Here is a 57,671-nt window from a genome sequence, read left to right as displayed (position 1 = left end):
AGCAGCCGCTGTGTATAGGCGCTTTGCGGGTTTGCCAGAATATCGGCAGTCAGTCCCTGTTCCTGGATGCGTCCCTGCTTCAACACGATCAGCCTGTCGGCGCGGTCGGCGGCGACACCGAGATCGTGAGTGACGAGCAGAACGGCAGTGCCGTATTCCCGCCGAAGCTCGTCGATGAGATCCAGAATGTGCTTTTGCACCGTGACATCCAGCGCGCTGGTCGGTTCGTCGGCGATGATCAGCGACGGCTTGAGCGCGATGGCGATGGCAATCAGCACGCGCTGCTTCATGCCGCCGGACAGTTCATGCGGATACTGCTTTGCCCGGAGCGCCGGCTGGTTGAGGCCGACGCGTTCGAGCAATTCGATGGCGCGTGCATCGGCTAAAGCGCCGGAGGCCTTGCCGTGGATGACAAGGATTTCCGCCACCTGTTTGCCGATCGTCTTGACCGGATTGAGCGAATTGCCCGGATCCTGCGGCACAAGGCTGATCACCGATCCGCGTATGCCATCAAGCCTTTTCTGCGGCCAGCCGGCAATTTCCTGCCGGTTCAGCCGGATGCTGCCGCTTTCGAGCCGGCCGTTTTCCGGGAGAAGGCCGATGATGGCTTGCGCTGTCGAGCTTTTGCCTGAACCGGACTCGCCGACCAGGGCCACCACCTCACCGGGAGCAACGCTGAAGTCGACGCCATGAACGGCGGTTCGCGTGCCGCTCTGATCGCGATAGGAAATGGTCAGGCCGGACACGTCCAGCACCCGCGATGGAAGGACGGTGCCTTCGAGCCTGCCGATAGGGGAGATGGTCATTGCTGCGCCCTCCCGATTGCCTGGCTGACACGATTGACCGAGAGAACCACCAGCACGACGACGATGCCGGGTGCCGCCGTCAGCCACCATGCGGTTGCGATGTAGTTGCGGCCCTCGGCAATCAGCAGGCCCCATTCCGGTGTTGGTGGCGGCGCGCCGTAGCCGAGGAAGCCGAGGGTGGAGAGCTGCAGGATGGCGGAGCCGACCTGAAGCGCGGTGAACGCGATCACCGATGTCAGCGAGTTCGGCAGGACATGGCGCCAGAGAACCTTGAAGAACGTGCCGCCGCTGCCGAATGCGGCCTCGACATATTCGCTGCGCCGGACGCTGACGACCTCCGAGCGGACAAGGCGCGCAAAACTCGCAATCGAGGTGAAACCGACGGCGATGGCGGCGTTGACGGTGCCGAAGCCGAGCAGGATGATGATGCTGAGCGATAAAAGCAGCACGGGGATGGAGAGAAGAACATCGACGAGGCGCATGATGACCTCGTCGATCCACCCTCCGACCGAGCCAGCGACCACCCCGAGGGCGGTGCCGACGAACAGCCCGATCGCCACGGCGGCGATTGCCCCGGACAGCGAGTGAACGGCGCCATAGACGAGGCGCGTATAGAGATCGCGGCCGAGGGCATCCGTTCCGAGGAAATGGAGCGCGCTTGGCGCCTTCAGCTGCTGGCCCGGCAAGCCTTGAACAGGGTCATAGGATGTGAACAGGCCGGGCGCGACAGCCCAGAGCAGCGCGATTGCGAGTATGATGTAGGCAAGAACAAGACCCGGCTGGATACGGATAGGGTACGAGCGGGCTTTCGCTGGCGCCCCGATTGTCGCCTCGGCGGCAGGTGCCGGGGAAATCCAGTCGAGCGGATTGGGGCTGTCGATATTGCGGTGCCGTTCGGCGGTATCGAGAATGGTCATGCCACGCCCCCAAGTTTTGCTTTCAGTCGCGGATCAAGCACCGGATAGAGCAGATCGACAGCGAGGTTGATGGTGACGAAGGCAGCGGCTGAGATGACCACAATGGCCTGCAGCACGGCGACATCCTGGAAATTGACCGCCTGTTCAGCGAGGCTGCCGATACCGTTGAGGCCGAATACCGTTTCGGTGATGACGGCTCCCGCCAGTAGCTCACCGAACAGCACGCCTGCGACCGTCAGTACCGGCAGGAAGGCGTTCTTGGCGACATGCCGCCAGAGCACGAAGGTGTGCGAAGCGCCCTTGGCACGGGCAACGGAGACGAATGGCCGCGTCAGCACCTCGTCGATATTGCGCAGGAGGATTTGCGCCATCGGTGCGGAGATCGGCAATGCGATGGTTAGAACAGGCAGGATCAGACCTTCCCACTCACCCGGATTGATCACCGGCACCAGCCGGAGCCGGAAGGAGAAGATCTGGATCAGCATGATGCCGAGCCAGAAGGTCGGGATGGAGACGAAGAGCGAGGGCAGCGATTGGATGAAGGAGCGCAGGCGGCCGAACCCGGAGATATTGGACAGGATCGCGATGATCACGGCAAGCAGGGCTGCAGCGGCAAAGGCAAGTCCAGCAAGCCGGATCGTCGATGGCAGATTGGCCGCCAGCTGGGCGCTGACTGCCACGCCGGCCTGCAGCGAATAGCCGAAATCACCGGTGAGGAAATTGCCGATCGTGTGGACATATTGCAGCGCGACCGATCCATCGGCGTCGTAGGCGGCGCGGATATCGGCGATCTGTTCGGCGCTCAAACCATATTCCGGGTTCTGGAATTTGATCAGCACCGCATCGCCGGGCATTGCCTGCAGCAGCACGAAGGAAATCGTAAATGCTGCCCAAAGGACGAGCAGCGCCTGCCCCACCCGCGAGAATATATATCTTGCCATCGCTTTCTACCTTGTCATTGCAGCTGGCCCGGCAAAGTGCCGGGCCAGTTGGAGCCGTCAGTGTTCGGCAAGCCAGGTGCTGTAGAAGCGCGGACGGCCAACAGCTTCGAACTCGACGCCCTGCAGATAGGGCGCGCCGGCATAGGCCTGCGGTTCTTCGAAGATCGGGATCGCATAGGCCTGGTCGAGCACGTAGCTCTGGACTTCGCCGGCGATCTGCAGCCGTTTTTCGCGGTTCGGTTCCGAGGACAGCGCTTCGAGCAACCCGTTCAGCTTGTTGTCGACGAAGGATTTGACCTTGTCGCTCGGACCGCCCTTCTGGCGCAGCACATCGCGGTTTTTCGGATAGTACTGGCTCTTGATCACGTCCGGATCGGCGCGGCCGACCATGGCAGGAGAGACCGGGGTTTTTGCCGGATCGAGATCATCGACTGTCCTGCTGCCGGCATCGCCAGCCAGAACGTTCAGCGTCACGCCGAGCTTGGCCCATTGTTGCGAGACGGCTGCATAGATCTTGTAACCCTGTCCCTCGACCTGCGCTTCGTCATAGGCCTGAACCTGGCGGATGAAGTCCGCCTGGCCGGACAGAAGCGCGCCGATGCGGACGCTATCCTCGCCGGTGATCACATACTTGATGCCGTCGAGATAGGCGCGGCCATGATGTTCGATCTTTGCCGGTCCCCAGACGTAATCCTCGCGGACCTTCAGCGACAGTTCCTTGCCGAGCGTTTCGCTTTCGACCACGAACGGCCCGGAACCGACGATCTTGGTCGCATCACCGAGCTGCTCGAACGGCAGTGCCAGCGTTGCCAGAGAGACCAGTCCGGAACCGATGACGGAGGTGCCCTGCAGGAAGCCCGGCGACGGTTTCTTGAAATAGAATTTGACGGTCAGCGGATCGATGACTTCGCTGCGGTCATAGTTGTTGATGACTTCGGAAACCGGCTGCTTCAGCTCCTTGTTGCCGAGACCGAACGTATCGAAATTCTTGGCAACGGCATTGGCGTCCAGCGGCGAGCCGTCGGAGAAGGTCACGCCCTTGCGCAGCTTAAAGGTGTATTCCGTGGCGTTGTCGTTGACCGTCCAGGACTCGGCGATCCAGGGCTCGATCTCAAGCGTTTTCGGGTTCTGAAAGGTCAGCTTGTCGGTGATCTGGTTGAGCACACCGCCATTCGGGTAGAAACCGCCGGCTGGCGGATACAGGTTGGTGTGCGGTTGCTGCTCCAGGTAAATCAGCGTGCCGCCTTGCGCGGGTTTGGCAACATCGTCAGCAAAGGCCGCCGACGATGCCAGCGACATCAGCACCGCGCCGATGACGGTTGCCGTCTTGAATTTTCCCGAAATTCCCATTGGATATCCTCAAATTGTAAGCTGAGGAAAAGGGTAAACCAAAGAGGCTTTTGAACAAGATAGTCTATGGAATTAGTGTTCTATTTTATCGGCTCCGCGTGGAAGGAAGGGATCGCCCATTGCCCTTTTTCGGCAATAAGCGGCCGAACTTGGCGGGACGGTGGAACGGATCGGCAGCGAGATGATGTTCGCAAAATTTGTTTTGACCGCGTGCATCAAAATGCGGTCTTAAGCGTTTAGCAGCGCCCATCAGGATACATTCATGCAAACAGATCAATGGCTTTCCCTACTCATCATCGCGTTGATGATGGCTGCATTCGTGTGGGGACGGTATCGCTATGATATAGTTGCGGCAGGTTCGCTGCTGGCCGCTGTTCTTATCGGTATCGTCCCGGCAAAAGATGCGTTTTCCGGCTTTTCCGATGATATCGTCATTATCGTCGGCAGCGCTTTGGTCGTCAGCGCGGCGATATCGCGATCGGGCATCATGGATGTCGCGCTCCGGCACCTTTCTCCCGAAAAGCGATCCCCCCGGACCCAGCTTGTCATTCTAGTGGTCATCGTGGCGGTCCTTTCGGCTTTCATCAAGAATATCGGCGCCCTGGCGATCATGATTCCGGTGGCCATCCACATGGCGAGAAAATCCCGGGTATCGCCCTCGATGTTTCTGATGCCCATGTCGTTTGCGTCCCTGTTGGGGGGCCTGATGACGCAGATCGGCACATCGCCCAACATCATCGTCTCGCGGGTGCGCGAGGACATTACCGGGACGCCGTTCACGATGTTCGATTACACGCCCGTGGGGGCGGCCCTGACCGTGACCGGAATTATCTTTCTTGCCGTTTGCTACAAGTTGCTTCCCGAACGGGTGAAGGAGGCGGCCTCGATGGACGAGGCTGTGAAAATCAAGAACTACACCACCGAGGCGAGCTTGACCGCGCAATCGTCTGCCGTCGGCCGATCGGTCAGCTGGCTGCAAAAGCCGGCACATGGTGATGCAATGGTGACCGCGATCATCAGCAACAATGATCGAAAACGGACCCCCCTGCCGGATACGATCCTCAAGGAAGGTGATGTGCTGATCATCGAGGGGGAGCAGGGCGCCCTCAACAAGATCGTCAGCGAAGGAAAACTGCAGCTGTCCGACCGCACCCCTGAAAAGGACGGGGCAAAGGACGTCAGCGCGGTGGAAGCGATCGTCGGCGAACATTCACGGCTGATCGGAGTGAGTGCCAAGGACCTGTCGCTGTTTGAAAATACGGGCGTCAACCTTCTGGCGGTCAGCCGCCGCGACAAACGGTTTGTCGAACGTCTGGGCGAGATCAAGATCCGCAACGGCGACGTGCTGGTTCTTCAGGGAGACTTGCAGCGCCTGCCGGATATGCTGCGTGAGTGGGGCTGCCTGCCGCTGGTGGAGCGGGATGTGAAGCTGGGCAGTGTTCGTAACGGCCTGGTGCCGGTGCTGATCCTTATCGCGACCATGGGAGCGACGGCTTTCGGCGGCGTACCGGTCGCAACTGCGTTTTTCGCAGCGGCATTCCTGATGGTCATCAGCGGAGCCCTGCCGTTGCGCGGGATTTACAGCTATCTCGATGCACCTATCCTGCTGATGCTGGCGGCATTGATCCCGATCAGTGACTCGCTGAGAACCACCGGAACGACAGACGTCATCGCCGATCTTTTGTCGCAAACGGCAGAAATGCTGCCACCTTACGGCGCCCTGGCGCTCATCCTGGTGGCTGCGATGGCGGTGACGCCCTTCCTCAACAATGCGGCGACCGTGCTTGTGATGGCGCCGATCGCTGCAACATTTGCAGAAAAACTCGGCTTTGCCCCCGATGCTTTTCTCATGGCAGTGGCGATTGGTGCCGGGTGTGATTTCCTCACTCCGATCGGACACCAATGCAATACGTTGGTGATGGGACCTGGCGGCTATCGGTTCGGAGACTATGCACGCCTTGGACTGCCACTCTCCTTGATCGTGCTGATCGTCAGTGTGCCAATGCTGCTGCTGACATGGCCGATATAGCTCAGGGAAACTTGACCTTGTCCAGACGCCTGGAACATAGATGAATGCATGGCTCGGCCAACACACTTCACCAAATTGAATGGAAGCGATGGAATGCGGAAATTACCTGCGCTTTCGGCGATGAAGGTGTTCGAGGTCGCCGGTCAGACCCGCAGCTTTACGCGGGCGGCACAGACGCTGAACCTCACGCAAAGTGCGGTCAGCCGACAGGTCCGCAATCTGGAAAAACAGCTGGGCGAAAACCTGCTGATCCGCCATCACCACGATCTCGAGCTGACGCGGGCCGGCGCCGAACTACTGGCAACGCTTCAGCTCGCTTTTCACAATGTCGAGCAGACGGTGCGCTCGATCATGGAGAAGAACAATCGCAACCGGCTGCGCATCAACGTCCCGCCGACTTTTGCCAAGCGCTGGCTAATGCCCCGGTTGTCGCGTCTACGCGAAGCGCTGCCGGAGATCGAGATCAGCCTCAGCACCGATCTCAAGGACACGCTGGCCGAGCGCAGCCTGCTGGATTGCGCCATCCGCTTCGGTGATGGCGAATGGCCGATGCTGCAATCGCGCATCCTGATGACCGAACGGCACATCGCCGTCTGCGCGCCTGGCCTCTTGGATGCAGCCAAGCGGGATGGCAATATCGATCTTTCATGCTTTACCTTCCTGCATGTGCTGGCCGCAGCCGACCAGCGTTATCTCACCTGGCAGCATTGGCTGGACGCCGCCGGCCTCAGCGACACCGATGTGCGCGGCGGTATGGAATTCGATCTTCTCGACCTGGTGATCGAAGCCGCCTGCAACGGGTTGGGCATTGCCGTGGTCGATCGCTTCATGGTCAGCAGCCAGCTGCAAAGCGGCCAGCTCGTGCCCGTACTGGATGTCGAAGTCGAAGGCCATGAATCCTACTGGCTGGTCACCCGCACGGATCAGCCGGAAGCCGCAAATGTTCGACAGTTTCGAACGTGGCTTCTAAACGAGGTCGCATTGGACTACGGCCTTTGCGGCGGTGCAAAATGAGCAAGACCGAACATTCGTTTTTGGAATGCTTGGCCCGATAATAAGTCGCTTGCGAACCGGGGGCTGCGTCCACTCTACTGCCTGAAACAGACTATGTTTCAGGTGGGCTCATGACGCAGCATCGCAACTTCATCGGTGGCCGTTTTGTCGAAGCGTCCGGCTTGTCCGGGATCGAGGTGCGCAATCCGGCCAACGGCAAGGTCTTCACCACGGTTCCGGCCGCAGACGACGCTGATGTCGCGGCAGCAGTCGAGGCAGCGAAAGGCGCGCAAAAGCTTTGGCGCCAGCTCCCGGCGATTCAGCGGGGCGATGCCTTGCGCAAACTCGCCGATGCGATCGAGCATCATGCACCAAGGATTGGCGAGTCGCTGGCGCTGGAATCCGGCAAGAGCCTTGCAGACGCCACCGCCGAAGCCATCTACGGCGTCGAGCTGTTGCGCTATCACGCGGAATGGGCACGCCGTATCGAAGGCGAGATCATTGAAAGCGATACGCCCGACGAGACCCTGCTGCTCAAGCGCGAGCCCATCGGCGTCGTTGCCTGCCTGATCCCGTTCAATTTCCCGATCTACACGCTGGTGCGCAAGATTGCGCCCGCCCTCATCACCGGCAATGCCGTCGTTGTCCGCCCGAGCAACACCACGCCCACCTCAGCCTTCGCGTTTGCGCAAGCCGTGCTGGAAGCCGGTCTGCCGGCCGGCCTTATCAACATCATGACGATGTCCCACGATGTGGCCCGCACCATGTGCACGCATCCGGCCGTCGGCATGATCACGCTGACCGGCAGCGTTGCCGCAGGCCAGACGGTACTTGATTATTGCAAGAACAATATCGCTAAGCCGTCGCTGGAACTCGGCGGCAAGTCGCCTGTCATCGTCGAACCCGATGCCGATCTCGACGCGGTGGCTCGCATGGTTCTGGGCGCAAAGACAGCCCATTGCGGACAGGTCTGCACCTCGGCCGAGCGGCTTTATGTGCATGCCTCGATCCACGATGCTTTGGTCGAGACGCTGCGCCAGGGCTTTGTTTCCCGCCGCTTTGGTGATCGCTCCGCCCATCCTCACAGTATGGGGCCGCTTGCCAATGCTGCAGCGCGCGACCGTATCCATGGGATGGTCGAACGGGCCATGGCCGAGGGAGCGACAGTCGTTGCTGGTGGCGTCATTCCGGATGGCGACGGCTATTTCTATCCGCCGACCCTGATCACCGGCTGCCGCCAGGAGATGGAGATCGTCCGGGAAGAGGTGTTCGGCCCGGTGCTGGCGGTTTTGTCCTACGAGACGTTCGACGAGGCTTTGGCTCTGGCCAGCGATCACCAGTTCGGGCTCGCCTCGGTGCTGTTTTCGGAAAACTACCGCAAGGTGATGCAGGCGGCGAGCGAGATCGAGGCGGGCGAGCTTTATGTCAACCGTTTCCCGGCCGATCCGTACCAAGGTTATCACGCCGGCTGGAAGAAATCCGGGCTCGGCGGCGACGACGGCAAACACGGCATGCTGGAATTCACGCAGACGCGGCTTGTCATCCTGAAACACTGATCACCTGGCAAGGGAGGAACCACCCATGAAGATCGCATCGCTGAAAACCCACGTGGTCGCCGTTCCACCGCCGCATGTCGGCGGCATGTATTGGATTTTCGTCCAGCTTGAGACGGCCTGCGGCATTTCGGGGGTCGGCGAAATCTATGCGACCTCGTTCCATCCCTCGGCCATGGTTCCGCTGATCGACGATGTCTTCCAGCGCTATCTGCTCGATCATGATCCTCACCAGATCGAGCGCTTCTGGCGGGCGGCCTATTCGAGCGGCTTCACGCAGCGCCCCGACACGACGATGATGGGGATCGTCTCGGGCCTCGAAATCGCCTGCTGGGACATCATCGGCAAGGCTGGCGGCCGGCCGGTTTCCGATCTGCTCGGCGGCACCGTCCACGAAAAGCTGCGCGCCTACACCTATCTCTATCCGAAGAATGCGGCCGGTGATTACGACTACAACGACCCTGATCTGGCCGCGGAAGAAGCCATCCGGATGGTCGAGATGGGCTTTACCGCCGTCAAGTTCGATCCGGCCGGCCCCTATACCAACTATTCCGGCCACCAGCTTTCGATGGGGGTTCTCGACCGCTGCGAACTCTTCTGCGCTAAGATCCGCGAAGCGATTGGCAGCCGCGCCGATATCCTCTTCGGCACGCATGGGCAGATGGTGCCATCCTCGGCGATCCGGCTGGCACGGCGGCTGGAGAAATACGATCCGCTTTGGTTCGAAGAGCCGGTGCCGCCCGGACAGGAGGCCGCCATGGCCGAAGTGGCGCGCGCTACATCCACCCCGATCTCGACCGGCGAGCGGCTGACGACGAAATACGAATTCCAGCGCGTGCTGCAGCTCGGCGCGGCGGCGATCCTGCAGATGAATGTCGCCCGTGTCGGCGGCCTTTTGGAAGCCAAGAAGATCGCCGGGATGGCCGAGGCCTTCTACGCCCAGATCGCGCCGCATCTCTACAATGGTCCGGTGGGTGCTGCCGCCAGTATCCAGCTTTCGGCCGCAACGCCGAACTTCCTGATCCACGAAGCGATCATGGATTTTGGCGGCTTTCACGGCGAGGTGCTGAAGACCAAGCTGCAGTTCGACGATGGTTATCTCATCCCGTCGCGCGAACCGGGCCTCGGCATCGAGCTCAATCTCGATGTCGTTGCGAAGCACTCCCCCTATACCGGCGACCGCCTGCATCTGCAGATGGCCGCAGCGCCCGCCGACATCAAGGAGTTCATGCCCGCCAGGGGCTGAGCGCGAACAGAGACCGTTCATGATCTACGACTTCGTCATCATCGGCGCCGGCTCGGCGGGCTGCATCCTTGCAAGCCGCCTGAGCGAGAGCGGCCGCTACAGCGTTCTCCTCGTCGAGGCGGGGGACAAGGACTCGTCCTTCTGGTTCAAGATCCCGATCGGCTACGCCAAGAGCTATTACAACCCCAAGGTCAACTGGATGTATTCGACCGAGCCGGAGGCTGCGCTTGCCGGGCGCCGAATTTATGTGCCGCGCGGCAAGGTGCAGGGCGGGTCCGGCTCGATCAACGCCATGGTGTTCGTGCGGGGTGCTGCCGACGACTTCGACGACTGGGAAGCCGCTGGGAACCCGGGCTGGGGCGCTGCCGATGTCCTACCCTACTTCAAAAAACTCGAGACCCATGAAAAAGGCGCCTCGCACTGGCACGGCGGCAATGGCCCGATCCATGTGACGCCGATGCGCGGCATGACCCATCCGGTCACCGATGCCTATCTGAAGGGCTGCGAAGAGGTGCAACTGCCAGCGACGACCGACTTCAACGGTGCATCGATCGAGGGTGCGGGCGTCTACGATATCAACACGCGAAATGGCCGGCGCTCGCATTCCAGCGCCGAGTACCTTCGTCCGGCCCTTAGACGGGCCAATGTCTCGATCGAGCGCCGTGCCTACGCACAGCGGCTGCTCTTTGCGCCGGATGGGCGCGCGACCGGGGTCGAGGTTTTGCAGGATGGCGTCCGGCGGACATTTTCGGCTCGGCGTGAAGTCGTCGTCTCGGCCGGCGCGATCGATACGCCGAAACTGCTGCAGCTTTCGGGGATCGGCGATGGCTCGGCGCTCGGCGCGAAGGGCATCGAGAGCCGCCGTCATCTGCCGGCCGTTGGCCAAAATCTGCAGGATCATCTGGCGGCGAGCTTTTACTACCGCGCCAACCGGCCGACGTTGAACGGCGTATTCGGCAGTCTGTTGGGACAGGCGCGGCTGGGGCTGCAATATATTCTGACCCGCAAGGGGCCGTTCGCCATGAGCGTCAATCAGGCGGGCGGGTTCTTCCGCGGTACGCCAGCGCAGACGCGGCCCAACATCCAACTCTATTTCAATCCGCTGTCCTACCGCATTCCCGTCGACGCCAGCGCCTCCATGGTGCCGGAGCCCTATGCGGGTTTCCTCATTGCCTTCAACTCCTGCCGTCCCACCAGCCGCGGCCGGATTGCGCTTGCCTCGGGCGATCCGGCAGCCGCAGCGTTGATCCAGCCCAACTACCTTTCGACCGATCGCGATATTGCGGATGTCATCGAGGGGAGCCGGCTGGTGCGCCGGATCGCATCGGCGCCGTCGCTCGCAGCCATTATCGAGGCCGAGGTTTCCCCGTCGCCGGCCGCTGAAAGCGACGAAAGCCTGCTCGACTATTTCCGTGCCAATGCCAGCTCGATCTACCATCTCTGCGGAAGCTGCATGATGGGACCGGATGCTTCGGCGTCGGTGGTAGACGCCCGGCTGCGGGTGCATGGCGTCGAAGGCCTGCGCATCGTCGATGCCTCGGTTTTTCCCAATGTCACGGCCGGCAACATCAATGCACCGACGATGATGGTCGCCGAAAAGGGCGCAGCGATGATCCTCGAGGACGCAGCATGAAAACGTGACCACCACGGCCGGCGGCGGCGGATGGAGATATTTCCACCGGCGTACCGAGCCCAGCCTGAACGGAGGACGGATATGCGCTACGGCTTTATCGGACTTGGGCATCTTGGCCAGCACCTGGCGGGCAGCCTTGTGGGCGCGGGTTTTTCAGTTACCGTTCACGACCGGGATCGTAGCCGTGCGGAGCCATTGCTTCAACGCGGCGCGCAGTGGGCAGACAGTCCGCAGGCGCTGGCAGCCGAAGTCGATGCCGTTATCACCTGCCTGCCCTCCCCGGCGATCTCCGAGGCCGTGCTGACCGGCCCGGACGGCATTCTTTCGGGCTTGAAAGCCGGCGGAACCTGGATCGAGATGAGCACGCTCGACCAGAACGATATCGAGCGTCTTGCCGCCCTTTCGGCAGCAAAGGGTATCCGCATGCTGGAGGCGCCGGTGACAGGCGGCGTCCACCGGGCAGCCGTAGGCGACATCACCGTCATTGCAGGGGGCGATCTTGACCTGTTCGATGCACATTTACCGGCGCTGAGCGCGATGGGCGGCGAAATCTTTCATGCCGGACCGCTCGGCAAGGCCGCCGTGATCAAGGTCATCACCAATATGCTCGCCTTCATTCACCTTCTGGCGACCGGCGAGGCGCTGATGCTGGCGAAGAAGGGCGGCATCGACCTGACCGATGCCTTCAACATCATCAAGGCGAGTTCCGGCAACAGTTTCGTGCACGAGACGGAAGGCCAGGTGATCCTCAACGGCAGCTACAACATCAACTTCACCATGGACCTCGCCTGCAAGGACTTGGGTTTTGCGCTCGGCTTCGGCAAGCAGTTCGGCGTACCGCTCGATCTCGCCTCGCACACGCTGCAGACCTTCATCCGTGCCCGCTCCACCTATGGCGGCAATGCCTGGTCGTCGCAGGTGGTGAAGCTGCTTGAGGACGCGGTAGGGACCGACCTGCGCGCCCCGGGCTTTCCGGCCGAATTGTGAGGTTCTCATTGAAATTGAAACATATCAAAGCAGTACAGGGTAATTATATGACTGTATAATTTCTCTTGCAAGATGGCTGAAGCCCACTATCCTGCCTTAGTGGATTGCCCGGCAAGACGTGGCGGCAGCGACAACTGTGTGAGGGGACGACGGCCCGAAGATGACAAGCGATCCTCGCTATGACGTGCTTTTTGAGCCGGTGAAAATCGGGCCTCTGACGGCACGAAATCGCTTCTACCAAGTCCCCCACTGTTCCGGCATGGGTTATCGCTATCCCAATGCCGAGGCGCAGATGCGCGGGATCAAGGCGGAAGGCGGCTGGGCGGTGATCTCGACGCAGGAAGCGGAAATCCATCCCACGTCAGACCTCACACCGGCCAATGAGGCCAGGCTGTGGGACGACGACGATATCGGCGCGCTTTCGCTGGTCGCCGGCAAGATCCACGCGCATGGCAGCCTGGCGGCGATCCAGCTGGTTCACAACGGGCTGCACGTTGCCAACCGTTTCAGCCGGATGATCCCGCTTGCCCCGTCGCATGTCGTCGGCGATGGGCTGGACCCGGTTCAGGCGCGGGCCATGGACAAGTCCGATATTGCCGATATGCGCCGCTGGTACCGCAATGCCGCCATCCGCGCCAAGCAGGCCGGCTTCGATATCATCTACATCTATTCCGGCCACGACATGAGCGTGATCCAGCACTTCCTGTCGCGCAGGCACAACCATCGTACCGACGAATATGGCGGGTCCTTCGACAACCGGCTGCGGCTGTTCCGGGAGATTCTGGGCGATGTCCGGGACGTTGTCGGCGACACCTGCGCCCTTGCCGTCCGTCTGGCCGTCGACGAACTGCTTGGCCCCTCGGGCATTACCTGCGAGGGCGAAGGACGCGACATTATCGAGGCGCTGGCCGAGGTGCCGGACCTCTGGGACGTCAACCTGTCGAACTGGTCGAACGACAGCCAGACGTCACGGTTTTCAGAGGAAGGTTTTCAGGAACCCTATATCCGCTTTGTCAAATCAGTGACCACCAAGCCTGTCGTCGGCGTCGGGCGCTACACTTCGCCGGACAGCATGGTGCGGGTGATCAAGCGGGGTATCATGGATTTTATCGGGGCGGCGCGCCCCTCCATTGCCGATCCATTCCTGCCGCTGAAGATCGAGGAAGGCCGTATCGACGATATCCGCGAGTGTATCGGCTGCAACATCTGCACATCCGGCGACAACACATCGGCTCCGATGCGCTGTACGCAGAATCCAACCGTCGGCGAGGAATGGCGCAAGGGCTGGCATCCGGAAAGGATCCCAGCTTCGGAGACTGCCGATGCCGTGCTCGTCGTCGGAGGCGGACCTGCAGGACTTGAAGCGGCACGGGCGCTGGCACAGCGCGGCCTCGACGTTACATTGGCTGAAGCCGGCCGCGAATGGGGCGGCCGGGTCAGCCGCGAAAGCCGGCTGCCCGGGTTGGCCACATGGGCACGCGTGCGGGATTGGCGGGTGGGGCAATTGAAAACCTACCAGAATGCACAGATGTATCTGCAAAGCGCGCTGAGCGCCGACGATATCTTTGCATACGGCATCCCCCATATCGCCATCGCCACCGGCTCGCATTGGCGCTCCGATGGTGTCGGGCGCACCCACTGTCTGCCGTTGGACTATCTGCAGGCGGGTGTAACCCTATCTCCTGATGCCTTGCTGAGCGACGGGGCGAAGGCCGTTTCGGTCGATGGTCCGGTGGTGATTTTCGACGATGACTGTTTCTACATGGGCAGCGTGCTGGCCGAACTGCTGGCGGCGTCTGGGCGGAAAGTCACGTTTGTGACGCCGGAGGCTCAGGTCTCCCCCTGGAGCAATCACACATTGGAACAGGCCCGGGTGCAGCGGCGGCTGATCGATCTGGACGTGACGATCATCCCCGCCCACTGTCTTGCCGGCCGCACGGCCGGGACCCTCGAACTGGCTTGCATCTACAGTGGCAAGACGCGGTCGATCGATTGCGCCGCCCTCATCCCGGTCACGGCCCGCCTTCCCGACGAAAGCCTGTGGCTGGATCTGACTGCCCGCCGAAGCGAATGGGCGGACGCGGGCATACAGTCCGTGACCCGCATCGGCGACTGTCTGGCGCCGGGGCTGATCGCGGCGGCGAATTATTCGGGCCATCAATATGCGCGGGAGTTCGGAACCACACCGTCGAGAGATGCCGTGCCCTTCCTGCGGGAGGACATTGCGATGATCCGGTCAACCCTTATGGCTGGGACCATTTAAGGTGGTCTCGTTTCCGGGCCGCCGCTGGAGGGCACGGACAATGCCTGGATTAATGCAGCTGCTTCGCCGCGAGCGGTAATTCCCGGTGATCAAACGGCAGAAGAGCCCGCCGGAACCTGCTGCGGGCTCCTTTTCACAGAATGTTAAGTGTCAATTGCCGTTGACGTAGACGACGGAAAACGCATCTTCGTAGGCTAGAAGAGGGGTCTGATTGGCTTCAAGAGGAACTACTTCTGCCGTTTCTGAGCAACGGCGGGCATGCCTTCCGGCCGGATCTGCTTTTTGAGCGCAGCGATGCGGAAGATGGCATTGGCGGCACCGTAACCGCGATAGCCGCGGCGTTCGACGATCTCGAAGAAGAAGCCTTCGCCGTAGGTGCCACTGTAGAGCTGGAAGAATTCGCCGTGCTCGTCGCGGTCGTAGAGGATGTTTTCCATTTTCAGCCGCTCGCTCAGCTCCGGGGCGAGGCCGAACCGAGCTTCTACGTCGTCGTAATAGTTGGGCGAAATGTGCAGTGGCTGGAAGCCGTTCCGTTTCAACGCTGCTGCCGTGGCGAAGATATCGTCCGTGCTGAATGCCAGATGCTGGATGCCCGATCCGAAGGTTTCGGCAATGAAATGACCGGCAAGCGTGCGGCGGTTTTCCGCGCCGTTCAGGGTGACGCGCAGGGTGCCTGCGGCATTCTCGATCACCTGGCTGCGCACGACGCCGGCCGGGTCGATGATATCCACCATCGGCGTCTTCTGCGTCTCAAAGATAGCGGTATAGAATAGAAGCCAGGTCGGCATTTCCTCATAGGCGACCGTCTGGGCGATATGATCAATGGTGCACAGATGTGCCGGCTGGCTTTCGTTCTCGTCCGTGACAGGGACAAAATCGATATCCCAGATGCGGCCGAGATCGGCTTTCCCGTCCAGCAGGTAGATCAACCCACCGCCGACTCCGCGAATGGCCGGAATTGCCAGTTCGCCGGTGCCGACCGGCTGGCTGAAGGGTTCTGCCCCCAACGCCACCGCCCGCGCCATGGCCTCGCCGGCGTCGCCGACCACGAGCGCCACAGCATAGGCCGACGGTCCGTGGACTGCGTAGGACGCATTGGCAAAACCTGCCCGCTCGGTGTTGACCAAAAGCCGGATGTCGCCCTGGCTGTAGACCTGCACCTGCTTGCTCTTGTGCTGCGCAGTGTTGCGGAAGCCAAGTGTGCGCAGCAGGGCGATCAGGTCCGTGGCGTCGGTGTCATCGAGGGAGAATTCGACGAAGCCGACGGTCTTCACCGCCGCGCGTTCCGGCATCTCGGCAACTGTGAGGCCCGACGCGTTCGGATTGCGCCGCACGCGGTCACCCAGCGTGATCAGCGAGCGATAGCCATCGGCAGCAATCGCCTTGGCGGAGCCGCCGCGAAACTGGTCGTTGAAGATTTCCAGTGAGAAGTAGCCGTCATAGCCCGTTTCGGCGATCGCGGTGGTAAAGGCGGTGACCGGCAGGTCACCTTCGCCCGGCATGTTGCGGAAATGGCGGCTCCAGTAGAGCAGGTCCATGTCGATCAGCGGCGCGTCGGCCAGCTGGACGATGAAGATTTTTTCCTTGGGGATCGAGCGGATCGAATTGATGTCGATCTTGCGCGCCAAGGTGTGGAAGCTGTCGAGCATCAGGCCGATATTGGGGTGATCGGCCCGCCGGACGATTTCCCACGCATCCCGATGGTCGAAAATATGCTTTCCCCAGGCCAGCGCCTCGTAGCCAACCCTCAGGCCACGTTTGGCGGCGCGCTCGCCGAGTTCATGGAAGTCCGCCGCTGCCCGGTCGATGCCACCCAGCGACACCGGCGACACATTAGAGCAGACCAGCACGAGATCGGTGCCGAGCTGCTGCATGATATCGAACTTGCGTTCGGCGCGGTCGAAGGTACGGGTGCGATAAGGCTCCGGCATGCCCTCGAAATCGCGGAATGGCTGGAACAACGTGATCTCCAGCCCATGGTCGCGAACCATCCGGCCGACATCCGCCGGGCTGCCGTCAAAGGCCAGGAAATCGTTCTCGAAGATTTCGACGCCGTCAAATCCTGCCTTGGCGATTGCCGCCAGCTTTTCCGGAAGCTCGCCGCTGATCGATACGGTGGCGATTGAGGTCTTCATTGCGAATCCTCGCTTGGACGGCTTCCAGACGTCAGATTGTCGAAATGCCGCATCATCCGGTAGGCGTCCGGCTTGCGTCCGGTGAAGAGGCTGAAAGCGCCAACGGCCTGGAAGACGGCCATACCACCACCATCCAATACCCGGCATCCCCGAAGCCTTGCCGTCTTCAGAAGCTCGGTTTCGAGCGGGAAATAGACGATTTCAGCCACCCAATGGCGGGGTGAAAGCAGTTCAGGCGGAAGCGGGACACCGGGATATTTCGCCATCCCGGTCGGGGTCGCATGGATCAGGCCGGATGCTGATCCCATCGCTGCCGCCAAGTGATCGGGTGCCGCAATTGTTGCTTCCGGGAACAGCGCGGACAGAGCCTGCGCCAGTTGGGTCGCCCGCTCCGGTGCGAGATCGAACACCGCGAGGTTTTTCAGGCCAAGCGACAGGATGGCATAGGCGGTGGCGACACCGGCACCACCCGCACCGATCTGGACCGCAGCCTCAAGATCGGCATCAGGCAAGCCGCGCCGAAAACTCTCGGCAAACCCCCACCAGTCGGTGTTATGACCGTATCGCCGGCCGTTCCTGAGAACGACGGTGTTTACGGCATTTAATGCGCGTGCCTCGTCGGAAAGTTCGTCCAGATAGGGGATCACCAGCTGCTTGCAGGGATGGGTAATGTTGAGGCCGCTCAAACCGCGTTGCTCCGCCTGGTTCAAAAGATCCGGCAAGCTTTCTGGCGTCAGGTCGAGCTGGTTGAGGTCGATCAGTTCGTAATCATAGGTAAAACCTTGGGCAGCGCCTTCCTGCATGTGCATCGCCGGTGTCAGCGAAGCCTGGATGCCCGCGCCGATCAATCCGGCTTTCAAGGGTTTCAGACGTGTTTCGACCATTGCAGCAGGTTCCGTGATTGTCGGGAGAAATGAGCCGGCCCACCCAAAGGCGGGCCGGCGAAGGCATTACTGGCCGCGGGCCGCCGCAAGTTCCTTGAAGAGCAACGAGACGGTGTCAGGGCCGATTTCGCCGCTGAACTTGTCAACCAGCGGCTTGACGGCGTCGCGCAGCTTCTGGGTTTCTTCCGGGCCAAGCTCGGAGACTTCCATGCCGGTTGCCTTGATCTCGGCCATCGCCTTGGCATCCACCTCGCGCGAAACCTTGCGCTGATAGTCGCGGGCTTCGATCGCCGCCGACTGGATGACAGCCTTTTCCTCGTCGTTCAGCTTGTCCCAGAAGGCCTTGCTGATCAGCACGATCTGCGGATTGTACTGGTGACGGGTCACCGTCATGTATTTCTGCACTTCGAAGAACTTGGCGTTGAGGATGTTGGCGGCCGGGTTTTCCTGGCCGTCCACAGTGCCGGTTTCCAGCGCCGTGTAGAGTTCGGTATAAGGCAGCGGAACGGCATTGGCGCCGAGGCCGTTGAACAGCTCGATCGGGATCGGAGATTGCAGCGTGCGGATCTTCAGGCCCTTGATGTCTTCGAGCTTGGTGACCGGATGACGGTTGTTGGTGAGATTGCGGAAGCCCAGTTCCCAGTAGGCAAGGCCAACGAGGCCGGTATCCGGGAGTTTATCGGACAGGCTCTGGCCGAACGGGCCGTCCATGACCTTGTCGGCTTCCTCGCCGCTGTTGAACAGGAACGGCAGGTCGACCGCGCCGAACGCCTTGACGTTGCTCGCCAGAATGCCGGCATTCAGCACCAACATCTCGACGACGCCACCCTGCAGCGACGAAACGGTCTGCACATCGCCGCCGAGCACGCCGCCCGGAAACAGTTTGACGTCGATCTTGCCGCCGCTCTTTTCCTTGACGATCTCGGCAAACTTTTCCATGCCGGTGACTTGCGGATGGCCTTTATTGTTTGCACTGGCAAATTTCACCGTGGTTTCACGGATTTCGGCCGAAGCGGTACCCGCCAAAAGCATTGCGGGCAGAGCGAGCCCCAACGCCATTTTCATCATCCTGTTCAACATGTTTTCCTCCCAGATTTTGGCCGGTGTTTCCCGGCCGGTTGAATGGTTTTAACAAATGCCTTCCGCCTCAATGTCCGAACCAGGCAACCGGTGCCATCACCAGTTGTGGGAAGAGAACAAGGAGGAAAAGCACGATCAGTTCGGCGATCAGGAAGGGCATGACGCCCTTCATCAGATCCTCCATCGACAGCTTGGAAACGCCGCAGATGACATTGAGAACCGTGCCGACAGGCGGAGTGATCAGGCCGATGGAATTGTTGATGATGAACAGGACGCCGAAATAAACGGGATCAATGCCCGCCTGCTTGATGACCGGCATCAGCACGGGCGTCATGATCAGGATCGTCGGTGTCATGTCCATGGCGGTGCCGACCAGCACGATCAGCACCATGATGGCGATCAGCAGCAGCGTTTGGTTGTCCATCAGCGGCTCAAGCAGCGCGACGAGATCGCCGGGCACATCCGCAACCGTGATCAGCCAGGCGGAGACGGCAGCACAGGCAACGAGGAACATCACCACGGATGTGATCTTTGCCGCCGCCACGAAGACGTGAAACACCCGGGACGGCGGCAGCTCGCGATAGATCACCATGGCGACGAACAGCGAATAGACGGCGGCAACAACACCGGCTTCCGTCGGTGTGAAGACACCGAACTTCAGGCCGAAGACGATGATTAGCGGCAGCATCAACGCCCAAATGGCATCGACGAAGGCTTTCAGGCGGACTGCACCGCTTTGCCGGGGCGGCAGCGCGAACTGCTCCTTGCGCGCCACCAGAAGCCAGGTGACGCAGAGCGCCAGCGCAATCAGCAGGCCCGGCACGATACCGGCCAGGAAGAGTTTGGTGATCGAAACGCCGCCGATCACGCCATAGAGGATGAAACCGATGGATGGCGGGATGATCGGGCCGATGACCGAGGCGGATGCCAGAAGGCCGCCGGTGCGGGCCGGGTCATGGCCCGATTTCAGCATCATCGGGTAGAGCAGCGCGCCGAGCGCTGCCGCATCCGCCACCGCAGAGCCGGAAAGGCTGGAGAGAACACAGGCGGCAAAGATCGCCACGAAACCCAGTCCGCCACGTACATGGCCGACCAGCGCCATGGCAAGATTGACGATCCGGCGCGACAGGCCGCCGGTGTTCATCACCTCGCCAGCCAGAAGAAAGAACGGCACGGCCATCAGCGGAAAGCTGTCGGCACCATTCATCACATTCTGCGCGACGATCTGAGCATCGAAAATGCCCATATACATCATCAGTGCAACGCCGCTGAGGATCAGGGCAAAGGCAATCGGCACGCCGAGTGCCATGGGACCGAGAAGTGCACCGAGGAAAATCGTCAGGGTCATGGTGTTCTCCTCAGATCTTCGCGCCGGTGACGGCTGGCGGTGCGGGGTGATCGTCGAGAGCCACCTGTTCCTCGCTGTCACGGACGAACTCGGCGGTGGTCACGTCGATGCGGCCGGTCGCGACGCAAAACGCGTCCCAGAGGATGATGAGGAAGGTTGGGATTCCGAAGGCCAGGCCGGCGCCATAGAAGAAGCCCATGGACAGGCCGGTTGCAGGCATCGTCGCCGGTAGGTTGATGATCGTCTGTGTCCAGCTGCCGCTGATCATCAGCGCGGTTGCCAGCAGCATCAAACCCTGCCCCGCCAGAACGGCCAGCTTGGCGCCGACCGGCGGCAGACGCTTGATCAGCGAATCGACGCCGAGATGGCCGTGTTCGCGCATGGCAACGACCGCACCCAGGAATGTCAGCCAGATGAAGAAGACCCGGGATAGTTCTTCGGACGAGGTAATGCCCTGATTGAAGGCATAGCGCAGCACGACATTGCCGAACACCAAAACGACCATGGCGGCGAGCAGCAAGGCGATAATCGCCTTCAGGCCCAGAAAATAAAAATCGATGATGCGTGTCATGCCTGTCCCCCAAATGGATTCCGTCGTGGCGATTGTGCGTCCTGTGCTGCATCCGCAGCGGCCGCACAATGCCGTGACCAGGTATCCGCACTGGCGCCTCCTCCTCAGGGATAACCGGTGCGAGATTAAAATGTACGAACTGGTACGTATGTCAAGAGGCATCTATTGAAAGCACGCTGTAAGCTGACTATGACTTGATGGGCATACGGGGTAACCGGATGCGGATTCGCGTGTGGGAGACATGTGGACGGACGAGCGAGGCGCCGGGAGGGAGCGGCGGAGCATGGCAAGCAAGGCTGAAAACGGCAGGAAAAACGATCCGCAACGCACGCAGGAGAACATCCTTGAGGTGGCGACGGAAGAGTTCTCCACGCATGGCCTTGCCGGCGGGCGCGTCGATGCCATTGCCGAGCGGACCCGCACGTCCAAGCGCATGATCTATTATTATTTCGGCAGCAAGGAGGGCCTCTATCTTGCGGTGCTGGAGCGCTCCTATCGCAAGATCCGCACGCTGGAGGCGGACCTTCAGCTCTCCAATCTGGAACCGGAAGAGGCGTTGCGGGTGCTGATCTCGACCACCTTCGACCATGACGAGGCGCATCCGGATTTCGTGCGTCTGGTCAGCATCGAAAACATCCATCATGCCGCCCATATGCTGCGCTCGGAGGCAATCCGCGACCTCAACGTCTCCGTCATCGAGACGATCGCCGGTATTCTTGAGCGTGGCGTCAACCAGCGTGTCTTCACACGCCAGGCCGATCCGATCGACATTCACATGATGATCAGCGCGTTCTGCTTTTTCCGCGTTTCAAACCGCTACACTTTCGGCTCGATCTTTCGCCGCGATCTCTCCGAGCCCGGCACGATCGAACGCCACCGCACGATGATTGCCGATGCCGTTGTCGGTTACCTGAAAGCGTAAGAGCCCGTCTGGGTCAGTTCCGGCGCAGCATGAAATGCAGCGAGGCCAGGGCAACACAGGCCACCGAAACCAGGAAAATCGCGCCCGACATCGCGTAGATCACCGGTGATGCGCCCGAGTTCATTTTGCCGAACAGAACCACCGGCAAAGTGTTCTGGCGACCGGCCAGATAGAAGGCGCGGGTGAATTCGTTGAGCGACAGCAGGAACGAAAAGATGAAGGCGCTGATCAGGCCAGGGCGAATCAGCGGCAATGTAATATCGACGAACTGGCGCCACCATGTCGCGCCGAGATCGGCCGCAGCGGTCAGATAGGAACGGCGCACGGCGGCGAAACTGGTGAGAATGACGATGAACGCGAAAGGCATCGCCCACAACAGATGTCCGGCGATCACCGTCAGGCTCGAGGCCTTGATGCCGCTGCGCGTGAAGACGGCAGATAGCGCAAGTCCCTGGATGACCCCCGGCACGAACATCGGCAGGATCACCGTCAGGAACCAGGCCGTTCGCCGTGCCCGCAATTCGAAATAGGCAAGGGCTGCCAGCAGCGACATGCCGGTCGCCAGTACCGCCGTTATCGTCGCGATCATCAGCGATTGCTGCAACGCCCCGACAAGCGCCCGGTCATTCGGGAGTGCCGCATACCATGTGAGGCTGAGATCGGAGAGGCGCGGCAGGCCGGGCTGCAAGGCCGGATTGAAGGATGCTGCCAGCAGATAGAGCGGCGGCGCATAGATGACGATCAATCCGGCGATGGTGATTGCCCAGAGCAGGACGCGGTTGGATAGACCTTCCCGGATCATCATGGCGACTGATCCTCAAACAGTGAGGCAAGCCCGAAAATGCGGTTGCCGATCAGCACAAGACCGAAGATCACGATCAGCACGATGGTGGAAATGGCGAAGGCCAGCGGGTAGTTGGCGACGCGCATGACGTCGTTGATCATCACCGAGACGATCGACGCTCCGGCACCACCCAGCATCTGCACCTCGGTGGAGGAGCCCACCACCATGACGAAAACGAACAGGAAGCCGGCAAAGATGCCGGACATGGTCAGCGGCAACAGGATGCTGGTCAGGCTTTTCCAGAAGCCGGCACCCAGATCCTGGGCCGCGGCAAGAAAGGCCGGATCGACGCGGCGCATCGACAGGAGCAGGGGGAAAGTCGCAAACGGCAGATAGGAGGCGACCAGCCCGACGACAACAGCAAAATTGCTGAACAGTAGCCAGTCGAGCGGCGCGTTGGTGATGCCCAAATCCTGCAGCCAGGTATTGAGCACCCCGGTACGCCCAAGCACCAGCCGCCAGGAGAAGGATCGGATCAGATACGATGTAAAAAAGGGAATAGTGATCAAGGCCAACAGGATGATGCCGAGCCTGCGACCGGCGAGGAAATGTACGGCATAGGCCGTCGGATAGGCGATGAGCAGGCAGAGCAGCGCCGTGGCGAAGGCTTTGACCAGCGTCGAGACGATCACCGTCCAGCGCCACGCTTCCAGTATGCCCGCATATCCAACGAGGCTCAGGTCTGGCTTGATCCAATAAGTCGAGGGATCCCAGCTCCAGAAACTCCAGACGACAACGATGGTCAGCGGCGCCAGCCCAAACGCCAGGATCGCCAGCAATGGCGGCGTCATCAAAACCGATGAAATTGGCAGGCGCGGTCCGGTCATGGTTGTCCTTAAAGAGCGGGCGGTAGCGGCAAGGCGTTTGCCGCTACCTGTCATCAACTTCAGGCGTTGCGCAGCTTCTGCCACCATTCTTCGTAGAGCTGGAAATTGTCCGGCCGGGCATTCTGCCAATAAATCTTGCCGGCAAACTTAGCCTTCACGTGTTCGGCCAGCTTCTCGACCTCCTCCGGCTTGTATTCATCCGGGTGGGCCTTGGCGTAGGCGACGTTGTTATCCGTCGGCACGAGATAGCCGCGCGCCTGGCCGAGTTCGCATCCGTAGAAGCCTCCGAGCAGACCATCGACGAATTTATGGGCGGTGTCCGAAACACCGCGATCGCCGGCGCCCTTGAGCAGAACCATGTTATTGCCCCAGCCCTCGTAACCTTCGACGGGGGTGGCATATTCCACCTGGAGCCCGCGCTTGCGGCCTTCGTAGACGATCGGCTCCCAGCCGGTCATGGCATCGACTTCCTGATCGGCGACGAGCTGGACGCCCTGCTCCCAGCCGTTCCAGAAGGTACGGAACTGGCCGTCGGACTTGTGCTTGATCAGGAATTCCATGACCAGGCCAAGTTCGGACTCAGACAGATTGCCGGGATCGGCGATCGGCTGGTTTTCGCTTTCCTTCAGATACATCGCGGTAAAAATGGCGCTGTTGATCCAGGCATCTTCCATCGCCACGCGGCCCTTCAGTTTCGGATCGAAGATCGCGCCATAGCTGTCGATCTTGCCGAGCTTGTCGGGGCGGTAAATGATCGAGTCGGCATTGACCACGGCCGGAATGCCGTACTGCTTGCCCTCATGTTTCAGGTAGGGAATGTCCTTTGCCCATTGCCAAAGGCTTTCATAGTTGGGGATCTTGGCGGTATCCCAGGGAATGATCACGCCCTGGCGTGCCAGCTCCTTTTCGGCACCACCCTGGAAGCCGCCGATATCGAAGAGATCGTTGGCATTGCCGGCGGCCAGCCGGGCGATGACCGGGCCGAGATCATTGCCATTATCGGTGAATTCCGGCGTGACGCCGGTCTGCTTGGCAAATTCCGGCCATTTCTCGCCGATATCCAGCGTTGCGGTTGCCCAAAACGCCACAGTAGCATCATCCTGGGCGGCAAGGCGCGAGGCGAAACCCAAGCCGCCTGCCGACAGCGCAATACCGCCCGCCCCCATCAGCTTTAGGAAGTCACGCCGTTGCACATTGCTGTGTTGCCGGGGCAAAAATGGCCTGCTCTGTTTTGTCATGATCATTCCCCTTTTGGTTTTTGGCATGCATTGAATGTTGGGCTCTGGTTTCATCCTGCCGGCGGTAATCCTGCGTTGGAAATCAGCACCGCTGCGTCGGGCTTGAGGCCGACGGGGACCTGTTGCCCGGCGGAAAGCTGTCCGATATCCGTGTCGGCGTCGATGGCGATCACCAGTGTCTGGCCATCGGCAAAAGCGAGTTTCAGATCGCGATGCAGACCGCGAAACGTCGTTTCGACGACCGTCAGCATCAAAGCATGCTGCAAGCCTTGCGGCGCAAGAAACAGCCGGTCGGGCCGGATGGCAATGACGCTGGCGATAGGATCGGCAGCGCCTTGTGCGCGGACTGGTAGCTTCTGGCCGGCGACGGTCGCTACCGTCTGGCCAGCGGTCGCGACCACACTTTCGGGCCGCAAAAGCGTGTCTATCCCCACGAAGCGCGCGACAAACGCGTTGGCAGGCGCCTCGAAGAAACGGGCGGGGGCATCCACTTGTTCGATCCGCCCCTTGTGCATCACCGCCATGCGATCCGACAGGCTCAGCGCCTCGTCCTGATTGTGGGTGACGAGAATGAAAGTTGCGCCGGTGCGCTTGTGCAGCCGGCCGAATTCGTCGCGCATCTGCTGGCGCAGACGTTCGTCGAGGCCGGTCAAAGGTTCGTCGAGCAAAAGAATGCCTGGTTCCATCACCAGAGCGCGGGCAAGCGCTACGCGCTGCCGCTGGCCGCCTGAGAGGAGATTGACGTCGCGCGGACCAAAGCCCGAGAGTTCGACCAGATCCAGGGCATCGTTGATCTTGGTTTCCAGCAAAGCGCCTGAGAGGCCCTTCAGACGCAAACCATAGCCGACGTTCTGAGAGACGCTCATATGGGGGAATAGAGCGAGGCTCTGGAACACCGTATTGACCGGCCGTTTGTTGGCTGGCAGATCGCCTAAGTCCTTGCCGTCGAAGGCGACGCGTCCCGAGGTCTGCCTGTCAAAGCCGCCGATGAGCTTCAGAAGCGAGCTTTTCCCGCATCCGGACGATCCGAGCAGGGTGAAGAATTCGCCGGCCTTGATGTCGAGGGTGACATCATCGAGCGCTTTGACCGGTCCATATTCCCGGCTGACACGATCAATCTGGATCGATATCGCCATCTTACCTCGCCTCACCATTGCTCTCGCGGATGATCAGGATACCCGTATCCGTCACCTCAAGCACCTGGTTTTCCAGAACGAGTGTCGTCGCCGTTGCTTCCTCCACGATCATCGGCCCCTCGATCACTTGCCCCGCTCCCAGCAGGCCTCGCTGATAGACCGGGCATGGAACCCAGCCGAGCGCTGCACCGAAATAAACATCGCGGCGGGCGGTCATGGCCGCATGGGCACTATTACCGGTTGCAGACAGTGACGGCAAGGTAATCACGGGACCGTTCAGAACAGCTTCAAGGTGAAGGGTGGTGATCTCGATTCCGGCGTTGGCCAAGCGGAACGAATAGGCGCGTTCATGTGCCGCATGAAAGCGTTCGGCAAAACTCCCGGCATCGTCACGGCGATCGAATTGGGCAAAGACGCCATGCTCTTGCCCACGATAGCGGGCCTCGACCTGGTAGGTGAAGCGGATGTCAGCATCGTGGCCCTTGGCGAAATAGGCGATGGCTTCGGCTTCGAGGTCATCGAACCGGCCTGATAATTCGTCCAGCGCCTCCGCCGTCAACGCCGAAAACCACGTGCTGCGAAAATCGGCGCGCGGTTCCGCCGCCAGCATGCCCCAGGCGGAAAAAATGCCCGGATGCGGCGGAATGATGGTTGCCTTGACGCTCAGGTCCCGGCCGAGGCGGGTGGCCAGCGCAGGTCCCGCACCGCCGCTGACGACAAAAGCCGCATCGCGTGGATCGTGACCACGCTGGACCGTCACCAGCTTCAAGGCGTTGATCATGCTGGCATGCGCAATGTCGATAATGGCGATTGCCGCATCCTCGACACTCATGCCGAGTGGGGTGGCAACGGTGGCGATCGCATCGGCTGCCTTCTGCTTGTCCAGATGCATGCTGCCACCGGCAAAGGTGGCCGGATCAAAGATGCCGACGGTCAGAATGGCGTCCGACAGCGTCGGCTTCTTGCCGCCATGTCCATAGCAGGCAGGTCCGGGAGTGGAGCCTGCACTCTCGGGCCCGACGCGCAACGCGCCCCGATCGTCGATGCGGGCAATCGAGCCACCGCCGGAGCCGATCTCGACGATATCCACCACCGGCACCTGCACCGGGTGGCCGGGGCGGATGCGGGTGTGTTCGAGCTTGTAGTCGACATTCAAGGTCGGGCGACCGCCATGAATCAGCGAACATTTGGCGGTGGTGCCACCGACATCGAGCGAAAGGACTTCGCTTTCACCGAGAGCCTCTCCGATCCGCGCCGCGCCGGCAACACCGCCCGCAGGACCGGATTCGACGAGGGTCAACGGGCTGTCCACCGCCTGATCGAAAGTCGAGATGCCGCCGTTGGACTGCATCGCGTAATAGGGGCAGGTCAGGCCGCGTTTCATCAACGCATCTTCCAGCCGCTCGAAATAGTACTGGATGATCGGCTGGACATAGGCGTTCAGCACCGCCGTGTTGGTGCGCTCGTATTCCCGCCATTGCCGCGATACGGCATGGCTGGCACAGACCGTGACCTCTGGAAGCGCGTCGGCGAGAATGCCCGCACACAGAATTTCATGTTCGGGGTTGGCGTAGCTGTGCAGGAACAGAATGGCGATTGCCTCGATCTTTTCCTCCTTGCAGCGGGCAATGATCGGCCGCAGGTCATCAAGTTCGAGCGGCAGGACAATGTGACCGGAAGCGTCGAGCCGTTCGCGCACTTCAAAGCGCAAGTCCCTCGGAACGAAGGGTTCCGGACTGTGGAACTGCAGATTGTAGAGATCGGGGCGGTTTCCCCTGCCGATTTCCAGAACGTCACGAAAGCCTGCGGTGGTGACCAGCGCTGTGCGAACACCCTTGCGTTCGGTGATGGCATTGATGACAGTCGTTCCGCCATGGGCAAAGAACGTGACATCCCGCGTTCGAAGCCCACACGTCTCTTCTGCCGAAGCGATGGCGTTGAGTACGCCGCGGGATTGATTTTTGACGGTTGTCAGGCTCTTTGCCGTGAACAGTTCGCCGCTGCGTTCGTCATATCCGACGAGATCGGTGAAAGTGCCGCCGACATCGGTTGCCAGTCTGATCATCCTGAAACCTCCGTGTTGTATCCATAAAGACTTGCCGCTTGTGCCTTGGTCAGAAAGCCGTTGCGCAGGTCCTGCTCGATCAGCAGTGGCTCGCGCTTGCAGGCTTCGCCCCATCCGCCGCCGCCGCCCGTGATGACGCGCAAGACGTCCCCCTTGTTGAGATCGATATGCGCAACGCGGCCATAGGTCCGCACAGCGCCGCCCTGCACCGGTGCGATCTGCAGGGCATTGACGGTTCCCTGCCCGCCGCCATCCATGCCCCAGGGCTGCGTCGCCGTTCGCCCGAAGCTGCCATAGGCCGATGCGCCGGTGCCGAGAATTTCGTATTCCCGGACGATACCAAAGCCGCCGCGCCGGCGCCCCGCTCCCGTGCCGCCTTCGACATTGAAGCCGTAGCGCATAACCCGTAAGGGGAACCGCGCCTCGATCACTTCGACGGAGTAATTATAGGTATCGCCATCTGTCAGCGCGATCAGCGCACCGGCGCCGTCCCGGTGTTCGCTGGCGCCCCAGCCGCCATGCTGCGGCTCGATGTGGATGAACGGCTGGCCGCTACGGTCCTTGCCGGAAATGTAGACGACGCAGAGACTGGAATAGGACCCGGCGGAAAACCGCGACGGCATCAGGGGCGCCAATGCCTTCCAGACCAGTTCCGAGGCGTGCACCGAGCCCTCGTAATACCAACCGGTCGGGGACGGTTTTTCGGCGGTGAAGATCGTTCCGGACGGCGCTATGACCGTCAGCGGCCGGAACCAGCCTTCGTTGGACGGAGCCTGGGGACCGACCATCGCCTTGACGATCGTTCTAACCGCCGACTGCAATGCCCCCCGCGCGCAGTTGATGGGTCCAGCAACAGCTGGCGGGCAGCCGGTGAAATCGATGGTGATGCCATCGCCGGCAATGGTCACAGCGACCTTGACGTGGATTGGCTCCTTAATGACACCGTCGCCATCGATAATGTCGGTTGCCTCGTAGCGGCCGTCGGGAAGAGCTGCGATCGCTGCCCGGCTGCGGGTCTCGCTGGCGTTCAGAAGATTGGCGAATGCGGAATGAACGACAGAGGTCCCGTACCGGGTGGCAAGTTCGGCCATGCGGCGTCCGGCAACCCTGACGGTTGCCACCTGCGCATTGAGGTCACCCAAAGCGACATCGGGCAGGCGGACATTCTCGCTGATAATATGCAGAATTTCATCGGAAAACACATCGGCGCGAACGATCTTGACGCCCGGCAGGCGCAAGCCTTCCTGGAACACCGATGTTGCATCCGGAGCAAGGCTGCCCGGCACAGATCCGCCGACATCCAGATAGTGGGCGACATTGATGGCGTAAGCCAGGATCTCACCACCGGCGAACAGTGGCTTGACGATGGCGAAATCGCAGGCATGGGTACCGCCGGCATAGGGATCGTTGGACAGCAGGATGTCGCCATCCGCCAGATTACCGTCGAACTTCTCGATGAGCGCCTTGACCTGCACGCCGAACGTGCCGGTAAACAATGTGATGCCGTTCATCTGGGCGACCAGTTCGCCATCCGCAGTCAAGAGACCACAGGCAAAATCGAGCACTTCGTAGATGACCGGGCTCATGCTGGTGCGGGCCATGACGATCCCCATCTCATCGACGGTCGCCATCAGCTTGCCTTCGATAATCTCCTGGGTCACAGGGTCGACAAGTCTCCCGCCGGTGGTCATCGTCTGCGAACCCTCCATGCACTCAATAAGAGCAGACTAGGAGCGTTTTCCGCCTACCGGTAGCTGGTCAGATGGGTGGTGGGTTTTTCGCCGCCTACCCGTATGGGTAGGTACTTGATTACGGCAGTAAGCCAGAGTTCCGCCCAGCCGTCACTGCCGCGGTGCGGGTGGTGACGTTGAATTTGGCAAAGATATTGCGCAGGTGAAATTTGACCGTGTTGTCGCTGAGATCCAGCTGGCGGCCGATTTCCTTGTTGCTGAGACCTGCACTCAGAAGGCGCATCACGCTGCGTTCGCGCTCGGTCAGTCCGCCAGGTTCAGCTACCGTCTTGGCAGCCGCTGCGCTCGCAGAAGCACTGTCTGCCGGGGCCGGCATTGCCGGCCCATCAAGAACATGGGCCAGCCGTTGCGATATCACCTCCGGGATTTCCATCAAGGTTGCCAAACAGCGCAGGTGGCAGGTGAAATCTGCGCCTTCGATCTGCAGGATTGCCCGGTAGTCCGCCACCGGTTGCGACAGCAGCAGGTTCGACAGGCAGGCAGCTGCCCGGTCCGGCCGATCCTCGGCCAACGACAAGCGGATGTCCAGAATCTCGAGCTCGATCCGGCGCGGCACATGGGGCTTCAACGCCTGCTGTGTTCTCATGCGATCGAACACGTCGCGTGCACGCGCATTATCGCCACGCGCGGCATAAATTCGCGTCCAAAGGAGAGCTGGAACGCAACCACGAAGGTTCAGGCTGAGATTGTTGGTCGTGTCGGCATAGGCAGTCTGCACTGCAAAGCCGCTGGCTTCGGCGTACCGGACCGCCTCCTCGACACTTCCGGTAGCGACGAGAAGCGTCACCCGTTCGCCGTCAATCAGCCGCGTCAGCCGGTCGAAGCCCCGGCGGCGAGCGGCCGATCTGGCGCTGTCAATTGCGGCGTGAGCTGCGAGCACGTCGCCGTTGAGGCGAAGCACGCGCTGTTGCGCCATGAACCCAGCCGCAAGCAGATCGAACCAGGTGTCGTGGCGCTCCAGATGAGGCAGCGCCCAGGATAAGGCTGCAGAAGCCGCATCGTGCTCGCCGCGCATCGACAGAACTTCGCTCAGCAAGACCTGACCCACGGCATCAAGATCGCTGCCCTCACCGACATTGGATTGAGCCTCGGCAATCAGGCTTCGGTAAGCATCCTCGGCGCTTGCGCTATCGCCGCTGAAGAATGCCGCCTGGCCGATATGGGTATAGAGATGCATGGCGCCGAAATCCGCGCCACCATCGCGAAATGCCCGCATGGCAAGCTGACCATAGTGGATGGCGCGATCAAGGTCCGTGCGGATGAGGAAATTGTAGGCCAGCATGTTGAGTGCCAGCGCGCGGTGAATAAGCTCGATATCGCTGCCGTAAGCCAGGTCGTCTTCCAATGCGGAAAGATCGGCGGTACTGGCCCAACGATCGGTATAAAGCGACATCAGCACACGCACCACACGCAGGTCACGTGACAATATCTGGCCGGTGCACACCCGCTCGGCGATCGCCAGATAGTGGTTGGCTGCGTCGAGCTGGCCTGCCTTGGCGCTGATGACGCAGAGGCCAAGGGTTGTCAGCGGGTAGCCGGAAAGATTTATATCAGCCGCCTTGGTGATCAATGTTTGAAACAGCAATGTGCCGCCCCGAGTGGTCGCGTAAACCCGCCGCCATCCGCCGGATGTCTCGATGATTTCAGCCGCCAGTGCCGTGTCACCGGCTAAAAGCGCGTGACGGACGGCTGCTTCGCAATCGTCGCGGGTTTGAAACCAGCGGGCGGCCCTTCGCAGGAAATCATGGGTCTCTATGCCAACCCGTACGGCCTCCTCCTTGAGGAAGCTGTTGAAGACAGGGTGGCAGCGTATCCACATTCCTTGGGCATCCAGAGTGGCGATCGGCAGCGCATAGTCTGCGAGCCGATTGAAGAGTGTGGCCGCATCCGGGCTGTCGCATATCGCTGCAGCCAGCGTGCGGCTGATGGCAGGAAGTGATGCCGTCTCGACGAGGAAATGCTGAATGTCTTCGGGTAGGCTGGAGAATACCTGTTCGGACAGATAACGGGCCATCTCGGCATTGCTGCCGTCGAAGGACTCCAGAATGGAGGCGCTATCGCTGCTTTCGGCAACGAGAACACGTACCATCTGCAGCGCCACTGCCCAGCCTTCGGTGCGCTTGTTGAGTTCGCCGATCTGTTCGCGCGTGAGTTTTTCGGCCCGTCCGACAAAGAATTCCTGCGCTTCCGTGTCCGAAAAACTGAGATCAGCAACGCCGATCTGCTTGAGTTCACCATTCAGCCGAAGTGCGGAGATGGGAAACCGTGGCGCGCTGCGGGAAATCAGGACGAATTTGACATGGGCGAGCTCTTTCGCAGCCAATAGTTTTGCCAAAAGGGATTCCGTCGCATCCGTTTGGGCAAAATGATAGTCGTCCAGGAAAAGCGTGACTGCTGCTTCGATCCGGCGCAACCGGGTGATGAGTACGGATAAAAGTGTGGCGACGGGCATGTTGCTGGCATCAAGGCCCCGCCCCTCGCCCGGGTGGAGATCTTGAAGGGCTTCCAGCAGGGCGAGGAGGAAGTGGTTTTGATCGCAATCATCGACCTCCAACGGCACCCAGACCACGTTTCCCCCGTGGTTTCTCAACAGATCGTGCCATTGCGCGGCAAAAGACGTCTTACCGTAACCGGCCGGGGCTATGATGGTCGTCAGCCGGCGCGGCGCCACACGCTGCAACTGCTGAAGCAGGTTGCGGCGCCTGACATGCTGGCCGCCATTTACCGGCGGTTGAAATCGGCTTTGCTGAGTGACCATTCCATATGTTTGCGGAGGCTGGAGCCAGATTGCAAGTTAACGATGGAAATAAGCTTCCCCTAAATTCCAAAAATCTGATCCATTTCGATTGCTCCCCAGCCAAATGCGCGAAGGTGCCAGTTTTTGTCATGGTATAGTTGCGATTGATTTGTTCAACGCCGCAGGATTGCGATGAAGGCAAGGCCGCCAACCAGCCCCGTTATCACGCCGATCGGGATGCCTTCCGGTGCCATGACAACGCGGGCGGCGATATCGGCGAGAATCAGCACCACTGCGCCTGCCAGTGCCGACAATGGAATGACGCGAACATTGTCGCTACCGGCAACGAGCCGGACGAAGTGCGGCACCATCAGTCCGATAAATCCGATGGCGCCGGAAAAGGCGACCATCACCCCTGTCAAAAGGGCCGTAACCACAAAAAGTTGTGCCCTGAAGCGGGCAACAGGGATGCCGAGTGTCGCCGCCGTTTCATCGCCCATGGCCAACGCGTTGACTTCCCGCGCCCGCAAGACCAGCCAGGCGAGGCAGACGCCAAGAATTGCGGCCGGATAGACAAGGTGCGGCCATTGCGCCAGACCCAAGCCACCCAGCATCCAGAACACAACCGTATGAGCGGCGCGGGGGTCACCTAGAAAGATCATGAGATTGGCGAGCGCCGTGGCCACGAAGGCGACGGCAATACCGGACAGCACCAGCCGATCGGCCGCCTGGCCTGAAAACCGCGTGACCGCGACGACGGCGATAGTGGCGAGGAGCGAACCGATGAAGGCGAACAGCGGCACGGTGACAAGACCGAAGATGAGGCCGGTGTGAAGCAATGCCACGATAGCGCCAAGCGTGCCGCCGGACGAAACCCCAAGAAGATGCGGGTCGGCGAGCGGGTTGCGCGTCACGGCCTGCAACACGGTGCCAACGACGGCAAGACCTGCACCCACCAATGCTGCCAGGATAACCCGCGGAAAGCGGACATCCCAGACGATGCTGTCGCGGCCGGCAGACCATGTAACCTTGATCAAGCCCGGCGACAGGTGGTTGGCAACGATCGACCAGACAGTAACGAACGAAATGGGCGCAGCGCCCAGCGAGACGCCTGCCGTGACGCTCAGAACGATCAGGATCGCCGGTACGGTTACACTCAGAAAAATTCGGCCGCTCGTCATGTCGTGTCCATTTTGTACGCAGAAAGCAAGACCGGGCAGATAGACCCGCCCGGCCGGATAATTTGGATCAAAAATTACTACATGCTGCGCGGATGAAACGTGTCGGCAAGGCGGCTGATCGCGTCTATGTTGCGTGGGCCGGGTGTCGCTTCGACATAGTCGAGCACAGCGAAACGATCACTCCTGAAGGCGTCGAGGTTTTTGAACGCGGGATTTTCTTTCATGAAGGCAATCTTCTGCTCGGCTGTCACGTCGCCATAATTCACGATGACGATCACCTGCGGATTGCGTTCGATCACCGGCTCCCAGGAGACTTCGACCCAGTTTTTGTCCACATCGTCCATGATGTTGACGCCACCGGCTGCCTCGATCATCGCGGTTGGAATACCGAACCGTCCGGATGTGAATGGTTTTTCGGTGCCGGAATCGTAGACAAAAACGCGAACAGGTTGCTTGACCTCGCCAATCCGGTTTTTGATGTCGGCAAGCCCTTTTTCATAGCCTGCGACCAGCGTCTTGGCTTTGTCATCGACCCCGAAGATTGCGCCGAGGTTGAGGATATCGACAAACATGTCGCTCATCGTTGGCTTGGCCTTCGCCATGATGTGAATGCAGGATTCCGTCAGCTCGTAGACATTGATCTTGAACGGCGCGAGTGTTTCGGGCGTGACCTCGCCGCCAACCTTCATGCCGTAGTTCCAGCCGGCGAAAAGGAAGTCGGCGTCCGCATTGAGCAGGACTTCCTTGGTCGGATATTTCTCCGACAGTTCGGGGAGTTCCTTGACACCGTCACGGAGCTTTTGATCCAATGTCTTCCAAGCGGAAATGCCGGTATAGCCGACCATGCGGTCCTGCAGCTGCAGAGCCAGCATCATCTCGGTGAGATTGACATCGTTGGAAATCGCCCGCTTCGGCGCGGCCTCGAAGGTGACGTCGCGGTTGCAGCTCTTCACGGTGACCGGATAGGCAAGCGCCGGCATGGCGATGAGGGCGGTGGCGAGGAACCCCGCGGCAGAGGCAAGCAAGCGGAAAGAGGGCATGGTTTGTCCTTTCGGTTCAGGCGGTCTTGAGGGAAAATGAAAAGCGCGCGGCGGCGTTGCCCTTTACCGGATGGGCAAGGGCGGTGACGCCGAAGGTGGTCGAAATCGCGTGTGGTGTCAGCACGTCGTCCGGGAGGCCGAAGCCGACCATCCGGCCGTCGCGCATCAGCGCCACATGGGTAGCAAACGTACTGGCCAGATTGATATCATGCAGCGTGGTGACGATGGTGAGCTTCAGCCCGGCCAGCAGATGAAGAATTTCCAGCTGGTGGCGGATATCGAGATGGTTGGTCGGTTCGTCGAGAATGACGATATCCGGTTCCTGCGCCAGCGCTCGGGCAACCAGCACCCGCTGCTTCTCGCCGCCCGACAGTGTCGTGAACTGGCGGCTGGCCATTGAAGCGAGATCGAGATGCTGCAGGCAGTGAGCAACCTGCGCGCGGTCCTCGTCCGTCCAGCCTGTCAGGCCCTGACGTCTCGGAATGCGGCCCATCATGACCACATCGAGCACGGTGAAGGCGAAATCTGCCGGCATTTCCTGCAGCACCACGGCGACACGGCGGGCGGCAGCCCGGGCGGAAAGCTTGCGAATATCCTCGCCATCGATCTCGACCCGGCCCTCGATCGGGGCCGTCCCACGATAAAGGCAGCGCAACAGCGATGTCTTGCCAGCACCGTTCGGCCCGACGATGGCAAGCCGGTGACCGGCCCCCAGCGAGAAGCTGACGTCGCGAACGAGAAGGAGATTGGCTTTTGGACCCCAGCTAAGGCCCAAAACGTTCAGACTGGCGCCACGCCCGTCACAGCTCATCGGTTGCCCCCCGGGATCACGGTTTTCATTGGATGCGCGCTCCGTTCTGTTCCGACACAAGGAAAACGGCCGGAATCCGGGCAATGGTCTTGCCTCCGAGGCCGCGCGGACGTTCGGCCTCGCGTGTCAGGCCATCCGGCCGTTCAGCAAAGATCACGGCGAAATCCACAAGTGCGCGGATATCCGTGTCCGGCGCGATATCGCCAAACAGATAGGTCGCCTTGCCGCTGGCCTGGAAAGCGATCGTGCAGGGGCGCCGGCAACCGGCCATGCAGACGGTGCCCTCGATCGAAAAGTCGGACCCGCCGGCGATATCCAGGCGCGACAGGCTGTCGTTGAGACGAGCCAGCAGTTCCAATCCGGGGCGGCATGCCGTTCCGGTGATCCGGCAATCGGTGCAGACGGTTATGATGTGCTGTGGATGATGCGCCATGTCTTATCCCCGGAGGCAACGTCCGGAGTCCACATGGCGACAAAGTGCAGGCGCGCAAAAGCGCTGCTTTCAAGCCAGATTTTTTCCATCGGAACACCCCGTCCGTTGCAGTTGATCATCGATGATGGCAGGTCTCCTGGCTCGCGGGTCAGTGCGCATCCACCCCTTCCCGGCTTTTGGCCAGTGGGATGTTGTGAATGCGCTCGCCGCTTACAGTTGCGGGGGCAGCCACGGTTTTGGCCCCTTTTGGGTCATCCTCACCGTGTTCCCTTTTCAGCCGCTCCAGGGTCACCTGGAAGCAGCACCATCAGAGCGACATCTCGCACGATTCCAACAACCTGACAACGCCGGATTCCAATCTTTCGATATCATCATCGTGAACGTAATGTTATTTTATTACTAAGTGGTCGTCAAGCGGGACTGGGCGCCTGATGCATGGGTTGTTGCTTGTCGTGCCGTAAGATCTGCAGCGTCCGGCGCCCCGCCCCGCATGCTTGCGGAATGCCCCGGCCTGGTGTGTATGGGCAATGCGGTGTTCCCGCGGTAACCGCCGGACCGGAGGATTGCGCATATTCAGGCTCCATCATCTGTTGTTGGAGCGTCCAATGAATTTTTTAAATCTCGCCGATCACCCGGAGCGCAGCGTTGCGATCTTTGCCCTTGTCGTGTGGATAGCGACAATTGGACGGGCGATCACCATCACCTATGGCCAGTGACGGCCGCAGCTGGAAGGAAACTGGATGGCGAGAGCTGTAAATCCCGGCTTGGATGCGAGGCGTTGCGGTCTGTTTTACAGCGTCTCCGGCGGAAAACCGCCGGATTGATGAAGGGAGTTCCTGCTAAAATGTGAGGGCTTGAGCAAAAGACTAGGCGAATTATGTGAGAAAATTTGCCCCACGCTCTGGATTTGGTTCGTAAATTGCTCTACTGCCCCTGCCATCTCTTTAGTGAACATCAGACTTTGAAAGATTCACATGCAAGTATTGGTTCGCGACAACAACGTCGATCAGGCTCTCCGAGTGTTGAAGAAGAAGCTTCAGCGCGAAGGCGTCTTCCGTGAAATGCGTATGCGGGAAGCCTACGAAAAGCCGTCCGTCAAAAAGGCACGCCAGAAGGCCGAGGCTATCAGCCGTCAGCGCAAGAATGCGCGCAAGCAGCTGCAGCGCGAAGGCCTTCTGCCGGCACCGAAGAAGAAGCCAACCCGCTAATAGCGGCGGCTTTCGACGAGATTGGGGCTTTCTAGTCTAAGGCGCGTCCGGTATCCGGACGCGCTAGTTTTCGTTGTTTCCGGATACGTAGATTTGAGAGATGCGGCGGCCATCGGCCGTGACGGTGGCGCTGTGGCGGTCGATCGTTCGCCGATCGCATCCGCGACCCGCAGTGCTTTTCTTCCTTGAGCGGTCCGGTTAATGACTGCTGGTACGCTGGTACCATTGCAAGCTCCAAAGGCTTGTGGCTCTGCAAGTCCATATTTCAGCGATGCAGGTCCCTCGTTGCTTCTCCAGCATTCATAGCTCTCCATGTGGCGCGCACCCTCGGTCGCGGGAGACAAATGTGATTCCCCTGCAGGTGGCCGAGTTGCAACCCTCAGTGAATTTCCGCTGTATAAAGGAAATAATTCCTACAGGCCGCTGCGGCGGATGTCCGAAAGGACGTTCGCAGCGGCCACGTCTCGTGTGACCGCGTGTTGCGGCCCTTAAGCGGTTACGCTAAGCCTTCGCCGCCCGATGGCGGGAAACTCGCCGTTGGGCGCGGTGCGGGAGGAAAACATGCCGGATCAATCGCTTGTCACTTATGTTGGCGTGGCCCATCCGTGGATGTGCGACGTCATGGGGCATATGAACGTTCGCTATTATGCCGCGATGTTCGACGATGCCAGTTTTCAGCTTCTTGGTCATATCGCCGGCGCAGACGGTCTTGCCGATACAAGCCGAGGCTGGGCGGATGTCCGCTCGGAGGTTGAATACAAGCACGAGACCAAAGCTGGCGCGTTGCTGACGATCCACTCTCGCGTGGTGAAGGCCGGGCGCAGTTCGGTGACGTTCGAGCAGGTCATGTCCGGTTCGCTCGACGGCGTCGTCCATGCGGTCAACCGCACGGTCAGCGTCCGGTTCGATCTTGTCGGGCGGGTCGCCGTTGCAATCGACCCCGAGATGCGGACACGTGCAGAGGCGTTTCAGACTGAGGCAGCATCCAACGAAAACAGTGCCGGTTAAGCGCCGTAGATGCGCTCATCGAGCGGCGTTTCGGCGATTGCGGTCTGGATACCGGTGATGAGCGCCTTTTCGGCACGGTTGATGATTTTCTCAGGGTTCACCAGCAGGAACACGTCGATCGCGGGGGGCGCCTCATAGGGCGGCAACCGCCACAAAAGGCCATCCTGCACATCGCGCTTGGCGACGTGAACAGGGAGCGGGCCGATACCGAGCCCTGCCACGATCATGCGCCGGACCTCCTCAAGGCTTGACGAGACGCCGACCACATTGCTTGCCAGTTTTGCCTCGCTGCGCAAAAGCGCCACTGGCCGCAGCACATCGGCAACATTGTCCGTGTGGAACGAGACGGAAGGCTCGCCCTTCAAATCGGCGAGCTTCAAGCCCTGTTGTCCGAAGAACGGGTGATCCGGCCCGCAGAAAAAACCGAAGAATTCCCGGTAGACCATGGTGTAATCCAGGGCAGCATCGCGATTGCTGACAAGGCAAAGCCCCAGAGACGCCCGCTTTTCACGGACCTGCCGGGACACGTCGCCGCTGGTTGCGACCGAGATGGTGACCGTTGCGCGCGGGTGGCTGCGATGAAACGCCGTCAATGCCTTGTCGAAGATCGGCGAGACGACGTGGCTGGCGACCGCGATCGTGACATGGCCGGTGACGTCGTCGCCGACGCCACGCACCAGTTGCGGAAGCTGCGAGATCGTGCCGAAGACCTCGATGCTTTGTTCATACAGCAGCTGGCCGACATCGGTCAGCTCAAACCGGGTGGCGTCGCGCTCTACCAGCCTGCGGCCTATCCGGTCTTCCAGCCGGCGAAGTGCGTTGCTGACACTGGGTTGCTTGAGATTAAGCTGCTCGGCGGCGCGGGTGATGCTGTTGACCTCGGCGATAACCACGAAGGTTCGCAGGAGGTTCCAGTCGAGCTCCCAAACCAGCCTTTCGGATCGTGATGGTATCATTCCTGAAATCTATACCTTCTATTTCCATTATCTATTTGCGCAATAATAGCACAAAGGCAATCATCAAAACCGGAAGGCGCGTCCACGCGTACCCCAGCGACAGAGAATGCGCTTTCATCCAGAGGAAAACAGCACATGAAGACACTCATTTCAGGCCTCATGGCCGCCACCCTGGCCCTTGCTGCCAGCTTTACCGCTTTTTCGGCCAGTGCCGACGATCTTGAGGCGATCAAGTCCTCCGGTGAAATCCGCATTGCCATGTCCGGCCAGTACCCGCCCTTCAACTTCGTCAACGAGAAGAACGAAGTCGTTGGCTTTGATGCCTCGATCGGAACGGCGATCGCCGAACGGGTCGGCGTCAAGGGTACGCTCGTCACCACCGCTTGGGACGGCATTATCGCCGGCCTGCTCGCCAACAAGTTCGACACCGTCGTCGGATCGATGACCATCACGCCGGAGCGCGAGAAGGTCGTCGATTTCGTCGGCCCGTACTACCATGCCGGCCGCGCGGTGTTCGTCAACGAAGCTTCGGCCGTCCAGAAGCTGGACGAATTGAAGGGCAAGACGCTCGGCGTCACGCTTGGCGAAACCCATGAGAAATGGGCTCGCGAACAGGGCGGCTGGGACGTGCGCACCTACAAGGGCCTGCCTGAGCTGCTGCTCGAACTGAAGGCCGGGCGCGTCGATGCCATCGTCGTCGACAATATCCCGGTGATGGTTGCCGTCAAGGAAACCGGTGAAAAGGTCCGCCGTCTCGAAACGCCTGATATCGAAGGCGGCAGCGTCGCCATCGGCATCGCCATCCGCAAGAACAATCCCGAGCTGAAGGCTGCCATGCAGAAGGCTCTCGACGAGATGATGGCGGACGGTTCCTACGAAAAGATCGCCATGCAATGGGTTGGCAGCGACATCCGCTGATCGATCGATAATCGGACGCATTTGGCCGGCCAGATCAGCCGGCCAAATGTCGTTCGCAGGCCTCTCCCGGAGTTTTTCCCATGGATTTCCCGCTGATGCTGCGCGTCTTCCCGTTTTTCGTGGAAGCCGCTTGGGTCACAGTGCAGATATCGGTACTGTCGTTGCTGCTCGGCCTTGCGGTCGCAGCCGTCATCGCTTCGGCGAAGATGTCGGGCTCGTTTGTCTTAAGGGCATTCGGAAGTTTTTATGTCAGCGTCTTTCGCGGTACACCGTGCCTGATCCAGCTGTTCGTGCTTTATTTCGGCGGTCCGCAGATCGGCATCAATCTCGATCCCTTTGCTGCCGGTGTCATCGGTCTCGGACTGAACATCGGCGCCTACATGGCCGAATCCATTCGGGGAGGCATTCTCGGCGTCGACCGGGGCCAGGGAGAGGCGGCGCGCACGATCGGCTTCAGCAAGCTTCAGACCCTGCGTCTGGTGGTCCTGCCGCAGGCAGCGCGCCTGATGATCCGCCCGCTCGGCGTCAACGCGGTGGGTTTGATCAAGGGTTCGGCGCTGGTCTCGACGATCTCGGTCGTCGAACTGACCTACACGGCACAACGCTTCATCGGCTCCACCTACAAGCCGTTCGAGATTTTTGGGATTGCCGCCCTGCTCTACATGATCATCGTTTATGCCGTAGCGCGGGCGGTCGATGTCCTCGATCGCCGCTACGCAATCAACTGAGGGAGGGCGCAGCATGCAAGGTCTCGATTTCAGCGTCGTCACGCCCTATACCGACATCCTCCTTATGGGGGTGTGGTGGACGGTGGTACTGACCGTTACCGGTGCAGTCATCAGCTTCTTCTTCGGCATCTTCTTTGCCGTCGCCGTGCTCTATGCACCGAAGGTGATTGCCTATCCGATCCGCTTCTTCATGTGGCTGTTCATGGGAACGCCGTTGCTTTTGCAGCTGTTCCTGATCTATTTCGGCCTTTCGCAGATCGGCATCAACATCCCGGCGCTCGCTGCCGGCATCATTGGTCTGGGGCTGCACTTTGCCGTCTACAATGCCGACGTCCTGCGCGCCGGTATCGTCTCGGTCGATGTCGGACAGACGGAAGGTGCGCGCAGCATCGGCTTCGGCCGGTTCCAGACGCTGCGCTACGTTGTCATACCGCAGGCGGTACGCAATACCCTGCCCTCGATCGGCAATAACCTCATCGTCCTGTTGAAGGAATCGTCGCTGGTTTCGATCATCGGCATCGCCGAACTCGTGCATTCGGCGCAACTGGCCATCAGCGAAACATTCCGGCCATTCGAATTCTACATCACGGTGGCAGCACTGTATTACATACTCAATCTCGTCCTTGAAACCGGTTTGCGGCAGGTCGAAAAGCAAGTGGAGGTAACCCGATGACCGTCCAGCGGCCCATGGTCGAGGTAAAGGGCGCCCGCAAGGCTTATGGCGCTTTGGAAGTCCTCAAGGGGATCGATCTATCCGTCACGCGCGGGCAGATCGTTGCCATTATCGGCCCTAGCGGCTCGGGCAAGAGCACGCTTCTGCGCTCCATCAATCATCTCGAAACATTGAACGGCGGCGAGATCTGGCTTGATGGCGTACAGGTCAATCAGCCTTTGCGTGGTGCTGCTTTCGAGCGCCATATCAACGTGGTGCGCCAGCAGATGGGCATGGTGTTCCAGCACTTCAATCTGTTTCCGCATCTGACCGTTCTGGAAAACATCACCATGGGTCCGGTGATTCTCAAGGGTATGGCCAAGAAAGCGGCCCGCGAGCTTGCCATCGAGCTGTTGTCGAAGGTCGGGCTGGCGGAGAAGGTCGATGCCTATCCGTCGCGGCTGTCCGGTGGTCAGAAACAGCGTGTTGCCATCGCCCGGGCGCTTGCCATGCAGCCGAAGGTGATGCTGTTCGACGAGGCAACTTCGGCACTCGACCCGGAATTGGTCGACGAGGTCAACGCCGTGATGAAGCAGCTAGCCGCCGAGCACATGACCATGCTGATCGTCACCCATGAGATGCGCTTTGCCGGCGAAGTCGCCGACCGCGTCCTGTTCATGGACGGTGGCGTCGTGGTCGAGGAAGGACCGCCAAGCGAAATCTTCCGTGCCCCCACCCAGGACCGCACCCGGGCCTTCCTGAAGAAGTATCTTGCAGCGTGAATGATACGATCCGTTATGCCGGAAACTGACTTTCCGGCATAATGCTGATGCCTGAACCCGCGCTGCCAGTCATTCCTGCGCGCCAGCGAACACGCCGCTTTCATCGCCGCGTACGGCTTTGCCGACAGAGTGATTGAGCTGTCTCCCAGCCCAAAATCGTAACCATTGACCCGCTCACATCGTGAAGCGCGGCGCCGTTCGCCATGTTTGAGGACTGCGTGACGGCAATGCTGCCTTCCACGCTTCGACCTTTTCGCCTTGCGAGTGACTGAATGCATTTGGCGCCCTGCCTTTCGATGTGCATCGCCCCTTATCGGAAGGCTCCCTCGACAATATGCTTGCTTCCAAGGGGTCGCATTTGACTTTTGTCAGCAGTGATGACTATTGTCTAATTCGACGTTTGAAGGAGACATGATGCCCATCCGGTCCACTGATCAGATCCTGCACAAGGCGGCGTGGCTCTATTATACCCATGGCCTTCGACAGGATGAAGTGGCGCAGCGGCTGAATATTTCCCGTGCGTCCGTCGCCACCTATCTACGGCGCGCCCGCGAAACCGGCATCGTCAACATCGCCACATCGACACAGCTGTTTGCCGACGACATTTTGGCGCGCCAGTTGGAGGATGAGCTCGGGCTGACCTCGGTGTGGATCGTGCCAGAAGACCGGCAGGCCATGGATCCGACGGCGGAAATGCCGGTGGTTGCGGCTGCCGTGTTCCTGGAATTGATCAACAAGGGCGATCGTGTCGGCGTTGCCTGGGGCCGCACGGTTTATCACCTGGCCGATGTCATGCCCTATGCAGACCTGCAGGGCGTCACCGTCGTCCAGCTATGTGGAAATCTCGGCGCGCCGTATTCCTATCGGCCCGATCAGTGCACCACGGAAATCGCCCGGCGTCTCAATGCCGAAGGCATCAATGTTTATGCGCCGCTGGTGCTGAGTTCCGAACAACTGGCCGCAGCACTGCGGGCCGAACCAGTGATCCGCGAGCAGATGGCGACGATTTCCGACTGCCAGTTGGCGCTCTATTCCGTTGGCGGCATCGAAGATGATAGCCACCTGGTAAAATGCGGTGCGCTGACGGCGGAAGAAATGCATGTGCTCGGGCAAACCGGCGCTGCCGGCGTCATCGCCGGCCAGATCATCGACCGTGAAGGCCGGTGGCTGGACTGTGCCCATAATCGGCGCTGCATTTCCGCCGATCTCGATTCCATTCGCGCGATCGGCAAGCGCATGATGGTGGTGCAGGAAGACGACAAGTTCGAACCTCTTGTGGCGGCTCTGAAGGGCGGCTTTGCTTCGCATCTGGTGGTGACAACCTCCATGGCCCGGCGGCTTCTTAAGCGCTGGAGCGCCGAGGCGCGGAGCCGCACCAAACCATAGACGATCCCAATCATATCCTGATCCGCCCGGCGAGAATCGGGCTTGAATACCTGTCAAAGGGAGGAGCAAACAATGAAAAATCTCTGGAGCGATACCGACGCCGACGCCATGGTCGCCACCTATGCCACAAAGGGCATCAACCGCGATCTGGCGTTGCGCACCTATACAACGCGGCTGCTCGGCGGTGATCCGCGACTGGTCCTGCATGGCGGCGGCAATACATCGGTGAAAACAACCGTCAGTGATCTCATCGGCGACGAATGGGATGTGCTCTGCGTCAAGGGTAGCGGCTGGGATATGGGCATCATCGAGCCTGCCGGCCTTCCCGCCGTCAAGATCGCGCCACTCCTGAAGGCCCGCAAGCTGACCAAGCTTTCCGATGAGGACATGGTAACGCTGCAGCGCGCCAACCTGATCGATCCGGCCTCGCCCAATCCATCCGTCGAGGCGCTGCTGCATGCCTTCATTCCGCACAAGTTCGTCGATCACACCCATTCGACCGGCGTTTTGGCGATTGCCGACCTTGAGGGCAGCATGGAGGTCAGCGCCAAGGTGTTTGGGCCCAAGATGGGGCTGGTGCCCTATGTGATGCCGGGCTTCGATCTCGCCAAGCTGGCCGCCGAAGTGTTCGACCGGGACCCGACGGTGGATGGCCTGATCCTCGACAAGCACGGTATCTTCACCTTCGGCGCCACCGCCAAGGAAGCCTATGACCGGATGATCCACTATGTGACGTTGGCTGAAGATTACGTGGCGAAAAACGGCAAGAACCCGTTCACCCCGGCCGCCCTGCCCGCAAATCTCGCCAAGCCCAACGATATCGCAGCGATGCTGCGCGGCGCCGTCGCGGTCTCAAAGGGTGAAGGCCGGTACGACCGGATGATCGGCGAGTTCCGCACCTCGCCGGCAATCCTCGATTTCGTCAATGCCGCACAGGTCGAGGACATGGCTTCGCGCGGCGTTTCGACGCCCGATCTGTCGATCCGCATCAAGACGGGACCGATGGTTCTGCCAGCGCCGGATGCGAACAATCTGGATGGATACAAGGCCGTCATCGCCGAGCGTGTTGCGGCCTTTGCCAAGGATTATACCGCCTATTTTGAGGCAAATGACGGACGCGACGACGTCACACGCGTCATGCTGGATCCGATGCCGCGTTTGACTCTAGTGCCGGGCCTGGGCATGTTCGGCCACGGCCGTACCCTGAAGGATGCGAAGATCGCCGCCGATGTCGGAGAAATGTGGATCGAGGCGGCCCGCGATGCCGAATCCATCGGCCGCTTTCAGCCGGTCAGCAAGCCCGATTTGTTCGATCTGGAATACTGGTCTCTCGAGCAGGCAAAGCTTGCCGGCGCCAAAGCCAAGCCGTTCACCGGCCAGGTCGCCATCGTCACCGGCGGCGCTGGCGCCATCGGCGCGGCGGCGGCCAAGGCTTTTGCCCGTGAAGGTGCCCATGTCGTGGTACTCGATCTCGACGGTGCCAAGGCGGCGGAGGTTGCAAAGTCGATTGGCAATCAATCGATCGGCCTCGCCTGCGACGTCACCGACCCTGCCTCGGTTCGCGCAGCCTTCGATTCTGCCGTCACTACCTATGGCGGCGTCGATATCGTTGTCTCCAATGCGGGTGCTGCGTGGGAAAGCCCGATTGCCACCATGGACGATGCTCTGCTTCGCAAAAGCTTCGAGCTGAATTTCTTCTCGCATCAGAGCGTAGCGCAGAATGCGGTCCGGATCATGAAGGAGCAGGCCACCGGCGGCGTGCTGCTGTTCAATGCCAGCAAACAGGCGGTCAATCCGGGTGCCAATTTCGGAGCCTATGGCCTGCCCAAGGCAGCAGCATTGTTCCTGTCACGCCAGTATGCTCTGGAACACGGCAAGGACGGCATCCGCGTGAACGCGGTCAATGCCGACCGTATCCGCTCAGGCCTGCTCAACGAAGAGATGATCGCCAATCGTTCGGCGGCTCGCGGCTTGTCGGTCAAGGACTATATGGGCGGCAACCTGCTGGGCCTTGAGGTGACGGCCGACGACGTCGCCCAGGCCTTCGTGCATCAGGCTCTGGCCGAGCGCACCACCGCTGACGTCACCACAGTCGATGGCGGGAACATCGCTGCGGCGATGCGGTAAGCCAAGATCGTAACCTCGTTCAGGCGAGGTCCGTCAACGCGAAGTCATCGCCCTTGTATTCAAGGGCGATGTTCAGCGCCTTCGCACAGGCGTAGCTGAAACAGTCTCCGAAGTTGAGATCCGCCGGGTGGCCAACCGCCTTGCCGTAGATCATGGCTGTCTCGATGGCGATCGAGCCGATTTCCGGCGTCACAGCCATCTCCGTGGTCCCGATCGCTGCCAGAAACTCCGCGACGGCGGCATTGGCTGCGGCAACGGTCCGCTTGTTTTTCGGCTTGTCTGGCGGCTGGAATTTCCGGGCGATGCCGAGCACCGCTTCGAAACGGGCGACTGGCGATACCACGAACGCCCCGTCACCGATTTCCAGCCGCTTGACGATTTCCTCCCAGCCGGGTTCACGGGTGATGACAGCCACGATGACGGATGCATCAAGGACCATCAGAGATTATCCCACATCTCATCAGTGAATATCTTCATATCGAAATTGGGATCGCTTGAGCCAATTGCCCCGGCGATGGCCTGGGCCTTGGCAATCCGGTCCCGCAACGGGCGCTGCTGTTGCACGCGATCAAGTTCGCGCTGCAAAGCCTGTCGTACCGCTTCCGTCTTGGTCGGTGCCTTGAGAGCCTTCTGCAGTTGTACTGCGAGCGCATCGACGGTGTCATCACGAATGAAAAGAGCCAAGTGTATATCCCTTCGAGATATACATATATCAAAAAAGGATATCCTGAGCAATCAAGCCGGGCCGCCACACCAAAACAAAAAAGACGGCCCGGAGGCCGCCTAAAGTTACCACTGGGGGTGTGGATTACTTTGCGTTCGGGTTCGGCATCCACTTCGGCATGGCGACATCAGCGTGGGCGAACTGTGGCAGTTTGGCGCCGAGTTCTTCCATGTTCTTGATGTCGTTGTCGTTGAGGTCCTTCTGGGTGATCAATGTCGGCGGAACGATGACGCTCCGGCCCGGATCTTCGCCAGCCAGCATCATCGCCAGCGTGCGTACCGAGACCTGACCGACGACGGCCGGGTTGGTGGCGGCTGTTGCAGCCCAGGCGCTGTCCGGCTCGCGCATCGCGGCGATATCGGAGGTCGAGATGTCGGCCGAGTAGATCTTGACGCTGGACGACATGCCGGCTTCGTCGACGGCAATTTTCACGCCCTTGGCGAATTCGTCGTAAGGCGCGAACATCACGGTGATGTCCGGATTGGCTGATATGACCGAACGAGCCTGGTTGGCGACGGAATTGGCAATCGGATTGTCCATGGTGCCGAACATCGCGGCCTCATTGATCCCCGAATATTTCTTCTTGAATTCCTTCCAGGTTTCGTCGCGGCGGTCGAGCGGCGCGATGCCGGCGACGTAGACATAACCAGCCTTCCAGCTTTCGCCATTGTCCTTGATCGCCTGTTCCAAAGCCAGACGGGCGAGGTCGCGGTCTGACTGTTCGACCTGCGGGATCTTTTCGTTTTCGACATTGACGTCGAAGGCGACGACCTTGATGCCGGCATCCACCGCGCGCTGGGCCGCTTCCTTCATGGATTCGGTCAGGCCGTGCTGGATGATGATGCCCTGGACGCCAAGCGCGATGGCCTGATCGACCATGTCGGCCTGCAGGGCTGCATCCTGGCGGCTGTCGAGCACGCGCAAATCGACGCCGAGCGCCTTGGCTTGCGATTCCACGCCCGACAGATAAGACTGAAAGAAATCGCCGGTCGACAGGTAGCGCACCAGTGCAATCTTGACGTCACCGGGCTTGTCGAACGGTGCCGGCATATCAGCGGCAAACGACGCGCCTCCCAGCGTCGTTGCAGCCAGCATTCCAAGCGCGAGCTTTGAAAAAGTTCTCCGCGTAAAAGTCATAAGGGTCTCCTCCACAATAGACTTGTTGTTTGATTTGCAGTCCCGCACGGAGCTTAGCTCCTTAGCGTTTGCCCCTCCTCGAGAGCGCAAAGGTGAACACCAGGGCGATGACGAGCACGAAGCCCTTGACGAAGTCCTGGGTGTAATAGGGCGCGTTCATCATCGTCAGCCCCTGCAGAAGCACGCCGACGAACAGTGCGCCGATGGCGGTGCCGAACGCGTTTGGCTTGGCAGCGCCGAGCACGGCAAAGCCGATCAGGGCCGCGGCGACGGAATCGAGCAGAAGATTATTGCCCGACGCGATATCGCCGCGCCCGAGACGGGCTGCCAGCAGGATGCCGCCGATAGAGGCAAAGACGCCGGAGATGATGTAGGCCCAGATCTTGTAGGCGTTAACGGGTGCGCCTGCGAGCCCGGCCGCCCGCTCATTCGAGCCGACCGCATACATCATCCGGCCGAAGCGGGTATATTCCAGGAAGAACCAGATGAGGATGGCAAGCACGATCAGGACTACGACCGACACTGGCACTAGATTGGGCAGGACGAAATCGAAACGGTGACGGCCGAGCGCCAGGAAGGCGGGGCTGAAGGTGCCCGTGGCGGTCGAACCGTCCGGCATGCTCATGCCGGTGGCGATCGAACGGCCTTCGGTGGGGATGCGCTGCAGACCGACCAGCAGGAACATCATTCCCAGCGTTGCCAAAAGGTCCGGAACGCGCATGTAGACGATCAGGAAACCGTTGATCAGGCCGACGATGACGCCGATGGCAAGGCAGACAAGCGTTGCCGTCAGCGCGTCGCCACCCATCACTACCATGACATAGGACGACGCCATCATTGCCGTTGTGGCGACCGATCCGATCGACAGGTCAAACCCGCCGACCACCAAGGTCGCGGTCACACCAAGCGCCAGGATCCCGGTGATCGACACGGACTGGAAGATGAAGACGGCGCTCTGCGGTGAGGCAAAGCCGCTGGTCATGATGCAGAAATACAGGATCATGCCGAACAGCAGCGTGATGAAGCCATATTTAATGGCGATCTCTCGCGGTGTCAGCGCTGCGGCCGCCGGTGCGGCCTTGTGAGTGGATGGACTGGCAGTCGTCTGTTCAATGCTCATGTCTAAAGTACCATTTCATGTTGGCCGGCAATTTCGGCCAGAAGTCTGTCGACATTGACGTCGGCGTTGCGGTGCTCACCGACCAGCGTGTGTTCCGACATCACCAGAATACGGTCGGCGATCTCGAAGGCTTCGTCCAGTTCGGTCAGGAAAACGATGGTGGCGCGGCCTGAAGCTGAAGCTCGCAGTTTCGCGGCGATATCCCGGCGCGCGGAAATATCGACGCCCTGGAAGGGCTCGTCGAGGATGAGCAGGCGCGATGCCTGGCTCAGCCATCGGCCAACCATGACTTTCTGCTGGTTGCCGCCCGACAATGTGTGCATCTCGTCGCGCTCGGTCCGGCAGACGATGCCGAGCGCTGAAATCTGCTGGCGCGCCTGTGCCCGCTCAGCCCAGCGATTGGAAATGCCGAAATTTGAGATCCGCTTCAGAAATGGCAGGCTGACATTCTCGTAGATGTTGAAATCCGGAACGATGCCGCTGTCGCCGCGATCCTTGGCGACCAGGAAGACACCCTGGTCGATCGCTGCACGGGTCGTTTTCGGCGCATAGGGGCGCCCATCGAGCATCATCGATCCAGACACCGGGACACGGGCGCCAAACAGGGTTTCGGCCAACGCCGTCTTGCCGACACCGACAAGGCCGGTGATCGCCACCACTTCGCCATCGCCAAGCGTCATTGAAAACGGCTTTGCACCCCGCGCGATGGTGAGCTTCTCCGCCTTGAACACAGGGGCCGTACCGTCGCGCACAACGATGTTGCTCAGGCTGATCTTCTGGCCGAGCATGGCATTGACGGCGCCCTCGTAGTCGAGGTTTTCGCCTTCGAACAGCCCGGCGATGCGGCCGTCCCGCAGGGAGACGATGCTGTCGGCAAGGCGCCGGATGTCGGACATGCGGTGTGAAATATAGAGAATCGCAACGCCACGGGCGCGCAAGCGGTCGACCAGCTCGAACAACCGGTCTGCCTCCGCACTCGACAGCGACGAGGTCGGTTCGTCGAGAATAAGGACTTTGGGTTCGTGCGCCATGGCGCGGGCAATGGATACCATCTGCCGGTCGGCCAGTGAAAGATCGGCGACCGTCGCATTGAGATCGATGGCCAGCCCCATGCGGTCGGCGACGGCCTTTGCCTCGCGCCGGATGCGGCGGGGATTGAAAATCAGGTGGGCGCCACGACCGTTCATGCGGTCGAGCGTCAGGTTGGTGGCAACATCGAGATCGGCGACGACACCGTCATTGATGTTCTGGTGCACGGTGACGACACCGGCGCGCATGGCATCGGCGGGTGTAACAGGCGCATACGGCTGACCAGCAAGCGTGATCGTGCCGGCGTCGCGTCCATAGACGCCGCTGACGATCCTCACGAGTGTCGATTTCCCTGCTCCGTTGGCGCCCATCAGCACCGTGACGGCCCCGGCGCGCAAATTCAGATCGACCCCACCCAGAACCTGGATTGGACCGAACGATTTGCGCAGACCCTCAATACGGAAAACGTTTTCCTGTATCATCTGCTCCTCCCTGACAATCAGGTTAGGCTGCCATCTAATCAAATGTCAAGCCCATTGACATTTGACAGTATGGTGGCTTACCAAAAGGGAAAGGACGGCGTGAATGCGTGTGGAGACGCATCGCGCCGGGAGCGGAACGAGGAGAGTGCCGGGCGTTTTTCTAACCGGCGCGCCGCTCCGATGGAGAGGAGGAAACATGAGTACGACCAATTTCGAAGCGCTGACGCCGGAAACCTTGCCCTTGCGGCTGGGCAGCAATGCAGCCCTGGCCGGCCGGATCGGCGCAGATAGTGCTCGCTGGAAGGTGCGCGAGGTCGGCGACGGCAATCTCAATCTCGTTTTCATCGTCGATGGCGACACCGGCAGCGCTATCGTCAAGCAGGCGCTGCCCTATGTGCGGCTAGTCGGTGAGAGCTGGCCGCTGCCGCTGAAGCGCTCCTATTTCGAATATCATGCGCTGAAGCGTGAGGCGGAGCGCGATCCCGGCATGGTGCCGGAGGTTCTTCATTTCGACCGCGAACAAGCGATCATCGTCATGGAATTCCTGACGCCGCACGTGATCCTGCGCCGGGCACTGATCGATGGACGGCAACTGCCGAAGATCGGCCGCGACCTGGGCCTGTTCCTTGCCCGGACGCTGTTTCGCGGCTCCGACCTTTCCATGGAAGCGCGTAAGCGCAAGGAAGACCTGGCGCTGTTCGCTGACAATGTCGAGCTCTGCGACATCACCGAAAACCTGGTCTTTTCGGACCCTTATTTCGACGCCAAGCTCAATCATTACACCACGCCGCAGCTTGACGGGATCGTTGCAGAACTGCGCGCCGACCGCGATCTCAAGGTCGAGGCGCAGCGGCTGAAACATCTGTTCACCGCCAATGCCGAAACGCTGCTGCACGGCGATCTGCATACCGGTTCCGTCATGGTCACCGAGACGGAAACGAAAGTCATCGATCCGGAATTTGCCTTCTACGGGCCGATGGCGATCGATGTCGGCATGCTGCTGTCGAATTTCTGGATGAGCTACTTTTCGCAGTCCGGCCACGAACAGGGCGGCAGCCGCGAAGACATGAGGACCTATCTTCTCGGTGTCATCGTTGAGATATGGGAGACCTTCCGAGCCGAATTTGCGCATCTCTGGCGCACCGAGCGCACCGGTATTCTCTACCAGCGCACATTGTTCGAAGACCAGGGCGATCACCTGGGATCGGAGCAGGCCCTGGACAAGGTGCTGCATACTTTGTGGACCGATATGCTTGGCTTCGCCGGCATCGAAATGCACCGCCGCATCCTCGGTCTGGCCCATAATGCCGATTTCGAAACCATCGAAGACCCGGACATCCGGGCACGCTGCGAAACCAAGGCGCTCAAGCTTGGGCGCCACCTTGCCGTCAATCGGCGCCGCATCCACAGCATTATCGATATCAATGCGCTTGCGGAACGCCTCGAGAAGGAGACAGTCATTTGAACGTCGGAGATCGCCACTACCACACCATCTGGCTCAACGAGGATGGCCGGTCGGTCGATATCATCGACCAGCGCTGGCTGCCGCATGAGTTCCGGGTCGTTACCCTCAAGTCCGTCGATGATGTCGCCGTCGCCATCCGTGACATGTGGGTGCGCGGCGCGCCGCTGATCGGCGTCACAGCCGCCTATGGTGTTGCCATCGCCATGCAGAACGACACCAGCGACGAAGCACTCAACGCCGTCTGGGACGTTCTGCACGAAACCCGCCCGACCGCGATCAACCTGCGCTGGGCGCTGGATGAAATGCGCAACGGTCTTCGGAAGGTGCCCACTTCCGAACGCGCCATTGCGGCCTATAAGCGTGCAGCCGAAATTGCCGAGGAAGACGTGCAGCTCAACCGCAGCATCGGCGCCAACGGGCTGAAGGTCATCCGCGAGATCGCCGCAAAGAAGAAACCCGGAGAGCCTGTCAACATTCTCACCCATTGCAATGCCGGCTGGCTGGCCACCGTCGATTATGGCACGGCCACCGCACCAATCTACATGGCGACGGAAGCCGGCATCCCGGTTCATGTTTACGTGGACGAAACGCGGCCGCGCAATCAGGGTGCACAGCTGACCGCCTGGGAACTGAACGGCCACGGCGTGCCGCATACGCTGATCGTCGATAATGCCGGTGGCCATCTGATGCAGCATGGCCAGATCGACATGGTGATTGTCGGCACGGACCGGACCACCGCCGATGGCGATGTCTGCAACAAGATCGGCACCTATCTGAAGGCGCTCGCCGCCAAGGACAATGGCGTGCCCTTCTACGTCGCCCTGCCCTCGCCGACGATCGACTGGACCGTGCATGATGGCGTCAAGGAAATCCCGATCGAGGAGCGCAACAGCGATGAAGTGACCTTTGTTCAGGGGCGCGCCGCCGATGGCTCGATTGCCACGGTGCGCATCTCGCCGGAGGGCAGCCCGGCCGCCAATCCGGCCTTCGATGTCACCCCGGCACGGCTGATCACCGGCCTGATCACCGAGCGCGGCATTGCCGATGCCTCGCCTCAAGGGTTGAAAGCCCTGTTTCCGGAACGGAGCTGAGTGCGATGAACCTCACCAACCAGCAGTCCACCGAGGATGTCGCAGCGGGCATTCGCAAGCGGGTCTTCCTGCATACGATGCGCAACAATGGCGGCTATCTGAGCCAAGCCTGTTCGGCTGCCGAAAGCCTCGCCTTTCTCTACAACGAGGCGCTGACGCTGGGTGAACCGACCTTGCCGAAGGTGCCGCTGCCGTTCGGCGGTGTGCCGTCGGCCGCCAACCCCGATGCCTTTACCGGTGCCGGTTATCACGGTCCGTTTGCTCCCGAATTCGACCGGCTGATCATCTCGCCGGCACATTATGCGCTGGTGATCTATTCGGCGCTGATCCAGGTCGGCCGCATGGACGAACATGCGCTCGATCACTTCAACGTCGACGGCGGCTCCGTCGAAATGATTGGCGCCGAGCACAGCCCCGGCATGGAAGTGACCACCGGCTCGCTGGCGCAGGGGCTTTCAATGGCTTCAGGTATCGCCTGGGCCCGCAAGCGCCAGGGTGAGCCCGGCAAGGTCTGGGTCTACATGTCCGACGGCGAGTTCCAGGAAGGGCAAACCTGGGAATGCCTGGCAGCGATGGCCTATCACGGTATCGACAACATCCGCGTCATCGTCGACGTCAACCGCCAGCAATGCGACGGTGCGATGTCGTCGGTGCTTGACCTTGGAGACCTTGCTGCCCGCGTCGCCTCCTTCGGCGTTACCTGCCGCTCGATCGACGGGCATGACCTCAATGCCATGCGGAATGCTGCCGATAGCGCCGAGCCCGGCAAGCCGCTGATCATTCTAGCCAACACCTCGCCCTACCAGGGCATGGAGTTCCTGAAGAAGCGGTTTCCGCGCCTCCATTACGTCCGTTTCAAATCAGCTGACGAACGCCGGGAAATGCAGACCGCCATCGCTGCCGAGCTCGGTGTCGATGAAGCCGAAATCGCGAGGGCCTGATCATGGTCGATATCGTCAACCGTCCCTATGCCAAGGCTTTCGAGACCTTCGCTTCCGCCCGCCCAGAAATCCTATGCCTGTCGGCCGACCTCACGTCATCCTGCGAAGTCGATGGTTTCCGCGACCGGCACCCGGATCAGTTCCTGTCGCTCGGCATGGCCGAACAGAACATGCTGTCCTTTGCCGGTGGTCTTGCCATGCAGGGCTTTCGGCCGTTCCTGCATACGTTTTCGGTGTTTCTCTATCGCCGCCCCTATGACCAGCTGATCAATTCGATCGCCTATTCCAACCGCAAGGTGCGGCTGATGGGCTTCCTGCCCGGCATTACCACGCCCGGCGGCATCACCCATCAGGCGATCGAAGACATTTCGGTGATGCGGGCGATCCCGAACATGACGATCCTTGAATGCGGCGACGCCACCGAAGTCGAAACCGTGCTTGAGGTTGCCGACAGCATCGACGGTCCGGTCTATGTTCGCGTCTTGCGCGGCGAAGTGCCGAGGTTGTTCTCGACCCCGTTTGAATTCAACAAGCTGCGCACACTCAGCGAAGGCGATGACGTGCTGGTCGTGACCGCAGGCGTTTGCACCGAAGAGGCTCTTCGTGCCGCCGAGCCGCTAAAAAACCGTGGCGTCGGCATCCACCACCTGCATGTCTCGACCCTGAAACCGTTCGATCGTGACGGCCTGATCAGGGTGGCGCGGGGCAAGAAGGGCGTCGTGACGCTGGAGAACCACACCATCACTGGTGGCCTCGGTTCGCTGGTGGCGGAAATCCTGGCGGAGGAAGGCCTCGGCGTCAAACTGCGGCGTCTCGGCCTGCAGGATACGTTCGCGCATGGCGCTTCCAAGCCTTACCTGATGAAGAAATACGGGCTCGATGCCAGCGCGCTGGTCTCTGCCATCAGCCAGCTTCTCGGCAAGGATCTCGATATCGACGATGCCGAGCTCGAAGCCGTGCGGATCGACACCGTGCATTCGGCCCAGAAGGCGGAGGCGCTGTAAATGGCCCGTTTTTCGGTGACCTACTGGATCGGCGTGGCCAGCGAAACGGAGGCCCGCGCGCGGGCTCTGGAGATTGCCGTCGAGCAGACGGTGGAAATCCCCCGCGATATCGTGCCGGCCGGTTATATCGAGGACGAGATTCTTGGGCAGATCGAGAGCGTCCACCCCTGCACTGACACGCGCGGCGGGTTTCTCACGGAAATCTCCTATAGCGACGATGATATCGGTGACGACTTTCCGCAACTGCTGAACATCGTCTTCGGCAATTCCTCGATCCGGACACAGACGCGTGTCGAGACGATGACGCTTTCGCCCGCGATCACCACGCTGTTGTCCGGTCCCCGGTTCGGAATAGTGGGACTGCGCGAGCGCACCGGTGTCAAACGGGCCCCAATCCTGATGTCAGCCATCAAACCCGTTGGCCTCTCCACCGCCGAACTTGCCGGGCTCGCCCATCAGTTTGCGTTGGGCGGAATGGATTATGTCAAGGACGACCATGGCCTTGCCAACCAGAAGACATCGCCGTTCACTGAACGCCTGAAAGCCTGCACCGACGCCATCGGCGATGCCAATGCAAAGACCGGCTTTGCCACCACCTATGTGCCGAACATCACCGGCCCATCCGATCAAATCTTCGAGCGTGCCTGGATGGCCAAGGAGATGGGGGCCGGCGGTATCATGCTGGCGCCGTCGCTGGTCGGCTTCGACGTTTCGCGTGCTTTGGCCGCGAACCCGGACTTCGGCTTGCCGATCGTCTCGCATCCGACCTTCGGCGGAACCAACGTCATCACGCCAACTATCGGCTTTTCTCACCGCTTTTTTTACGGCATCCTGCAGCGGCTGATGGGGGTCGATGCGGTGATCTATCCGAATTTCGGTGGCCGTTTCAGTTTCTCCCGTGATGAATGCCTGGCGATCGTGGATGGCTGCACATGCGACCTCGGCGGGCTCAAACCGATCCTGCCCGCGCCTGGCGGCGGCATGACCTTCGAACGCGTGCCGGAAATGCGGGATGCCTATGGTGACAACGTGATGTACCTGATCGGCGGCGCCCTGTTGCGTGAAAAGTCCGACCTTCCCGCCGCCTGCCGCAAGCTCATCGATGCGGTTCGAACCGGCCGCTGAATCTGGCACCACCCAGGCCTTCTGATTTCAATCGGTGATCGGGTTCAAAACAATGGCTGCCGTCCGCCGTAGCGGGCACGGCAGCCATTGGTTCCAATTTTATCGAAGCGGCGCCAATTCGGCTTCTGCGAGGTCAAGAGCCACCAGCAGACGGTCCAGGGCGAGGTCGATCGTGTCGCGGGTCCAGACCAATGGCGGCGACATGATCAAGGTGTCGCCCGTGGCACGGATCATCAAGCCGTTCTGCACCGCGTGGTCGCGCACCTTGATCGCGGCAGACCCATCCGGCTTGAACCGTGTCCGTTCCCCTTTGTCCCGGACGATTTCAACCGCACCCATCAGTCCGACCGATCGTGTTTGCCCGACCAGCGGATGATCGTTCAGCCGTCCCGCGAGCGCCTCGGCAAGATAGGGCCCCGTGTCGTTGCGGACCCGTTCGACCAGGCCTTCATTCTCGATGATCTCCAGGTTCTTCAAGGCGACGGCGCAGCAAACCGGATGACCGGAATAGGTATAGCCGTGGTTGAATTCGCCGCCCTTTTCCACCAGCGTGCTGGCGATCCTGTCCCCGATCAGCAGTGCCGACAACGGCTGGTACCCAGAGGTCAGCGCCTTTGCCGTGGTGATCGTGTCGGCCTCGATTCCGAAGGTGGTGGCGGCGAACCACTCACCGGTGCGGCCGTAACCGGTAATGACCTCATCGAGCATCACCAGGATGTCGTATTTACTGCAGATCCGCTGAACTTCCGGCCAGTAGCTGGCGGGCGGGATGCGGACGCCGCCGGCACCCATCACCGGTTCGCCGATGAAGGCCGCAACCTTGTCGGCGCCGGCCGCAAGAACCGCCTCCTCGATGGCGCCCGCCGCCCGCAGGCCAAAATCATCATCGCTTTCGCCGGGCAGTGCCAGCCCATAGGCATAGGGTTCCATTACGTGCACGATGTTGGGCACCATGCCGCCCATCTGCTTGTGCATATGGCTCATGCCCCCGAGCGAGACGCCGGCCAGGGTCGAGCCGTGATAGGCATTGTGGCGCGAGATGATGATGTTCTTTTCCGGCTTGCCCTCCAGCGCCCAGTAGTGGCGCACGAGACGAACAGCGGTGTCGTTCGATTCCGAACCCGACGAGCCGTAGAACACCTGGTTGATATTCGGTGGGGCAAGCTCGGCAAGCTTGGCGGACAGCTGCACCGGGGCCGGTGTCGCACATTTGAAGAACGCATTGTAATAGGGCAATTCGCGCATCTGGGCGGCGGCAACATCGGCCAGTTCATCGCGGCCGTAGCCGATATTGACGCACCAGAGGCCGGCCATCGCATCGAGAAGCTCGCCGCCTTCGCTATCGTAGATGAAGGGTCCTTCGCCGCGCACGATCATGCGCGATCCGTGGGCTCGCAACTCCTTGTGATCCGTGAACGGGTGGAGAAAATGCGCAGCGTCCTGCGCCTGCAATTCTTGCAGGGAATATTTGTGGTTCGAGAGGGTCATCATCGTATCCTTGAATTTCTGACGTTTGGTGAGACAGGGTCAGATGGATACGGGTGGCGAATAGCCGATACGGGCACAGAGCAGCATCAGTTCGGCATGAAGCGTCCGCGCCGATGGCGTCGAAACGAACTCATGCGTTCTGCGTGCTGCACTCTCCGTCATGACATGGTCTTTCGCGGAAACCGGTTGCTGTTCACGCCGACGATATCCGGCGGTTGCCGATGCGGCAATATGGTTTTGCTGTGGGTTACGCCTCGTCTGGCCTTAGGGCCGAGCCTGTCGCGCTCGACGTTGAATCGGCAGCTCGCCGCACGAAAATGAGCATGCTGCGTGGCCTTCTCTCCTGATCCCACGAAACAGAGCCTTTGCCCGCGTCGAGGATTAAAGACCGGTTAATTCGCCGGCTTTTGACGTCCTCACACAGAAAAACAGAATAAACCAACAATAACAGACGCTTATGAAAAACTTCATTTTCTTTCAAAGTCTGTGTTGACTTGTTTCGGGTGTGTCGCCTATAAACCGCTCACCAACGAGGGCGGCGGCGCTGCTGGCGACCGACGAACTCGCTCTGAAGTTTCT

At 60.5% G+C, this 57,671-nt stretch carries 49 protein-coding genes and 1 riboswitch (1 of these 50 running past the window's edge); of the genes, 21 read left to right on the top strand and 28 right to left on the bottom strand.

Going from position 1 to position 57,671, the window contains the following annotated elements; all coding sequences use genetic code 11:
- The 4 genes in view from ACP7E6_RS26880 to ACP7E6_RS26865 are tightly spaced (at most 57 nt apart) and all read right to left on the bottom strand, a layout consistent with a single transcriptional unit that may run on beyond the window.
- Positions 1-806: the start of a dipeptide ABC transporter ATP-binding protein gene (locus ACP7E6_RS26880; protein ID WP_426232864.1), read on the bottom strand. The gene continues 895 nt to the left of window position 1, outside the view; 806 of the gene's 1,701 nt are visible here — the first part of the coding sequence; the start codon lies at positions 804-806; its stop codon lies beyond the left edge, outside the window.
- Positions 803-1,723, bottom strand: a complete 921-nt coding sequence (locus tag ACP7E6_RS26875) for an ABC transporter permease (protein WP_426232862.1) — start codon at positions 1,721-1,723, stop codon at positions 803-805. The genes ACP7E6_RS26880 and ACP7E6_RS26875 overlap by 4 nt, the downstream gene beginning before the upstream one ends.
- On the bottom strand, positions 1,720-2,664 hold the full coding sequence (locus ACP7E6_RS26870) for an ABC transporter permease (protein WP_426232860.1): 945 nt from the start codon (positions 2,662-2,664) through the stop codon (positions 1,720-1,722). Before ACP7E6_RS26870 ends, ACP7E6_RS26875 begins: the two co-directional genes overlap by 4 nt.
- A 57-nt stretch (positions 2,665-2,721) precedes the next feature.
- Positions 2,722-4,014, bottom strand: coding sequence for an ABC transporter substrate-binding protein (locus ACP7E6_RS26865; protein WP_426232858.1), 1,293 nt, complete (start codon positions 4,012-4,014; stop codon positions 2,722-2,724).
- 262 nt (positions 4,015-4,276) lie between these two features.
- Between ACP7E6_RS26865 and ACP7E6_RS26860 the strand changes: the two genes are divergently transcribed.
- The 7 genes from ACP7E6_RS26860 (at position 4,277) to ACP7E6_RS26830 (ending at position 14,718) form a co-directional block, all read left to right on the top strand.
- Positions 4,277-6,043 carry an SLC13 family permease gene (locus ACP7E6_RS26860; RefSeq protein WP_426232857.1) on the top strand — a complete coding sequence of 589 codons (1,767 nt, stop codon included), beginning with the start codon at positions 4,277-4,279 and terminating at the stop codon, positions 6,041-6,043.
- Positions 6,044-6,136: 93 nt separating this feature from the next.
- Positions 6,137-7,057, top strand: a complete 921-nt coding sequence (locus ACP7E6_RS26855) for a LysR substrate-binding domain-containing protein (protein ID WP_426232855.1) — start codon at positions 6,137-6,139, stop codon at positions 7,055-7,057.
- Between the two features lie 110 nt (positions 7,058-7,167).
- Entirely contained in the window at positions 7,168-8,592 is a 1,425-nt protein-coding gene (aldA, locus tag ACP7E6_RS26850; protein ID WP_426232853.1) for an aldehyde dehydrogenase, read from the top strand.
- 25 nt (positions 8,593-8,617) lie between these two features.
- Positions 8,618-9,835 carry a mandelate racemase/muconate lactonizing enzyme family protein gene (locus ACP7E6_RS26845; RefSeq protein ID WP_426232851.1) on the top strand — a complete coding sequence of 406 codons (1,218 nt, stop codon included), beginning with the start codon at positions 8,618-8,620 and terminating at the stop codon, positions 9,833-9,835.
- Between the two features lie 19 nt (positions 9,836-9,854).
- Positions 9,855-11,468 carry a GMC family oxidoreductase gene (locus ACP7E6_RS26840; RefSeq protein ID WP_426232849.1) on the top strand — a complete coding sequence of 538 codons (1,614 nt, stop codon included), beginning with the start codon at positions 9,855-9,857 and terminating at the stop codon, positions 11,466-11,468.
- A gap of 81 nt (positions 11,469-11,549) precedes the next feature.
- Positions 11,550-12,455 carry an NAD(P)-dependent oxidoreductase gene (locus ACP7E6_RS26835; RefSeq protein WP_426232847.1) on the top strand — a complete coding sequence of 302 codons (906 nt, stop codon included), beginning with the start codon at positions 11,550-11,552 and terminating at the stop codon, positions 12,453-12,455.
- Positions 12,456-12,615: 160 nt separating this feature from the next.
- Positions 12,616-14,718 carry an NAD(P)-binding protein gene (locus ACP7E6_RS26830; RefSeq protein ID WP_426232845.1) on the top strand — a complete coding sequence of 701 codons (2,103 nt, stop codon included), beginning with the start codon at positions 12,616-12,618 and terminating at the stop codon, positions 14,716-14,718.
- Positions 14,719-14,945: 227 nt separating this feature from the next.
- Here the strand turns inward: ACP7E6_RS26830 and ACP7E6_RS26825 are convergent, their stop codons facing one another.
- From ACP7E6_RS26825 to ACP7E6_RS26805, 5 genes are all read right to left on the bottom strand, one after another.
- The gene (locus tag ACP7E6_RS26825) at positions 14,946-16,853 is read right to left on the bottom strand and encodes a bifunctional sugar phosphate isomerase/epimerase/4-hydroxyphenylpyruvate dioxygenase family protein (protein ID WP_426232843.1); all 1,908 of its coding nucleotides are present in this window, start codon (positions 16,851-16,853) and stop codon (positions 14,946-14,948) included.
- On the bottom strand, positions 16,850-17,737 hold the full coding sequence (locus tag ACP7E6_RS26820) for a shikimate dehydrogenase (RefSeq protein WP_426232842.1): 888 nt from the start codon (positions 17,735-17,737) through the stop codon (positions 16,850-16,852). Before ACP7E6_RS26820 ends, ACP7E6_RS26825 begins: the two co-directional genes overlap by 4 nt.
- Positions 17,738-17,803: 66 nt before the next feature.
- The gene (locus tag ACP7E6_RS26815) at positions 17,804-18,817 is read right to left on the bottom strand and encodes a TRAP transporter substrate-binding protein (protein WP_426232840.1); all 1,014 of its coding nucleotides are present in this window, start codon (positions 18,815-18,817) and stop codon (positions 17,804-17,806) included.
- 67 nt (positions 18,818-18,884) lie between these two features.
- The gene (locus ACP7E6_RS26810; RefSeq protein ID WP_426232838.1) at positions 18,885-20,165 is read right to left on the bottom strand and encodes a TRAP transporter large permease; all 1,281 of its coding nucleotides are present in this window, start codon (positions 20,163-20,165) and stop codon (positions 18,885-18,887) included.
- 10 nt (positions 20,166-20,175) lie between these two features.
- Positions 20,176-20,736 (bottom strand): TRAP transporter small permease, encoded by a 561-nt coding sequence (locus tag ACP7E6_RS26805; RefSeq protein ID WP_426232836.1) that lies wholly within the window; start codon positions 20,734-20,736, stop codon positions 20,176-20,178.
- A 283-nt stretch (positions 20,737-21,019) separates the two neighbouring features.
- Here ACP7E6_RS26805 and ACP7E6_RS26800 point away from each other — a divergent pair, with 283 nt between their 5' ends.
- Complete coding sequence (locus tag ACP7E6_RS26800) at positions 21,020-21,658, top strand: TetR/AcrR family transcriptional regulator (RefSeq protein WP_426232834.1); 639 nt, start codon at positions 21,020-21,022, stop codon at positions 21,656-21,658.
- A gap of 13 nt (positions 21,659-21,671) precedes the next feature.
- On the opposite strand, the gene ACP7E6_RS26795 is transcribed toward ACP7E6_RS26800, so the two are convergent.
- From ACP7E6_RS26795 to ACP7E6_RS26745, 11 genes are all read right to left on the bottom strand, one after another.
- Complete coding sequence (locus tag ACP7E6_RS26795; RefSeq protein ID WP_426232832.1) at positions 21,672-22,463, bottom strand: ABC transporter permease; 792 nt, start codon at positions 22,461-22,463, stop codon at positions 21,672-21,674.
- Positions 22,460-23,329 carry an ABC transporter permease gene (locus ACP7E6_RS26790; protein WP_426232830.1) on the bottom strand — a complete coding sequence of 290 codons (870 nt, stop codon included), beginning with the start codon at positions 23,327-23,329 and terminating at the stop codon, positions 22,460-22,462. Before ACP7E6_RS26790 ends, ACP7E6_RS26795 begins: the two co-directional genes overlap by 4 nt.
- A 59-nt stretch (positions 23,330-23,388) precedes the next feature.
- Positions 23,389-24,567, bottom strand: a complete 1,179-nt coding sequence (locus tag ACP7E6_RS26785; protein WP_426232828.1) for an ABC transporter substrate-binding protein — start codon at positions 24,565-24,567, stop codon at positions 23,389-23,391.
- Between the two features lie 50 nt (positions 24,568-24,617).
- Positions 24,618-25,703 carry an ABC transporter ATP-binding protein gene (locus tag ACP7E6_RS26780; RefSeq protein WP_426232826.1) on the bottom strand — a complete coding sequence of 362 codons (1,086 nt, stop codon included), beginning with the start codon at positions 25,701-25,703 and terminating at the stop codon, positions 24,618-24,620.
- A 1-nt stretch (position 25,704) separates the two neighbouring features.
- On the bottom strand, positions 25,705-27,768 hold the full coding sequence (locus ACP7E6_RS26775) for a hydantoinase/oxoprolinase family protein (RefSeq protein ID WP_426232824.1): 2,064 nt from the start codon (positions 27,766-27,768) through the stop codon (positions 25,705-25,707).
- Positions 27,765-29,459, bottom strand: a complete 1,695-nt coding sequence (locus ACP7E6_RS26770) for a hydantoinase B/oxoprolinase family protein (RefSeq protein ID WP_426232822.1) — start codon at positions 29,457-29,459, stop codon at positions 27,765-27,767. Before ACP7E6_RS26770 ends, ACP7E6_RS26775 begins: the two co-directional genes overlap by 4 nt.
- A 118-nt stretch (positions 29,460-29,577) precedes the next feature.
- Complete coding sequence (locus ACP7E6_RS26765) at positions 29,578-32,277, bottom strand: LuxR C-terminal-related transcriptional regulator (RefSeq protein WP_426232820.1); 2,700 nt, start codon at positions 32,275-32,277, stop codon at positions 29,578-29,580.
- A 152-nt stretch (positions 32,278-32,429) separates the two neighbouring features.
- The gene (locus ACP7E6_RS26760; RefSeq protein WP_426232818.1) at positions 32,430-33,437 is read right to left on the bottom strand and encodes a FecCD family ABC transporter permease; all 1,008 of its coding nucleotides are present in this window, start codon (positions 33,435-33,437) and stop codon (positions 32,430-32,432) included.
- 77 nt (positions 33,438-33,514) lie between these two features.
- On the bottom strand, positions 33,515-34,477 hold the full coding sequence (locus ACP7E6_RS26755) for an ABC transporter substrate-binding protein (protein ID WP_426232816.1): 963 nt from the start codon (positions 34,475-34,477) through the stop codon (positions 33,515-33,517).
- 16 nt (positions 34,478-34,493) lie between these two features.
- Complete coding sequence (locus tag ACP7E6_RS26750) at positions 34,494-35,288, bottom strand: ABC transporter ATP-binding protein (RefSeq protein WP_426232814.1); 795 nt, start codon at positions 35,286-35,288, stop codon at positions 34,494-34,496.
- A gap of 25 nt (positions 35,289-35,313) precedes the next feature.
- Complete coding sequence (locus ACP7E6_RS26745; RefSeq protein WP_426232812.1) at positions 35,314-35,721, bottom strand: DUF1636 family protein; 408 nt, start codon at positions 35,719-35,721, stop codon at positions 35,314-35,316.
- 109 nt (positions 35,722-35,830) lie between these two features.
- Positions 35,831-36,045, bottom strand: a riboswitch (cobalamin riboswitch).
- A gap of 650 nt (positions 36,046-36,695) precedes the next feature.
- Between ACP7E6_RS26745 and rpsU the strand changes: the two genes are divergently transcribed.
- Complete coding sequence (rpsU, locus tag ACP7E6_RS26740; protein WP_037110421.1) at positions 36,696-36,929, top strand: 30S ribosomal protein S21; 234 nt, start codon at positions 36,696-36,698, stop codon at positions 36,927-36,929.
- Positions 36,930-37,490: 561 nt separating this feature from the next.
- A complete protein-coding gene (locus ACP7E6_RS26735; protein ID WP_426232810.1) occupies positions 37,491-37,937 on the top strand; it encodes an acyl-CoA thioesterase in 447 nt (148 codons plus the stop codon).
- Here the strand turns inward: ACP7E6_RS26735 and ACP7E6_RS26730 are convergent.
- Entirely contained in the window at positions 37,934-38,893 is a 960-nt protein-coding gene (locus tag ACP7E6_RS26730; protein ID WP_426232809.1) for a LysR family transcriptional regulator, read from the bottom strand. The genes ACP7E6_RS26735 and ACP7E6_RS26730 overlap by 4 nt on opposite strands.
- Positions 38,894-39,028: 135 nt before the next feature.
- Here ACP7E6_RS26730 and ACP7E6_RS26725 point away from each other — a divergent pair, with 135 nt between their 5' ends.
- From ACP7E6_RS26725 to ACP7E6_RS26700, 6 genes are all read left to right on the top strand, one after another.
- Positions 39,029-39,811 carry an ABC transporter substrate-binding protein gene (locus ACP7E6_RS26725; RefSeq protein WP_426232808.1) on the top strand — a complete coding sequence of 261 codons (783 nt, stop codon included), beginning with the start codon at positions 39,029-39,031 and terminating at the stop codon, positions 39,809-39,811.
- Positions 39,812-39,891: 80 nt separating this feature from the next.
- Positions 39,892-40,539, top strand: a complete 648-nt coding sequence (locus ACP7E6_RS26720) for an amino acid ABC transporter permease (protein ID WP_426232806.1) — start codon at positions 39,892-39,894, stop codon at positions 40,537-40,539.
- A 13-nt stretch (positions 40,540-40,552) separates the two neighbouring features.
- Positions 40,553-41,212: an amino acid ABC transporter permease gene (locus ACP7E6_RS26715; protein WP_426232804.1), complete on the top strand. Its 660-nt coding sequence runs from the start codon at positions 40,553-40,555 to the stop codon at positions 41,210-41,212.
- Positions 41,209-41,973 carry an amino acid ABC transporter ATP-binding protein gene (locus ACP7E6_RS26710; protein WP_426232802.1) on the top strand — a complete coding sequence of 255 codons (765 nt, stop codon included), beginning with the start codon at positions 41,209-41,211 and terminating at the stop codon, positions 41,971-41,973. The genes ACP7E6_RS26715 and ACP7E6_RS26710 overlap by 4 nt, the downstream gene beginning before the upstream one ends.
- Positions 41,974-42,387: 414 nt before the next feature.
- Positions 42,388-43,359, top strand: coding sequence for a sugar-binding transcriptional regulator (locus tag ACP7E6_RS26705; protein WP_426232800.1), 972 nt, complete (start codon positions 42,388-42,390; stop codon positions 43,357-43,359).
- Between the two features lie 72 nt (positions 43,360-43,431).
- Complete coding sequence (locus ACP7E6_RS26700) at positions 43,432-45,486, top strand: bifunctional aldolase/short-chain dehydrogenase (protein WP_426232798.1); 2,055 nt, start codon at positions 43,432-43,434, stop codon at positions 45,484-45,486.
- A gap of 19 nt (positions 45,487-45,505) precedes the next feature.
- On the opposite strand, the gene ACP7E6_RS26695 is transcribed toward ACP7E6_RS26700, so the two are convergent.
- The 5 genes from ACP7E6_RS26695 to ACP7E6_RS26675 form a co-directional block, all read right to left on the bottom strand.
- Complete coding sequence (locus ACP7E6_RS26695) at positions 45,506-45,925, bottom strand: type II toxin-antitoxin system VapC family toxin (RefSeq protein WP_426232796.1); 420 nt, start codon at positions 45,923-45,925, stop codon at positions 45,506-45,508.
- Positions 45,925-46,170: a type II toxin-antitoxin system VapB family antitoxin gene (locus ACP7E6_RS26690; RefSeq protein WP_426232794.1), complete on the bottom strand. Its 246-nt coding sequence runs from the start codon at positions 46,168-46,170 to the stop codon at positions 45,925-45,927. The genes ACP7E6_RS26695 and ACP7E6_RS26690 overlap by 1 nt, the downstream gene beginning before the upstream one ends.
- Positions 46,171-46,294: 124 nt before the next feature.
- A complete protein-coding gene (locus ACP7E6_RS26685; RefSeq protein WP_426232792.1) occupies positions 46,295-47,347 on the bottom strand; it encodes a substrate-binding domain-containing protein in 1,053 nt (350 codons plus the stop codon).
- A gap of 61 nt (positions 47,348-47,408) precedes the next feature.
- Entirely contained in the window at positions 47,409-48,467 is a 1,059-nt protein-coding gene (locus tag ACP7E6_RS26680) for an ABC transporter permease (RefSeq protein ID WP_426232790.1), read from the bottom strand.
- Positions 48,468-48,469: 2 nt separating this feature from the next.
- The gene (locus ACP7E6_RS26675) at positions 48,470-49,978 is read right to left on the bottom strand and encodes a sugar ABC transporter ATP-binding protein (RefSeq protein WP_426232788.1); all 1,509 of its coding nucleotides are present in this window, start codon (positions 49,976-49,978) and stop codon (positions 48,470-48,472) included.
- A gap of 196 nt (positions 49,979-50,174) precedes the next feature.
- Between ACP7E6_RS26675 and mtnK the strand changes: the two genes are divergently transcribed.
- The 5 genes from mtnK to ACP7E6_RS26650 are packed head-to-tail and all read left to right on the top strand — an operon-like array spanning position 50,175 to position 55,604.
- Entirely contained in the window at positions 50,175-51,443 is a 1,269-nt protein-coding gene (mtnK, locus tag ACP7E6_RS26670) for an S-methyl-5-thioribose kinase (RefSeq protein ID WP_426232786.1), read from the top strand.
- Positions 51,440-52,534, top strand: a complete 1,095-nt coding sequence (gene mtnA / locus ACP7E6_RS26665; protein ID WP_426232785.1) for an S-methyl-5-thioribose-1-phosphate isomerase — start codon at positions 51,440-51,442, stop codon at positions 52,532-52,534. The genes mtnK and mtnA overlap by 4 nt, the downstream gene beginning before the upstream one ends.
- Before the next feature lie 5 nt (positions 52,535-52,539).
- The gene (locus ACP7E6_RS26660; protein ID WP_426232783.1) at positions 52,540-53,475 is read left to right on the top strand and encodes a transketolase; all 936 of its coding nucleotides are present in this window, start codon (positions 52,540-52,542) and stop codon (positions 53,473-53,475) included.
- A gap of 2 nt (positions 53,476-53,477) precedes the next feature.
- Positions 53,478-54,479 (top strand): transketolase family protein, encoded by a 1,002-nt coding sequence (locus tag ACP7E6_RS26655; protein WP_426232781.1) that lies wholly within the window; start codon positions 53,478-53,480, stop codon positions 54,477-54,479.
- Positions 54,480-55,604, top strand: a complete 1,125-nt coding sequence (locus ACP7E6_RS26650) for a RuBisCO large subunit C-terminal-like domain-containing protein (protein ID WP_426232779.1) — start codon at positions 54,480-54,482, stop codon at positions 55,602-55,604. It abuts the gene before it with no gap.
- Positions 55,605-55,703: 99 nt separating this feature from the next.
- Here ACP7E6_RS26650 and ACP7E6_RS26645 read toward each other — a convergent pair whose 3' ends face one another.
- Entirely contained in the window at positions 55,704-57,092 is a 1,389-nt protein-coding gene (locus ACP7E6_RS26645) for an aspartate aminotransferase family protein (RefSeq protein ID WP_426232777.1), read from the bottom strand.
- A 39-nt stretch (positions 57,093-57,131) separates the two neighbouring features.
- Entirely contained in the window at positions 57,132-57,254 is a 123-nt protein-coding gene (locus ACP7E6_RS26640; protein WP_426232775.1) for a hypothetical protein, read from the bottom strand.
- Between the last annotated feature and the right edge of the window lie 417 nt (positions 57,255-57,671).

Origin of the sequence: Pararhizobium sp. DWP3-4, assembly GCF_049898205.1 — a bacterium.
Lineage (GTDB): Bacteria > Pseudomonadota > Alphaproteobacteria > Rhizobiales > Rhizobiaceae > Pararhizobium.
The sequence above is the reverse complement of the archived record's forward strand: the minus strand, read 5'-3'. Positions and strand labels throughout refer to the sequence as shown.

Bases quoted from the DNA above. Each gene is read 5' to 3' on its own strand.
- ACP7E6_RS26875 (WP_426232862.1), bottom strand. From the start codon at position 1,723: ATGACCATTCTCGATACCGCCGAACGGCACCGCAATATCGACAGCCCC.
- ACP7E6_RS26745 (WP_426232812.1), bottom strand. From the start codon at position 35,721: ATGGCGCATCATCCACAGCACATCATAACCGTCTGCACCGATTGCCGG.
- ACP7E6_RS26735 (WP_426232810.1), top strand. From the start codon at position 37,491: ATGCCGGATCAATCGCTTGTCACTTATGTTGGCGTGGCCCATCCGTGG.
- ACP7E6_RS26865 (WP_426232858.1), bottom strand. From the start codon at position 4,014: ATGGGAATTTCGGGAAAATTCAAGACGGCAACCGTCATCGGCGCGGTG.
- ACP7E6_RS26655 (WP_426232781.1), top strand. From the start codon at position 53,478: ATGGTCGATATCGTCAACCGTCCCTATGCCAAGGCTTTCGAGACCTTC.
- ACP7E6_RS26780 (WP_426232826.1), bottom strand. From the start codon at position 25,703: ATGGCGATATCGATCCAGATTGATCGTGTCAGCCGGGAATATGGACCG.
- ACP7E6_RS26810 (WP_426232838.1), bottom strand. From the start codon at position 20,165: ATGACCCTGACGATTTTCCTCGGTGCACTTCTCGGTCCCATGGCACTC.
- ACP7E6_RS26750 (WP_426232814.1), bottom strand. From the start codon at position 35,288: ATGAGCTGTGACGGGCGTGGCGCCAGTCTGAACGTTTTGGGCCTTAGC.
- ACP7E6_RS26710 (WP_426232802.1), top strand. From the start codon at position 41,209: ATGACCGTCCAGCGGCCCATGGTCGAGGTAAAGGGCGCCCGCAAGGCT.
- rpsU (WP_037110421.1), top strand. From the start codon at position 36,696: ATGCAAGTATTGGTTCGCGACAACAACGTCGATCAGGCTCTCCGAGTG.
- ACP7E6_RS26790 (WP_426232830.1), bottom strand. From the start codon at position 23,329: ATGACCGGACCGCGCCTGCCAATTTCATCGGTTTTGATGACGCCGCCA.
- ACP7E6_RS26720 (WP_426232806.1), top strand. From the start codon at position 39,892: ATGGATTTCCCGCTGATGCTGCGCGTCTTCCCGTTTTTCGTGGAAGCC.
- ACP7E6_RS26765 (WP_426232820.1), bottom strand. From the start codon at position 32,277: ATGGTCACTCAGCAAAGCCGATTTCAACCGCCGGTAAATGGCGGCCAG.
- ACP7E6_RS26685 (WP_426232792.1), bottom strand. From the start codon at position 47,347: ATGACTTTTACGCGGAGAACTTTTTCAAAGCTCGCGCTTGGAATGCTG.
- ACP7E6_RS26755 (WP_426232816.1), bottom strand. From the start codon at position 34,477: ATGCCCTCTTTCCGCTTGCTTGCCTCTGCCGCGGGGTTCCTCGCCACC.
- ACP7E6_RS26705 (WP_426232800.1), top strand. From the start codon at position 42,388: ATGCCCATCCGGTCCACTGATCAGATCCTGCACAAGGCGGCGTGGCTC.
- ACP7E6_RS26830 (WP_426232845.1), top strand. From the start codon at position 12,616: ATGACAAGCGATCCTCGCTATGACGTGCTTTTTGAGCCGGTGAAAATC.
- ACP7E6_RS26800 (WP_426232834.1), top strand. From the start codon at position 21,020: ATGGCAAGCAAGGCTGAAAACGGCAGGAAAAACGATCCGCAACGCACG.
- ACP7E6_RS26730 (WP_426232809.1), bottom strand. From the start codon at position 38,893: ATGATACCATCACGATCCGAAAGGCTGGTTTGGGAGCTCGACTGGAAC.
- ACP7E6_RS26675 (WP_426232788.1), bottom strand. From the start codon at position 49,978: ATGATACAGGAAAACGTTTTCCGTATTGAGGGTCTGCGCAAATCGTTC.
- ACP7E6_RS26680 (WP_426232790.1), bottom strand. From the start codon at position 48,467: ATGAGCATTGAACAGACGACTGCCAGTCCATCCACTCACAAGGCCGCA.
- ACP7E6_RS26785 (WP_426232828.1), bottom strand. From the start codon at position 24,567: ATGACAAAACAGAGCAGGCCATTTTTGCCCCGGCAACACAGCAATGTG.
- ACP7E6_RS26805 (WP_426232836.1), bottom strand. From the start codon at position 20,736: ATGACACGCATCATCGATTTTTATTTTCTGGGCCTGAAGGCGATTATC.
- ACP7E6_RS26645 (WP_426232777.1), bottom strand. From the start codon at position 57,092: ATGACCCTCTCGAACCACAAATATTCCCTGCAAGAATTGCAGGCGCAG.
- ACP7E6_RS26660 (WP_426232783.1), top strand. From the start codon at position 52,540: ATGAACCTCACCAACCAGCAGTCCACCGAGGATGTCGCAGCGGGCATT.
- aldA (WP_426232853.1), top strand. From the start codon at position 7,168: ATGACGCAGCATCGCAACTTCATCGGTGGCCGTTTTGTCGAAGCGTCC.
- ACP7E6_RS26855 (WP_426232855.1), top strand. From the start codon at position 6,137: ATGCGGAAATTACCTGCGCTTTCGGCGATGAAGGTGTTCGAGGTCGCC.
- ACP7E6_RS26640 (WP_426232775.1), bottom strand. From the start codon at position 57,254: ATGACGGAGAGTGCAGCACGCAGAACGCATGAGTTCGTTTCGACGCCA.
- ACP7E6_RS26700 (WP_426232798.1), top strand. From the start codon at position 43,432: ATGAAAAATCTCTGGAGCGATACCGACGCCGACGCCATGGTCGCCACC.
- ACP7E6_RS26870 (WP_426232860.1), bottom strand. From the start codon at position 2,664: ATGGCAAGATATATATTCTCGCGGGTGGGGCAGGCGCTGCTCGTCCTT.
- ACP7E6_RS26825 (WP_426232843.1), bottom strand. From the start codon at position 16,853: ATGAAGACCTCAATCGCCACCGTATCGATCAGCGGCGAGCTTCCGGAA.
- ACP7E6_RS26835 (WP_426232847.1), top strand. From the start codon at position 11,550: ATGCGCTACGGCTTTATCGGACTTGGGCATCTTGGCCAGCACCTGGCG.
- ACP7E6_RS26820 (WP_426232842.1), bottom strand. From the start codon at position 17,737: ATGGTCGAAACACGTCTGAAACCCTTGAAAGCCGGATTGATCGGCGCG.
- ACP7E6_RS26770 (WP_426232822.1), bottom strand. From the start codon at position 29,459: ATGACCACCGGCGGGAGACTTGTCGACCCTGTGACCCAGGAGATTATC.
- ACP7E6_RS26695 (WP_426232796.1), bottom strand. From the start codon at position 45,925: ATGGTCCTTGATGCATCCGTCATCGTGGCTGTCATCACCCGTGAACCC.
- ACP7E6_RS26815 (WP_426232840.1), bottom strand. From the start codon at position 18,817: ATGTTGAACAGGATGATGAAAATGGCGTTGGGGCTCGCTCTGCCCGCA.
- ACP7E6_RS26795 (WP_426232832.1), bottom strand. From the start codon at position 22,463: ATGATGATCCGGGAAGGTCTATCCAACCGCGTCCTGCTCTGGGCAATC.
- ACP7E6_RS26715 (WP_426232804.1), top strand. From the start codon at position 40,553: ATGCAAGGTCTCGATTTCAGCGTCGTCACGCCCTATACCGACATCCTC.
- ACP7E6_RS26860 (WP_426232857.1), top strand. From the start codon at position 4,277: ATGCAAACAGATCAATGGCTTTCCCTACTCATCATCGCGTTGATGATG.
- ACP7E6_RS26775 (WP_426232824.1), bottom strand. From the start codon at position 27,768: ATGATCAGACTGGCAACCGATGTCGGCGGCACTTTCACCGATCTCGTC.
- ACP7E6_RS26650 (WP_426232779.1), top strand. From the start codon at position 54,480: ATGGCCCGTTTTTCGGTGACCTACTGGATCGGCGTGGCCAGCGAAACG.
- ACP7E6_RS26840 (WP_426232849.1), top strand. From the start codon at position 9,855: ATGATCTACGACTTCGTCATCATCGGCGCCGGCTCGGCGGGCTGCATC.
- ACP7E6_RS26725 (WP_426232808.1), top strand. From the start codon at position 39,029: ATGAAGACACTCATTTCAGGCCTCATGGCCGCCACCCTGGCCCTTGCT.
- ACP7E6_RS26760 (WP_426232818.1), bottom strand. From the start codon at position 33,437: ATGACGAGCGGCCGAATTTTTCTGAGTGTAACCGTACCGGCGATCCTG.
- mtnK (WP_426232786.1), top strand. From the start codon at position 50,175: ATGAGTACGACCAATTTCGAAGCGCTGACGCCGGAAACCTTGCCCTTG.
- ACP7E6_RS26845 (WP_426232851.1), top strand. From the start codon at position 8,618: ATGAAGATCGCATCGCTGAAAACCCACGTGGTCGCCGTTCCACCGCCG.